The 57,671-nt window shown below is 37.6% G+C and carries 63 protein-coding genes and 1 riboswitch (1 of these 64 running past the window's edge); of the genes, 58 read left to right on the top strand and 5 right to left on the bottom strand.

The window, feature by feature from the left end; genetic code table 11:
• The 13 genes from AC25Y1_RS02900 to AC25Y1_RS02840 all read left to right on the top strand — a co-directional run.
• Nucleotides 1-815, top strand: the 3' portion of a protein-coding gene (locus tag AC25Y1_RS02900; protein WP_488146446.1) for an ABC transporter substrate-binding protein. The gene continues 172 nt to the left of window position 1, outside the view; 815 of the gene's 987 nt are visible here — the last part of the coding sequence; its start codon lies beyond the left edge, outside the window; the stop codon is at nt 813-815.
• 18 nt (nt 816-833) lie between these two features.
• Nucleotides 834-1,880, top strand: coding sequence for an ABC transporter permease (locus AC25Y1_RS02895; RefSeq protein ID WP_488146445.1), 1,047 nt, complete (start codon nt 834-836; stop codon nt 1,878-1,880).
• Nucleotides 1,855-2,652, top strand: a complete 798-nt coding sequence (locus tag AC25Y1_RS02890) for an ABC transporter ATP-binding protein (RefSeq protein WP_488146444.1) — start codon at nt 1,855-1,857, stop codon at nt 2,650-2,652. The genes AC25Y1_RS02895 and AC25Y1_RS02890 overlap by 26 nt, the downstream gene beginning before the upstream one ends.
• A 187-nt stretch (nt 2,653-2,839) precedes the next feature.
• Nucleotides 2,840-3,535 (top strand): GNAT family N-acetyltransferase, encoded by a 696-nt coding sequence (locus AC25Y1_RS02885; RefSeq protein WP_488146443.1) that lies wholly within the window; start codon nt 2,840-2,842, stop codon nt 3,533-3,535.
• A gap of 217 nt (nt 3,536-3,752) precedes the next feature.
• On the top strand, nt 3,753-4,553 hold the full coding sequence (locus tag AC25Y1_RS02880; RefSeq protein ID WP_488146442.1) for a basic amino acid ABC transporter substrate-binding protein: 801 nt from the start codon (nt 3,753-3,755) through the stop codon (nt 4,551-4,553).
• A 41-nt stretch (nt 4,554-4,594) separates the two neighbouring features.
• Nucleotides 4,595-5,353 (top strand): amino acid ABC transporter permease, encoded by a 759-nt coding sequence (locus AC25Y1_RS02875; RefSeq protein ID WP_488146441.1) that lies wholly within the window; start codon nt 4,595-4,597, stop codon nt 5,351-5,353.
• Nucleotides 5,350-6,072 carry an amino acid ABC transporter ATP-binding protein gene (locus tag AC25Y1_RS02870; RefSeq protein WP_488146440.1) on the top strand — a complete coding sequence of 241 codons (723 nt, stop codon included), beginning with the start codon at nt 5,350-5,352 and terminating at the stop codon, nt 6,070-6,072. Before AC25Y1_RS02875 ends, AC25Y1_RS02870 begins: the two co-directional genes overlap by 4 nt.
• 186 nt (nt 6,073-6,258) lie before the next feature.
• Nucleotides 6,259-9,255, top strand: a complete 2,997-nt coding sequence (locus AC25Y1_RS02865; protein WP_488146439.1) for an efflux RND transporter permease subunit — start codon at nt 6,259-6,261, stop codon at nt 9,253-9,255.
• 42 nt (nt 9,256-9,297) lie between these two features.
• The gene (locus AC25Y1_RS02860) at nt 9,298-10,080 is read left to right on the top strand and encodes an SDR family NAD(P)-dependent oxidoreductase (protein ID WP_488146438.1); all 783 of its coding nucleotides are present in this window, start codon (nt 9,298-9,300) and stop codon (nt 10,078-10,080) included.
• 137 nt (nt 10,081-10,217) lie between these two features.
• The gene (locus AC25Y1_RS02855; protein ID WP_488146437.1) at nt 10,218-10,757 is read left to right on the top strand and encodes a GNAT family N-acetyltransferase; all 540 of its coding nucleotides are present in this window, start codon (nt 10,218-10,220) and stop codon (nt 10,755-10,757) included.
• Nucleotides 10,758-10,772: 15 nt separating this feature from the next.
• Entirely contained in the window at nt 10,773-12,206 is a 1,434-nt protein-coding gene (locus AC25Y1_RS02850) for an amidase (RefSeq protein ID WP_488146436.1), read from the top strand.
• Nucleotides 12,207-12,248: 42 nt separating this feature from the next.
• Nucleotides 12,249-12,839, top strand: coding sequence for a YdcF family protein (locus AC25Y1_RS02845; RefSeq protein WP_488146435.1), 591 nt, complete (start codon nt 12,249-12,251; stop codon nt 12,837-12,839).
• 27 nt (nt 12,840-12,866) lie between these two features.
• Complete coding sequence (locus AC25Y1_RS02840) at nt 12,867-13,313, top strand: SRPBCC family protein (protein ID WP_488146434.1); 447 nt, start codon at nt 12,867-12,869, stop codon at nt 13,311-13,313.
• Nucleotides 13,314-13,377: 64 nt separating this feature from the next.
• Here the strand turns inward: AC25Y1_RS02840 and AC25Y1_RS02835 are convergent, their stop codons facing one another.
• Complete coding sequence (locus AC25Y1_RS02835; protein ID WP_488146433.1) at nt 13,378-14,118, bottom strand: glycerophosphodiester phosphodiesterase; 741 nt, start codon at nt 14,116-14,118, stop codon at nt 13,378-13,380.
• 286 nt (nt 14,119-14,404) lie between these two features.
• On the opposite strand from AC25Y1_RS02835, the gene AC25Y1_RS02830 reads away from it, so the two are divergent.
• The 8 genes from AC25Y1_RS02830 to AC25Y1_RS02795 all read left to right on the top strand — a co-directional run bounded on the left by AC25Y1_RS02830 (nt 14,405) and on the right by AC25Y1_RS02795 (nt 21,069).
• Nucleotides 14,405-15,181 (top strand): 3-hydroxybutyrate dehydrogenase, encoded by a 777-nt coding sequence (locus AC25Y1_RS02830; RefSeq protein ID WP_488146432.1) that lies wholly within the window; start codon nt 14,405-14,407, stop codon nt 15,179-15,181.
• Between the two features lie 31 nt (nt 15,182-15,212).
• Nucleotides 15,213-16,334 (top strand): NAD(P)/FAD-dependent oxidoreductase, encoded by a 1,122-nt coding sequence (locus AC25Y1_RS02825; RefSeq protein WP_488146431.1) that lies wholly within the window; start codon nt 15,213-15,215, stop codon nt 16,332-16,334.
• A 119-nt stretch (nt 16,335-16,453) separates the two neighbouring features.
• Nucleotides 16,454-17,137, top strand: a complete 684-nt coding sequence (locus AC25Y1_RS02820; RefSeq protein WP_488146430.1) for a Crp/Fnr family transcriptional regulator — start codon at nt 16,454-16,456, stop codon at nt 17,135-17,137.
• Between the two features lie 321 nt (nt 17,138-17,458).
• Nucleotides 17,459-17,608: a cytochrome c oxidase subunit 2A gene (locus AC25Y1_RS02815; protein WP_488146429.1), complete on the top strand. Its 150-nt coding sequence runs from the start codon at nt 17,459-17,461 to the stop codon at nt 17,606-17,608.
• Between the two features lie 12 nt (nt 17,609-17,620).
• Entirely contained in the window at nt 17,621-18,088 is a 468-nt protein-coding gene (locus AC25Y1_RS02810) for a cytochrome c oxidase subunit II (RefSeq protein ID WP_488146428.1), read from the top strand.
• A 15-nt stretch (nt 18,089-18,103) separates the two neighbouring features.
• Nucleotides 18,104-19,801: a cbb3-type cytochrome c oxidase subunit I gene (locus AC25Y1_RS02805; protein ID WP_488146427.1), complete on the top strand. Its 1,698-nt coding sequence runs from the start codon at nt 18,104-18,106 to the stop codon at nt 19,799-19,801.
• A 74-nt stretch (nt 19,802-19,875) separates the two neighbouring features.
• Nucleotides 19,876-20,511: an SCO family protein gene (locus AC25Y1_RS02800; RefSeq protein ID WP_488146426.1), complete on the top strand. Its 636-nt coding sequence runs from the start codon at nt 19,876-19,878 to the stop codon at nt 20,509-20,511.
• On the top strand, nt 20,512-21,069 hold the full coding sequence (locus AC25Y1_RS02795) for a hypothetical protein (RefSeq protein ID WP_488146425.1): 558 nt from the start codon (nt 20,512-20,514) through the stop codon (nt 21,067-21,069).
• Between the two features lie 73 nt (nt 21,070-21,142).
• Here AC25Y1_RS02795 and AC25Y1_RS02790 read toward each other — a convergent pair whose 3' ends face one another.
• Nucleotides 21,143-21,703, bottom strand: coding sequence for a thioredoxin family protein (locus AC25Y1_RS02790; RefSeq protein ID WP_488146424.1), 561 nt, complete (start codon nt 21,701-21,703; stop codon nt 21,143-21,145).
• Between the two features lie 213 nt (nt 21,704-21,916).
• On the opposite strand from AC25Y1_RS02790, the gene AC25Y1_RS02785 reads away from it, so the two are divergent.
• The 5 genes from AC25Y1_RS02785 to AC25Y1_RS02765 all read left to right on the top strand — a co-directional run bounded on the left by AC25Y1_RS02785 (nt 21,917) and on the right by AC25Y1_RS02765 (nt 24,939).
• The gene (locus tag AC25Y1_RS02785) at nt 21,917-22,993 is read left to right on the top strand and encodes a branched-chain amino acid aminotransferase (protein ID WP_488146423.1); all 1,077 of its coding nucleotides are present in this window, start codon (nt 21,917-21,919) and stop codon (nt 22,991-22,993) included.
• Between the two features lie 122 nt (nt 22,994-23,115).
• A complete protein-coding gene (locus tag AC25Y1_RS02780) occupies nt 23,116-23,577 on the top strand; it encodes a DinB family protein (protein ID WP_488146801.1) in 462 nt (153 codons plus the stop codon).
• Between the two features lie 27 nt (nt 23,578-23,604).
• Nucleotides 23,605-23,919 (top strand): thioredoxin family protein, encoded by a 315-nt coding sequence (locus tag AC25Y1_RS02775; protein WP_488146422.1) that lies wholly within the window; start codon nt 23,605-23,607, stop codon nt 23,917-23,919.
• Nucleotides 23,920-24,047: 128 nt separating this feature from the next.
• Nucleotides 24,048-24,197 carry a hypothetical protein gene (locus AC25Y1_RS02770; RefSeq protein ID WP_488146421.1) on the top strand — a complete coding sequence of 50 codons (150 nt, stop codon included), beginning with the start codon at nt 24,048-24,050 and terminating at the stop codon, nt 24,195-24,197.
• A 145-nt stretch (nt 24,198-24,342) separates the two neighbouring features.
• Entirely contained in the window at nt 24,343-24,939 is a 597-nt protein-coding gene (locus AC25Y1_RS02765) for a YhcN/YlaJ family sporulation lipoprotein (protein WP_488146420.1), read from the top strand.
• 76 nt (nt 24,940-25,015) lie between these two features.
• Here the strand turns inward: AC25Y1_RS02765 and AC25Y1_RS02760 are convergent, their stop codons facing one another.
• Nucleotides 25,016-25,906 (bottom strand): aldo/keto reductase, encoded by an 891-nt coding sequence (locus AC25Y1_RS02760; RefSeq protein ID WP_488146419.1) that lies wholly within the window; start codon nt 25,904-25,906, stop codon nt 25,016-25,018.
• Nucleotides 25,907-25,975: 69 nt separating this feature from the next.
• Here AC25Y1_RS02760 and AC25Y1_RS02755 point away from each other — a divergent pair, with 69 nt between their 5' ends.
• The 12 genes from AC25Y1_RS02755 to AC25Y1_RS02700 all read left to right on the top strand — a co-directional run bounded on the left by AC25Y1_RS02755 (nt 25,976) and on the right by AC25Y1_RS02700 (nt 36,488).
• Nucleotides 25,976-26,521 (top strand): NUDIX hydrolase, encoded by a 546-nt coding sequence (locus AC25Y1_RS02755; protein WP_488146418.1) that lies wholly within the window; start codon nt 25,976-25,978, stop codon nt 26,519-26,521.
• A gap of 54 nt (nt 26,522-26,575) precedes the next feature.
• The gene (locus AC25Y1_RS02750; RefSeq protein ID WP_488146417.1) at nt 26,576-27,088 is read left to right on the top strand and encodes a hypothetical protein; all 513 of its coding nucleotides are present in this window, start codon (nt 26,576-26,578) and stop codon (nt 27,086-27,088) included.
• 96 nt (nt 27,089-27,184) lie between these two features.
• Nucleotides 27,185-27,637, top strand: coding sequence for a ferric iron uptake transcriptional regulator (fur, locus tag AC25Y1_RS02745; protein WP_488146416.1), 453 nt, complete (start codon nt 27,185-27,187; stop codon nt 27,635-27,637).
• Nucleotides 27,638-27,701: 64 nt separating this feature from the next.
• The gene (gene xerD, locus AC25Y1_RS02740; RefSeq protein WP_488146415.1) at nt 27,702-28,601 is read left to right on the top strand and encodes a site-specific tyrosine recombinase XerD; all 900 of its coding nucleotides are present in this window, start codon (nt 27,702-27,704) and stop codon (nt 28,599-28,601) included.
• Nucleotides 28,602-28,620: 19 nt separating this feature from the next.
• Nucleotides 28,621-29,817: a phosphopentomutase gene (gene deoB / locus AC25Y1_RS02735; protein WP_488146414.1), complete on the top strand. Its 1,197-nt coding sequence runs from the start codon at nt 28,621-28,623 to the stop codon at nt 29,815-29,817.
• Nucleotides 29,818-29,820: 3 nt separating this feature from the next.
• Nucleotides 29,821-31,122 carry a pyrimidine-nucleoside phosphorylase gene (locus AC25Y1_RS02730; RefSeq protein ID WP_488146413.1) on the top strand — a complete coding sequence of 434 codons (1,302 nt, stop codon included), beginning with the start codon at nt 29,821-29,823 and terminating at the stop codon, nt 31,120-31,122.
• A gap of 221 nt (nt 31,123-31,343) precedes the next feature.
• A complete protein-coding gene (locus tag AC25Y1_RS02725) occupies nt 31,344-31,697 on the top strand; it encodes an STAS domain-containing protein (protein WP_488146412.1) in 354 nt (117 codons plus the stop codon).
• On the top strand, nt 31,687-32,133 hold the full coding sequence (gene spoIIAB, locus AC25Y1_RS02720) for an anti-sigma F factor (RefSeq protein ID WP_488146411.1): 447 nt from the start codon (nt 31,687-31,689) through the stop codon (nt 32,131-32,133). Before AC25Y1_RS02725 ends, spoIIAB begins: the two co-directional genes overlap by 11 nt.
• A gap of 3 nt (nt 32,134-32,136) precedes the next feature.
• Nucleotides 32,137-32,916 (top strand): SigF/SigG family RNA polymerase sporulation sigma factor, encoded by a 780-nt coding sequence (locus tag AC25Y1_RS02715; protein WP_488146410.1) that lies wholly within the window; start codon nt 32,137-32,139, stop codon nt 32,914-32,916.
• Nucleotides 32,917-32,931: 15 nt separating this feature from the next.
• Nucleotides 32,932-34,380, top strand: a complete 1,449-nt coding sequence (locus tag AC25Y1_RS02710; protein WP_488146409.1) for a spore germination protein — start codon at nt 32,932-32,934, stop codon at nt 34,378-34,380.
• 70 nt (nt 34,381-34,450) lie between these two features.
• On the top strand, nt 34,451-35,779 hold the full coding sequence (gene lysA / locus AC25Y1_RS02705) for a diaminopimelate decarboxylase (RefSeq protein WP_488146408.1): 1,329 nt from the start codon (nt 34,451-34,453) through the stop codon (nt 35,777-35,779).
• A gap of 346 nt (nt 35,780-36,125) precedes the next feature.
• Nucleotides 36,126-36,488 (top strand): GNAT family N-acetyltransferase, encoded by a 363-nt coding sequence (locus AC25Y1_RS02700; protein WP_488146407.1) that lies wholly within the window; start codon nt 36,126-36,128, stop codon nt 36,486-36,488.
• Here AC25Y1_RS02700 and AC25Y1_RS02695 read toward each other — a convergent pair.
• Nucleotides 36,485-36,997: a DUF309 domain-containing protein gene (locus AC25Y1_RS02695; RefSeq protein ID WP_488146406.1), complete on the bottom strand. Its 513-nt coding sequence runs from the start codon at nt 36,995-36,997 to the stop codon at nt 36,485-36,487. The two genes, AC25Y1_RS02700 and AC25Y1_RS02695, sit on opposite strands and share 4 nt — an antisense overlap.
• A 48-nt stretch (nt 36,998-37,045) precedes the next feature.
• Between AC25Y1_RS02695 and AC25Y1_RS02690 the strand changes: the two genes are divergently transcribed.
• The 12 genes from AC25Y1_RS02690 to AC25Y1_RS02635 all read left to right on the top strand — a co-directional run bounded on the left by AC25Y1_RS02690 (nt 37,046) and on the right by AC25Y1_RS02635 (nt 49,170).
• Nucleotides 37,046-37,807 (top strand): segregation/condensation protein A, encoded by a 762-nt coding sequence (locus tag AC25Y1_RS02690; RefSeq protein ID WP_488146405.1) that lies wholly within the window; start codon nt 37,046-37,048, stop codon nt 37,805-37,807.
• Nucleotides 37,797-38,408: an SMC-Scp complex subunit ScpB gene (gene scpB, locus AC25Y1_RS02685; RefSeq protein ID WP_488146404.1), complete on the top strand. Its 612-nt coding sequence runs from the start codon at nt 37,797-37,799 to the stop codon at nt 38,406-38,408. The genes AC25Y1_RS02690 and scpB overlap by 11 nt, the downstream gene beginning before the upstream one ends.
• Nucleotides 38,405-39,403, top strand: coding sequence for a D-alanyl-D-alanine carboxypeptidase family protein (locus AC25Y1_RS02680; protein ID WP_488146403.1), 999 nt, complete (start codon nt 38,405-38,407; stop codon nt 39,401-39,403). Before scpB ends, AC25Y1_RS02680 begins: the two co-directional genes overlap by 4 nt.
• Before the next feature lie 130 nt (nt 39,404-39,533).
• Nucleotides 39,534-40,265 carry a pseudouridine synthase gene (locus tag AC25Y1_RS02675; protein WP_488146402.1) on the top strand — a complete coding sequence of 244 codons (732 nt, stop codon included), beginning with the start codon at nt 39,534-39,536 and terminating at the stop codon, nt 40,263-40,265.
• A 98-nt stretch (nt 40,266-40,363) separates the two neighbouring features.
• Entirely contained in the window at nt 40,364-40,909 is a 546-nt protein-coding gene (resA, locus tag AC25Y1_RS02670) for a thiol-disulfide oxidoreductase ResA (protein WP_488146401.1), read from the top strand.
• Nucleotides 40,910-40,921: 12 nt separating this feature from the next.
• Nucleotides 40,922-42,574, top strand: a complete 1,653-nt coding sequence (gene resB, locus AC25Y1_RS02665; RefSeq protein WP_488146400.1) for a cytochrome c biogenesis protein ResB — start codon at nt 40,922-40,924, stop codon at nt 42,572-42,574.
• Complete coding sequence (gene ccsB / locus AC25Y1_RS02660; RefSeq protein WP_488146399.1) at nt 42,574-43,758, top strand: c-type cytochrome biogenesis protein CcsB; 1,185 nt, start codon at nt 42,574-42,576, stop codon at nt 43,756-43,758. Before resB ends, ccsB begins: the two co-directional genes overlap by 1 nt.
• A gap of 113 nt (nt 43,759-43,871) precedes the next feature.
• Nucleotides 43,872-44,585 (top strand): response regulator transcription factor, encoded by a 714-nt coding sequence (locus AC25Y1_RS02655; RefSeq protein ID WP_488146398.1) that lies wholly within the window; start codon nt 43,872-43,874, stop codon nt 44,583-44,585.
• Entirely contained in the window at nt 44,582-46,351 is a 1,770-nt protein-coding gene (locus AC25Y1_RS02650) for an ATP-binding protein (protein ID WP_488146397.1), read from the top strand. Before AC25Y1_RS02655 ends, AC25Y1_RS02650 begins: the two co-directional genes overlap by 4 nt.
• 52 nt (nt 46,352-46,403) lie before the next feature.
• Entirely contained in the window at nt 46,404-46,943 is a 540-nt protein-coding gene (locus AC25Y1_RS02645; protein WP_488146396.1) for an RNA polymerase sigma factor SigX, read from the top strand.
• Nucleotides 46,933-48,174, top strand: coding sequence for a hypothetical protein (locus AC25Y1_RS02640; RefSeq protein ID WP_488146395.1), 1,242 nt, complete (start codon nt 46,933-46,935; stop codon nt 48,172-48,174). The genes AC25Y1_RS02645 and AC25Y1_RS02640 overlap by 11 nt, the downstream gene beginning before the upstream one ends.
• A gap of 83 nt (nt 48,175-48,257) precedes the next feature.
• Nucleotides 48,258-48,391: riboswitch (FMN riboswitch) on the top strand.
• 191 nt (nt 48,392-48,582) lie between these two features.
• Nucleotides 48,583-49,170 (top strand): ECF transporter S component, encoded by a 588-nt coding sequence (locus AC25Y1_RS02635; RefSeq protein WP_488146394.1) that lies wholly within the window; start codon nt 48,583-48,585, stop codon nt 49,168-49,170.
• A gap of 52 nt (nt 49,171-49,222) precedes the next feature.
• On the opposite strand, the gene AC25Y1_RS02630 is transcribed toward AC25Y1_RS02635, so the two are convergent.
• Nucleotides 49,223-49,474, bottom strand: a complete 252-nt coding sequence (locus AC25Y1_RS02630; RefSeq protein ID WP_172369422.1) for a 4Fe-4S domain-containing protein — start codon at nt 49,472-49,474, stop codon at nt 49,223-49,225.
• 109 nt (nt 49,475-49,583) lie between these two features.
• On the opposite strand from AC25Y1_RS02630, the gene AC25Y1_RS02625 reads away from it, so the two are divergent.
• The 8 genes from AC25Y1_RS02625 to AC25Y1_RS02590 all read left to right on the top strand — a co-directional run bounded on the left by AC25Y1_RS02625 (nt 49,584) and on the right by AC25Y1_RS02590 (nt 57,600).
• Nucleotides 49,584-50,648, top strand: a complete 1,065-nt coding sequence (locus tag AC25Y1_RS02625) for a YpbB family protein (RefSeq protein WP_488146393.1) — start codon at nt 49,584-49,586, stop codon at nt 50,646-50,648.
• Nucleotides 50,624-52,057, top strand: a complete 1,434-nt coding sequence (locus AC25Y1_RS02620) for a RecQ family ATP-dependent DNA helicase (protein WP_488146392.1) — start codon at nt 50,624-50,626, stop codon at nt 52,055-52,057. The genes AC25Y1_RS02625 and AC25Y1_RS02620 overlap by 25 nt, the downstream gene beginning before the upstream one ends.
• Nucleotides 52,058-52,142: 85 nt before the next feature.
• Nucleotides 52,143-52,805, top strand: a complete 663-nt coding sequence (locus tag AC25Y1_RS02615; protein ID WP_488146391.1) for a LysM peptidoglycan-binding domain-containing protein — start codon at nt 52,143-52,145, stop codon at nt 52,803-52,805.
• A 92-nt stretch (nt 52,806-52,897) separates the two neighbouring features.
• Entirely contained in the window at nt 52,898-53,644 is a 747-nt protein-coding gene (locus AC25Y1_RS02610; RefSeq protein ID WP_488146390.1) for a metallophosphoesterase, read from the top strand.
• A gap of 52 nt (nt 53,645-53,696) precedes the next feature.
• On the top strand, nt 53,697-54,668 hold the full coding sequence (locus AC25Y1_RS02605) for a YpdA family putative bacillithiol disulfide reductase (RefSeq protein WP_488146389.1): 972 nt from the start codon (nt 53,697-53,699) through the stop codon (nt 54,666-54,668).
• Nucleotides 54,669-54,707: 39 nt separating this feature from the next.
• On the top strand, nt 54,708-55,379 hold the full coding sequence (gene prsW / locus AC25Y1_RS02600; RefSeq protein WP_488146388.1) for a glutamic-type intramembrane protease PrsW: 672 nt from the start codon (nt 54,708-54,710) through the stop codon (nt 55,377-55,379).
• Nucleotides 55,380-55,463: 84 nt separating this feature from the next.
• The gene (sleB, locus tag AC25Y1_RS02595) at nt 55,464-56,255 is read left to right on the top strand and encodes a spore cortex-lytic enzyme (RefSeq protein WP_488146387.1); all 792 of its coding nucleotides are present in this window, start codon (nt 55,464-55,466) and stop codon (nt 56,253-56,255) included.
• A 58-nt stretch (nt 56,256-56,313) separates the two neighbouring features.
• Nucleotides 56,314-57,600, top strand: a complete 1,287-nt coding sequence (locus AC25Y1_RS02590; protein ID WP_488146386.1) for a PepSY1/2 domain-containing protein — start codon at nt 56,314-56,316, stop codon at nt 57,598-57,600.
• Nucleotides 57,601-57,671 lie beyond the last annotated feature (71 nt).

The raw sequence follows: 57,671 nt of genomic DNA, 5'->3' as shown, positions 1-57,671 counted from the left end.
GCTTTAAAGCGGCATTAGAAGAGGCGGGACTTGAAGTTGAGTATGATGAACAGAACGCTCAAAACGATATGAGTAATAATACAACAATCGCTACTAATCTCGTGAATTCTGACGTAGATTTAATCTTCGCGAACTCAACACCTAGTGCACAAGCAGTAGCGGGTGCGACCAAGGATATTCCGATTGTATTTACATCAGTCACTGATGCAATCAGTGCTGAATTAATTGAATCTATGGAGAAACCTGGTGCCAACGTTACAGGTACGATTGATTTACATCCAGATGCAATACCGAATACGATGAAGTTTCTAAAAGAGGAATTAGGTGCGACAAATATAGGTATGGTGTTTAATGCTGGAGAAGCAAACTCGAGAGCCCAAGTGGATTCTGTTAAAGAATTATTGGAAGATATGGGTATGAAAGTTGTTGAAGCATCTGTATCAACTTCAGCTGAAGTAAAACAGGCAACAGAATCGTTAGTTGGCCAAGTAGATGCATTCTATATTATTACAGATAACACAGTTGTATCTGCGCTTGAATCTGTGGTATCAGTTGCAAATGACCATGAAATTCCAATGATGGTTGCGGAATTTGATTCCGTTAAGCGTGGGGGATTAGGGGCATATGGATTTGAATACTACGATATTGGTTATGAAGCTGGTCAAATGGCCGTTAAGATTTTGAAAGATGGCTCTAAGCCGTCAGATATACCTGCACAATACCCACAAAATTTAAAGTTTGTAGTGAATAAAGACGCTGCTGACAAAATGGGCGTTACCATTAAAGATGAGTGGAAAGCAGAATTTACTGAATAAATAGGAGATGATTCTAAAATGTTTGCTGCACTATTTGGCTCTGTTGAGCAAGGAATCATCTATGCAATAATGGCACTCGGAGTGTATTTGTCATTCCGAGTGTTGGATTTCCCAGATTTAACGGTTGATGGAAGTTTTGTAACTGGTGCTGCGGTTGCTGCCACAATGATTGTGCTCGGTTATGATCCCGTTCTCGCTACAGCGGTAGCATTATTAATTGGGTTTCTGGCTGGATGTATTACCGGACTATTGCATACCAAAGGAAAAATCAACCCACTTCTTGCCGGGATATTAATGATGATCGCTTTATATTCGATAAATTTACGGATAATGGGTACGACCTCAACCAGTTCTGTTAGTCGCTCAAATATCCCATTGTTAAATGACTTAACATTGTTTAGTAAATTTCAACAGTTTTGGAGTACGCTTGGGATAGATAATGCAATCAACGGTTTTTTTAAAATGCTTGGCGTGCAATTCTTACCTTCGACATGGGGAACATTGTTTCTCATGCTCATTATTACGATCATCATAAAATTCATTGTCGATTGGTTCTTGCAAACGGAAGTTGGACTTGCGATAAGGGCAACTGGTGATAATAAGAGAATGATTAGAAGTCTATCCGCTAATACAGATACACTTGTTATTATTGGACTTGGTGTCTCAAATGGACTCGTTGCTTTTGCAGGTGCATTAATTGCCCAATATGGAAAGTTTGCCGACGCTGCAATGGGAATCGGAATGATTGTAGCTGGATTAGCTTCGGTCATAATTGGTGAGGCAATCTTTGGAACGAAAACAATTATGCGAACTACACTAGCAATTATTATAGGTGCAATTATTTACAGACTAGTGCTAGCACTTGCGTTTCGCATAAAATTCTTCGATCCAGGAGATTTAAAAGTAATTACTGCAGTTATCGTAATTGGTGCACTAGTTATTCCGCAGGCTCTTGAAAAAAGGCGTGAAAGAACTAGGAAGGCGAAACGACATCTTGAACGTGTAGCTGAACTAGCGTTGAAAAAGGAGGGAACTGCCGTTGCTGAAACTCCACCAAATCAATAAAATTTTCAATGAAGATACTTTGGATGAAAAAATCGCATTGGACGAAATTAATCTTGAGTTACAATCTGGAGATTTTGTTACAGTGATTGGAAGTAACGGAGCTGGGAAATCGACAATGCTTAATATGATTTCCGGTGCGTTATCTCCTGATCTTGGTGAAATTGAAATTGCAGGTAAAAATGTTACGAGATTACCTGAATATAAACGTTCTCAAATGATTGGAAGAGTATTTCAAGACCCAATGGCGGGAACAGCACCTCTAATGACCATTGAAGAAAATCTTGCCATGGCTTACTCCAGGGACAAAAAACGTGGATTTAAAAGAGGCGTTGATAAGAAACGTAGAGAAATATTTAAAGAAGCACTTGAAACACTGCATTTAAATCTTGAAAATCGACTTAACGCAAAAGTTGGAACGCTATCGGGTGGTGAAAGACAAGCCCTTTCACTTTTAATGGCTACATTTACACAACCTTCTATTTTACTTCTAGATGAACATACAGCCGCATTAGACCCATCACGTGCTGAGTTGATCACAAATATAACAAAGCAACTTGTTGAAAAAGATCAATTAACGACGTTGATGGTCACGCATAATATGCAACAAGCGCTAGACCTTGGGAATCGGCTCATTATGATGGATAAAGGTCAAATTATTTTAGAAGTGGGTGCTGAAGAAAAGAAGGAATTGACAATCGTCAAACTTATGGACGAATTTCAACGAATTCGCGGAGAGAAATTAACAAGTGATAAAGCCTTATTAAGTACATGAAAAATTACACAAACAGCTGGTAAAGCAGATGAAAATTGCTTTACCAGCTGTTTTTGTTATGCTATATTTCGACATATTTAGTTATGTCTCACGACTATATGGTCTCAATAATTGTCTGACGTCCCATTTATTTGCGGAATGCTATTGATGAACAAGTATTGTAAAAATAAAATGTGTTTTCAAAGAGGTGAAGTTTGTGATCCAGCAGCTTTTATTGAAAAATGGAAAAGAAATAAAGATTAAGCGCTTAACTACAGAAAATCTAAACGAAATCCTGCTATTACAAAGTAGAGTGATCGAAGCGCTGACAACCGATTCTTTTTTACAACCATTATCAGAAGAAGAGTTCTCAAATATTTTAAATGGCAAAGGATTCATGATTGGTGCTTTTTATAATAATAGGTTAATCGCATTTCGCGCGATGCTGGAACCGGAATTGGACGATGAACATTTAGGCGAAGATGCTTGTTTGCCTATAAGTGAGTGGCCAAAAGTTTTATACGCTGAAATCACTAATGTCGATCCGGAATTTCGTGGAAATAATTTACAAGTTTTACTTGGTGAAATTATTTTGCGAGAAGTGGATCAGACTCAGTTTCGTTACATTTGTACAACAGTCGCACCGTTTAACATTGCTAGCTTGAAAGATAAATTCGCTCATCAATTTCAAATCGTTTCACTTAAATTAAAATATGGAGAGATGCTGAGATATATCTTAATTAAGGATTCATCACAAGAGACAATCAAGTTAAACGTTACTAAAAGTCGACTGATTTCGATGATGAATACTGAACAACAACAGGAACTTCTTGAAAATGGTTGGATTGGAACTGCGATAGAAAAAAGAAATGAGCAATGGGAAGTAAGATTCGATAAGTGTTGAACATGAGCGTCTTGACAATTATTGATTGGCAGGATGTTTTTTTAATAATAGAATATCTATTCTAATCTCCGAATGAGATGATTGAATGTTCTTCCAAGTGTCTTTACTGCAATTATTCTATTGAATAAGAAAGCGTTTTCATATATAATGAGACTACTATCCAGATTTTTCTGATGATTGGGTAATATGCAAGTATATATTAAAAGGGGGGATGAAATTGAAGAATATAACACGTTTCTTTTCACTAGCACTTCTAGTTTCATGTATCAGCTTTATATTGGTTGGTTGTGGGACAGCCTCTGATGATACAAATTCAAATTCGTCAAATGGAGATGTAGGTGGCAAGAAAAAACTTGTTGTCGCGACGGATGCCACGTATGCACCAATGGAATACATTGATGAAAGTGGTGAAATTGTCGGAATTGACATTGAAATTGTGAAAGCAATTGCCGAAGCGGCGGGGATAGAGGTTGAATTTAAAAACTATGGTTGGGATCCATTATTTCCGGCAGTAAAAAGTGGTGAAGTAGATTTCGCAGTTTCTTCCATTACCATTGATGAAGATCGTCAAAAAGAATTTGATTTTACGGATCCATATTATGAAGCAAATCAGTTAATACTTGTTCCAGAAGACTCAGATGTGACCAAGTTTGAGGATTTAAAAGATAAAAAGGTATCTGTTCAAATTAATACGACGGGGCATATGGCAGTAAGGGGCCTACTAGGAAATACAAATAAAAATATTGTTGCGGCAGAAACTATGCCATTTGCGATTACTGAAATGCTAAACGGGAATGCTGATGCGTCTGTTGGGGATAATGTCGTAATTATTGAGTATCAGAAAAACAATCCTAATGTAAAAGTAAAAACGGTAGAAGATTCGAATTTTGAAAAAGAATATTACGGCTTAATGGTCAAAAAAGGTAACCAGGAAATAATCGACATATTAAATGAAGGGATTAAGAAAATAAAAGAAAATGGTAAGCTGAAAGAAATCACCGGTTTAGATGTGAAATAATCTATAAGTAGTTTTGTCACACATCTAAGAAAAAACTGGAGGTGATTTCAATCGGTATCCTAGATATTCTCGATTTCCTAGATATTCGATATGATGTAATTTGGAGTTACCGGGAATTATTTATTCGCGGGATTGGCGTCACCTTGTCACTCACTCTAATAGGCTATATTGGTGGATTCCTATTGGGGCTACTCCTGGGATTAGGAAAAATATCAAAAAAGAAATGGATTCGAATTCCCGCCAAGTATTATGTCGATATTTTTCGAGGGACACCATTATTAGTCCAAATACTAATCATTCATGTAGCGGTAATTCCAACTATATTTGGCACTTCTTTAGGACCGTTTGTTTCGGGAGTAGTCGCACTTGTATTGAATAGTGCAGCCTATAATGCGGAAATTATCCGTGCTGGTATTCAGTCGATTGAAAAGGGACAAATGGAAGCGGCAAGATCACTAGGTATGCCAAGTGGTGTTGCGATGAGAACGATTATTTTACCACAAGCTTTTCGAAGAATGGTCCCTCCATTAGGGAATGAATTAATTGCATTACTCAAAGATTCTTCCCTTGTCATGGTCATTGCGGTAAATGATTTACTGTATGCTGGGAAAGTCGTAGCGGGTGCTAGTTTTCGAACATGGGAGCCCTACTTAACAATCGCTTTATTATATTTACTCCTCACTTTCGTTTTCTCGAAAATAATTACGTATGTAGAAAAACGATTTAGTAATAGTTATGTGCCATCTAAGAGAAAAGGCATTTTTTCATTTGGCCGTAATCAGGGGGGAGATAACAAATGATTAAAATTAATGGTTTAGATAAATCATTTGGCGATTTGGAAGTATTAAAGGGAATCAGCAATGTCATTAAACATAAAGAAGTTGTATGCGTCATTGGACCTAGTGGTTCTGGCAAGAGTACATTTTTACGATGTATTAATCTCTTGGAAGAAATTACTGCCGGTGAAATCTTTATTGATGGTATTAAGGTAAATGATGAGAAAACAGATATTAATGAAATTAGGACAGAAGTGGGAATGGTATTTCAACAGTTTAATCTTTTTCCACATATGCGCGTTTTGGAGAACATCACGCTTGCACCCAAAAAAATTAGAGGAATGAATGAGAAAGATGCTGATGAGTTAGCCTATCAATTGCTTGAGAAGGTAGGGTTAAGTGACAAAGCTACTGCTTATCCGGAACAATTGTCTGGTGGGCAACAACAACGCGTTGCAATCGCAAGGTCATTGGCGATGAAGCCAAAAATAATGCTATTTGACGAACCAACCTCAGCACTCGATCCAGAAATGGTGAAAGAAGTATTGGATGTTATGAAGCAATTGGCGCTTGAAGGCATGACAATGGTCGTTGTGACCCATGAAATGGGCTTCGCAAAAGAGATGGCCGATCGTGTTTTATTTTTGGATCAAGGCCATCTAGTCGAAGAGGGACAACCAGAGCAAGTATTTAATCATCCTAAACATGAGCGAACGAAAGCATTTTTAAGTAAGGTACTATAAAAGAAATCTTCATCCATGCCAGCGTGCTAATTACGTTGGTTTGGATGATTTTTTTATTCGAAAAATCAGTGAAGTCAGTCTTTAGACTGAAGGAAATTCATCCCTTGGACTGTTCTATTATCCTAGGTTTTTAACTAAGCTGAGTATGGACAGAAAACTTCAATAACTAAAAACAGGGGTGTTAGTATGGTGCGGTTTACAAAATGGGCATTAAAGAACAGAGCTGCGGTTATTTTGTTGATTGTTTTGTCGTTAGGACTTGGAACGCTTAGTTATTTTACATTGCCAAAAGAATTATTACCAGCAGCTGATAATCCGATGGTTACTGTGATTGTCATGGGGCAGGGAGCAGATGCCAAAACAGTCGAAGAGCAAGTAACAAAACCGATTGAAAAAGCACTTGGGATGGTGAAAGGAAAGAAACATGTCTTTTCAACTTCTGCTGATGGCTACACGTCAGTAGATATTTCTCTTGATTCATCTATCGATATGGATGAAGCAAAAGTCCAGGTCCAAGAGGCGCTGAATGGATTGCAGTTACCAGAAGGGTATTCAGCGCCAATTGTATCGCAATTGAACCTTGACATGATTGCATTATGGCAAATTGGACTTTCTTTTCCAAACGGGATTACTCGCGCTGATATGGAAAAGGTTGAGAATGAAATTGTTCCGACTTTTCAAGGAATAGCTGGTGTATCGAATGTTGTTGTCTATGGGAATCAGCAAACACAAGTTACCATAACGCCCGATACTGATAAAATGGCAAATTATCAAATTCCAGTTCAAAGTTTAATGGGCATATTACAAGGGAAAAACCTAGCAGTGGCGGTTGGTGAAGAAACAATTGATGATAAGAAGACGAATATTAAAGTCGTTGGCCAAATTGAAGGTGTAAATGAGCTTGAAGAGTTGCAGATTGCACCGAATATCCAGTTAAAAGATATTGCGACAGTTGAAATTACTGATTCCAGCTCAACATTTTTAACGCGTGTAAATGGAGAGGAAGCAGTAGCTTTACTACTATACAAAGACTCAAGCGCGAATGCCGTTGCAATTGGTAAAGAGGTTAATGAATCGATTTCACTCGTAAATGAAAAGTATTCACTGACTATTAAAGCTTCAATGCTCATGTCATTTTCTGAATTTATTGTCCAGTCTGTTGATAGTATGATGGGTGCGGTACTCATGGGGGCATTATTTGCAACGATCATTATATTTTTGTTTTTACGTCATTTCCGAATGACATTAATCACAGTAGTGAGTATTCCACTATCTTTAGGGTTGACATTGTTTTTACTTTCGCAATCAGGCGTAACGCTAAACCTGTTGACGATTGGGGCAGTTGCCGTAGCGGTAGGACGATTAGTAGATGATAGCATTGTCGTTATTGAAAATATTTTCAGGAAAGCACAAAATGGTGATTTCTCGAAGGATGTCATTGTAAATGCTACAAAGGAAGTCGCTGCTGCAATTACTTCCTCAACCTTAACGACGGTTGCTGTCTTTTTACCAATGGGGCTAGTAAAGTCTATGCAAGACTTGTTATTACCGTTTGCATTAACAATTACGTATGCATTGTTGTCGTCACTACTTGTAGCGTTAACCGTTGTCCCGCTTATGAGTACAAGGTTATTAAAAAAAGGAAACTTACCCGTCTATAAAAAACCACAAGTATATCTTCGAATATTGTCGTGGTGCTTACGTCATAAATGGGTCCCACTTGTCCTGTCATTTATCATATTTGTTGGCTCAGTTGGGATGTATGCAGTTATGCCAAAAGGGGCTGAGGATTCTGCGGACAATGACGTAAGTATTATGTTGGAATATCCAGATGAAATACCATTTACAAAAGTAACAGATGAGGTATTTGAATTAGAAGAGTATTTAAATAGGCAATCAGTGGTAGATGAAGTCATTCTGTTTCTAGGATCGAATCCAGAAGATGCGCAGTTCAGTACTGTAAATTCACAAAATATGGGACGATTTCATGTCGTGATGAAAAAGGGTGCGGATACAGAACAGTTCATTGAAAAACTAAATAGACAAACCGAGGATTATAGCGATGCTGAATTTGATATTCAGGTTCTAGCTTCGTTAATTAGTTTTAATGATAATACAATTACGGTAGATGTTGTTGGAGAAGATGCTAGCAAACTCATTCAAACTTCGGATGAAATCATGGAGGTTTTAAAGGATATTAAAGGTGTTGAAAAAGTTTCAAGTAACCAAAATGAATTAAAGTCTGTCTATGAAATTGTGGTGAATCAAGAGAAAGCAAATGCAGAAGAAGTTGCAAGGCAAGTTCAATTCTTATTAAACCCAGTTCCAATTGGTTCAATAAATTTGGATGACAAAGATACTGTCGTTGTGCTAGATAGTCCTGCATCACCAACAACTGAGGCAGACTTGAAAAATTTAACTGTTGCGGTCAATGGTGAAGCAGTTTCACTTTCATCAATCGCAAAGTTAGGAAAAGTAATGAAACCTACGAGTGTATTACGAAAAGATGGAAATGAATATGTACGGATTAGCGCGGAAGTGGATCCCGGTAATTTATCTGGAATTGCGAATGAGATTACAAAGAAGACGACTAAACTCACATTACCTAGTGATGTTAGTTTGGAAACTGGTGGGGCTGCTAGTGCCCAAGATGAACAATTTATGGAGTTATTTCAGCTAATGGCCGTTTCAATTGGACTTGTTTATTTGATTATGGTACTTACATTTAAAACGTTACGTGCACCACTAGTCATCCTTTTCACGATACCACTCGCGATGATTGGGGCAGTGCTAGGATTGCTTATTTCGCGAACGCCAATTGATATAGGTGCTATGCTCGGTGCATTAATGTTAATCGGAATTGTGGTAACAAACGCGATTGTATTTTTGGATCGAGTAAGACAAAATGAAGAGAAAATGCCGATTCGTGAAGCGTTACTTGAAGCAGGTGCAACCCGATTCCGTCCAATTCTAATGACCGCCCTTGCTACAATTTTCGCTATGATTCCATTATTAATCGGAAAAGAAGAGATGGGAAGCATCCTAGTTTCAAAAGGGTTAGCAGTTGTGGTTATTGGGGGATTGGCAGTTGCAACGCTACTCACCTTGGTTGTAATTCCAGTCGTATATGAATTGTTCCATTTCCGAAAAGCGAAACAACAACGACTAGAGAAGAATATATAGTATAGTCATATTAAAAGCGTTAGTCATAAAGGAGAGATTTCGATGGAACTGGGATTATCAGGAAAAGTTGCACTCATTACAGGTTCAAGTAAAGGAATTGGGCTTGAAACAGCAGTGCATTTAGTGAGAGAAGGCGCAGAGGTTACGATTTGTGCACGCAATGTTGAAAATCTTAAAGTGGCTGCCAAACATATATTTGAAAAAACTGGCAAGGAAGTACTTTATATTGAAGCTGATGTGACGAAAGTAGAGGATTGTAAAAAACTTATCTCTTCTACAGTAGAGAAATATGGTCGTTTGGATATTGTTGTTAATAATGCAGGCACTTCAGCAGCAAATCCGTTTGAAGAGGTCAGCACTGATTTGTGGCAAAAAGATTTAGATTTGAAGCTATTTGGTGCCATTCACTGTTCTCGTTATGCGCTTCCTCATATGAGAGAAGTTGGTGGTGGGGCTATCGTGAATGTAACAGCTCAGGCGGCTAAAACACCCCCAGCGTCTTCATTGCCAACTACGGTGAGCCGAGCTGCAGGTATGGCGCTCACAAAGGCTATGAGTAAGGATTTAGGACCTGATAATATTCGGGTGAATACTGTTTGCATTGGTTTAATTCGTAGTGATCAAATTGAAAAGAAGTGGAAAAGAAATTCGCCTGAATTTACATGGGAAGAGTATTCCAAGGAAGCTGGGGGTAATATTCCTCTTGGACGTATTGGAAATACTGCAGAAGCAGCACAAGTCATCACATTCCTTGTTTCAGATGCGGCTTCTTATGTTACGGGAACTGCAGTGAATATCGATGGCGGCTTAGCAGGCGCATTATAATTAAAAATACGATTAAAGCATATTCGCGAAAAACTATCGCTAATATGCTTTTTATTTTCAATTGAAGAAAAGAAGGGGATATCTGCATTGTTAGAGAATAGATACCTAGATCAAATCAACAATTGAGGAGTGGCAAAATGTTTCCAACATTAGAAACAGAAAGACTAATTTTAAGAGAAATCATTAAAGAAGATGCAGATGTTGTTTTCACTACTTTTTCAAATGATGATGTCATACGATATTATGGACAAGAAAAACTGAAAAGTGTTGAAGAGGCAGAAAAAATCATCGATATATTTTCGGCTGCCTACAGTGGGAAGCGTGGTATTCGATGGGGTATTGAAAGAAAAGATACGCAGAAGATTATTGGGACAATTGGTTTCCATGCTTGGTTACCTAATTATAAACGTGCCGAAGTCGGGTATGAAATTCTTCCGAAACATTGGAGAAATGGATATACACACGAAGCATTACTTGAAATTATCCCATATGGGTTCGGAGTAATGGGATTAGCAAGAATAGGTGCAATCGTATTCACTGAAAATGAAGCATCCAATAAATTATTAACAAAAATAGGTTTTCAAAATGAAGGACTATTAAGAAATTATATGTATCAAAACGGAGAACCGCATGATACATATATTTATTCTTTCCTTAATAATGAAATGACAATGTAAAGGTGGGTGGTCGTTGTGAGCGTTGTAGAAGTAAGGAGGGAAAGTGTACTAGATTCGGATGCGGTTGAGCTTGCGCGAATGATTGCGAGTAAAGAAATATCATCACGTGAAGTTACGGAGCAATTTATTAATCATATTAATACATTAAATCCTTCACTTAACTTTTTAGTAGAAGATCGGTTTTCTCAAGCACTGGAAGAAGCAGACGCAGTAGATCGTTATTTGGTGGAAAATAATGCGTGTGGCAAACTTTTTGGCGTCCCGATGAGTATGAAAGAATCCTTCCATGTTGATGGGATGAAAACGACTGGCGGATTGTTAATTAGGAAAAACGAATTTCAACAATCAGATGCAGAACTAGTTGAAAAATTAAAAGCAGAAGGCGCGATTATTTTAGGGAAAACAAATACGCCTGAACTTTGTTTCTGCCAAGAAACTGATAATAAATTATATGGTCGGACGAATAATGCAAGAGATACTTCTAGGACAGCTGGTGGTTCTAGTGGCGGTGAAGCGGTTATGATTTCAGTTGGAGGAGCTGCTGCCGGAATTGGATCTGATATTGGGGGATCGATTCGCTTTCCAAGTCACTTCAATGGTGTCATTGGGTTCAAATCCGGAAAGAAACAGGTTTCGTCAGTAGGAAGTTATCCTTTGGAAAGTCATTTTCTTCAGGAGAGGATGCTTGGAATTGGACCAATCACAAAATCCGTAAGAGATGCAAAATTACTTTATAACATTATCGCAAAAAAAGAAGCAGAAGTTAAAGAAATTAATGATTTCAAGATTAGCGTGCTAGCTAAAACAGACTACCCTCTATCGTTGGCTACTACTCATTTAATAGATGTTATTTATGGCCATTTGAAAAATGAATTTTCCATAGAAAGAACACTTCCCCCTTTTTTCAAAGAATCATCTCGTTTATGGCAAGAAATTATGTCGATTGATGGGGCATCCGGGGCTGCAAAAGAAGCGTTTGGAGATAAGCCAGTCCGTCCAGTCCGTGCTTATCTAAATGAACTAATCACTAGAAAAGCGAAAGTTCATCGCTATTTATCATGGGCACTGATTGGCGCTTCGTTGTTTAAGCCTTCAGAGAAAAGAGTGAATGAAATTGAAGCGTTTATCGTGCATGGTGATGATATTTTAAAGGATTATCTAGCTAAACGTATCCTTATTTTACCAGTGTATCATCATTCTGCTCCTAAGCATGGAATCGTTTATAAAGAAATATTTTCAATCCGGAAAACTTATGAAAAGTATATGCCTTATGTTGCTTATGCGAATGTATGGGGATTACCATCTTTGACGATTCCGGTTGGGAAAGATCGTGACGGGATGCCGATTGCTATCCAATTGATTAGCAAAAATGGTAATGAAGAGGCCCTCTTTCAACTGGGAGAAGTAATTGAGGAGAAGTTCGAGGGTTTTACTCGTGTTGTTTCTTAAATTGATTGCAGTTTTAAACAAATGATTTTTCAAAAGAAATGAGTGGTTATAATAAGTCTTTTCACGAGAATAACACTAACAACTTCTATAATAATTGTTTTCATCATTATTTTCTTATGGATTCTTACAGGACAATGGATGAAGGATGGGCTTAAACAAAAAGCAAATGGATCGAATGACTATGCAATTATTCTTGGTGCAAAAGTGAATGGTGAAATACCTTCACTGTCATTACAATATAGATTGGATGCTGCATTGGAATATGCAAAATTGTATCCTCATGTCAACTTGATATTATCCGGTGGTCAAGGTGCGGGGGAGTATATTAGTGAGGCGGAAGCCATGAAGCGTTTTTTAGTTGACCATGGGATCCAAGAAGAACGTTTACTGTTAGAAAACATGTCCACCTCTACCTATGAAAATATACAATATTCAATGGAAAAAATCCCTAGTTCTATAGAACAAGTAACCATTATTACAAGCGATTATCATTTAGCTAGATCACAAAAAATAGCTAAGAGTCTCGGACTTAAATCCGATGTGGTTGCAGCTAAAACACCAAAAGTTGTTGAACAAAAGCTTAGAATACGTGAACGTTTGGCGTTAATCAAAACTGCGATTGTCGGAAAATAAAATTCTTTTTTGAAGGAGATAATACTAATGAAACAGTGGTCAAATGAAATAGAAATTAATGCACCCATTGAGGATGTTTGGAGGATTTTCAATGGTACTTTAGAAAATATGCAAAAGGTAATGCCGCAAGTTATGGCAAATGACCCCATTACGGTAACGGATGATATGGTTGGAAGTATTTATTTGCAGAAATATAAAGAAGGAAAAAGGGAAATGGAGTACGAAGTGGAAACGCTGGAATATAAGGATGAACCCAATGAAAAAATGATGAAAGCTGGTTTCACACTTTCAAATATGTTTGAAATTACAGCGAAATATGAATTAGTGAAACTAGCGGATGATAAGACTTTTTTTAAATATACAACAACAAATAAACCATTAAAATGGTTCATCAAACCTTTTTTATTATTTGCGAGTGGTAAGATTGTCGTTAAGTTTGTTCAACGAGTTAAAGAGGTTGCCGAGAATGGTTAAGTGGAAAATTTGGCGGTCCACATGACATAAGTGCAATTTTTTTTTGGGTGGACCGACCAATCAATCATTTTGATGATTTGTTTAGTTTATGGGTTACATAGGCATACATTTCTTCAGGAAAATCAGTGAAAATTGCTTCTACACCAATTTTATTTAAATCGTTTACGTATTTAACCGTATTTACGGTGTAGACTCTTACAGGAATTTTCGCTGCATAGACAGGCTGCATAGCAGGTTTTAAAGCAGTTTTAAACCGGATATGTAGTGCATCTGCTGGAATTGTCAATACGGTTTCAAGTGGATTTTTTAATGGCTTAAGAAACAATGCGCCCGTTTCGATATGAGGTGCTAGTTCCTCTACTGTTCGAATGGCATCGAGATTAAATGATGAAATAACGATACGTTGATCTAAATTTAGGTTGCTAACTACATCCAATACCTTTTCGGTCATACCAGGGTAATTTATAACATCAGATTTTAGTTCAATATTCAAATGATGTGATGTGTCAGAATAGATATCTAAAGCTTCTTCTAATGTAGGAATGCGTTCTCCTTTGAATTTGGGGGAAAACCAAGAGCCGAAATCATAGTTTCTTAACTCTGCTAGTGTTTTGTCCTTTACATACCCTTTGCCATTTGAAGTTCTGTCAATTTTCTCATCATGAATAATGACCAATTCACCATCTTTAGTCATATGCACATCGAATTCTATTCCATGAATGGGCAGTTTGGCAGCATCCAAAAATGCGGAAAGTGTATTTTCTGGATGTGTACCCGACGATCCTCGGTGAGCATATATCTTCATTAAAACACTCCTCGTATAGATTCGAATGTATATCTTTCTATAACCTACTGTATCATATTCTATTTCAGATTATGTGAAAACTATGTAAAAGGTATCAGAGGTAAATGTCATCGTTATCTCTTCCAATCATCACGATAATAACACCCAGTTTAGATTTAGTTATTTCTAGGCTTTGATAGGGTTTAGTGAACGAAAGGAGACGACGAAGAAATAGCTAAATATGATATACTTTTACATAGAAAATATCGATAGCTTTTAAGCACTAATTTAAAGGGGGCAGTGTATGATGTTGGATAATAATGTAGTTTTCATTACCGGAGCAGCAAGCGGAATAGGCTATGAAATTGGCGTCGCTTTTGCAAAAGAAGGTGCAAAAGTGGTTTTTACAGACATCAATGAAAGCCAAGTGAAAAAAGTGGCGGACTCACTACGACAAAAAGGGTTTGAATGTTATGGGATTAAGTGTGATGTCACAAAGGAAATGGAAATCAAACAGGCGATTGAAGAAACAATAAGGAAATATGGGAGACTGGACGTTCTTGTTAATAATGCAGGTCTTCAGCATATTGACTTGGTTGAGGATTTCCCAGTAGAAAAATTTGAATTAATGACGAAAATTATGTTGGTAGCACCGTTCATAGCTACGAAATATGCTTTTCAAGTCATGAAAAAACAAAAGTATGGTCGTATTCTCAATATGGCCTCTATTAATGGTGTAATCGGCTTTGTAGGTAAATCAGCTTATAACAGCGCGAAGCATGGTCTCATCGGTTTGACGAAAGTTACGGCACTTGAGGGTGCAGAATATGGTATTACAGTAAATGCAATTTGTCCGGGATATGTCGACACAGCACTGGTCCGCAATCAGATGGAAGATTTGGCGAATAGTCGAAATGTTGCCCTTGAGAAAGTATTGGAAGAAGTTCTCTATCCACTTATCCCACAAAAGCGCTTACTTGATGTATCAGAGGTTTCGGATTTAGCACTTTTTCTTGCAAGTGATAAAGCCAAAGGAATGACGGGACAAGCGGTTATCCTCGACGGTGGATATACCGCTCAGTAATGTAAAATCTGTTTAAGAAAAGGAGTTTTCAATGAAGAAGTTTGTCATAGTTGGTGCTGGAATATTAGGTGCATCCACTGCCTATCAATTAGCTAAAAGTGGAGCCGATGTTACTGTAATAGATCGAGAGGAACCTGGACAGGCCTCTAGTGCAGCAGCTGGTATCATTTGCCCGTGGTTATCTCAAAGGCGAAATAAGGCTTGGTATTCACTTGCGAAAAGCGGGGCTGCTTATTACGAAACACTTATTCGACAACTAGAAAATGATGGTGAAACAGAAACTGGTTATCGCAAAGTTGGGGCAATTAGTTTACATACCGATTCAGTAAAACTAGATAAAATGGAAGAACGAGCAAATTTGAGAAAAAAAGATGCTAATGAAATTGGAGAAATTCGAAAATTGACTCCGGAAGAAACATCCTCTTTATTTCCTCCATTGTTAAATGAATTTGGATCTGTACATATTAGTGGCGCAGCAAGAGTAAATGGACGCGAATTAGTAAAAGCACTGATAGATGCAGCGAAAAAGCATGGCGCTATTTTTGTAAGAGGTTCAGCTGAACTAATGCATTCAGCTAATGAAGTAACAGGTGTTAACGTGGGTAATAAAAAAATCCGTGCAGACAAAGTACTGATCACAGCCGGTGCATGGGCGGGCGAGTTACTTGCGCCACTCGGGATAAATCTACAAGTCAAAGGTCAAAAAGCCCAAATTGCTCATCTCCAACTCGGTGATCAAAATACAGATAACTGGCCTGTTGTTATGCCGCCTACAAATCAATATATACTGGCATTTGATAATGGCCGAATCGTTATTGGAGCAACCCATGAAGATGATATGGAATATAATATGAAAGTTACAGCAGGTGGCCTACACGAAATTTTTGACAAAGCACTATCAATCGCCCCCGGTTTAGCAGAAGCAGAATTTATAGAGGCGCGTGTAGGGTTTCGACCATTCACGCCGAACTTTCTGCCGATTATCGGGGAAGTGCCTGATGTTAAGGGGTTAGTTCTTGCAAATGGACTTGGTGCGTCGGGATTAACGGTTGGTCCCTTTTTAGGATATCAACTTTCAAAGCTCATACTTGGTGAGAAACTTGATATTGACCTAGATTTATATGACGTTTCCACGGCAATCTTAACTGATTAAGTCTCATTTACATAATCATTTCACTATTTCGACATGAGTACATTAAACTTAATCAGTAATCTATGATAAAATGAAAATAAGTTTAATTAAGATTCTGAATCTAATAGGAGGTGTTTCTATTGGAAAAGCTAGAAAGTATAATAAGAAATATAAAGATTTTTAAAGATTTAACAGAAGTGGAAATTAAACCTTTTCTTGAGGTCATGACAATAAGAACATTTCCCGATAAAAACATTATCTTTTTGCATGAAAGCCCAATCACACATGTCTATATTGTTGCTTCAGGCAAAGTGAAAGTGTTTAGAAACGACCTGTCGGGAAAAGAACAAATTATTTGTGTGAAACAGCAAGGCGATATGTTTCCAAACGTCGGTTTTTTCCGAAAGGAGAATTATCCAGCGAATGCACAAGCAATTGAGGATACCTCGCTCTATTTAATATCGCTCAAAGATTTTGAAAATGTATTAATTACTAACCCTCAGCTATCAATAAAGTTATTCCGTCTGTTGGGTGATCTAATTGTTGATAGGCAACAACGATTAGAAGAAATGGCTTTACGAAGCACAAAGGAAAGAATTCTTCTATTATTGATTCGCCTCGGCGAAACCCATAAAGGCAATGAGAAAAATGGTTGGATTAAGATAAATACACGGTTCACCAATTCGGATCTTGCCAACATGATAGGAACTACCAGGGAATCTGTAAACCGCATGATTTCACAGTTACGGAAAGAAGAGAAAGTAAAATTGGTCGATGGACACTTTTACATTTACCCTGATAAATTAAAAGAAGAAGTATACTAATTCATAAAAATGCTGTTCGAATGAGAAATCTCATTTGAACAGCATTTTTTTGATTTATTGGAGCTTTAGTAGAGTTCACAGTTTTGTCACTTCGCTATATTTACCTTACGAGACAATTCTTATTCAAAAATAGCAGTCAGGATTATCTGGAAACGTTGTTATAACAATGTTTGGAGTCAAGGGAAATTACTGTGATTTAGTGATTTATCTAAACTAAATACATAATTTTCTAACTGCTTTTTTTAATGTGATTAATATCACATCGTTGAGAATTGTTATCAATTAAACTGAAAACAAGAAGACAATAGGAGGTGCTTTCGGATGGTAACCGAAAAAACTGATGTCAAGAAAGAAGTGGAACAAAACGAGAAATACTCACTAAAAGGGACAATGTTTTCAGTGGGAGTCGTAGCCGCGGTAATTATCGCCACGTATTTAGTGTTATTCGTTTTATACATGATAAGAGTATAAGGAGGAAAAACCATGAAAATGCATCGTTATGAGGAAATTTGGCTTGCATTAAGTTTTGGAATCTTAATCATTTTTATGTTAGTTGTCGGCTATCAAACATTTGCGTTGGGAATGGGTCCCCCAAGTCATAAAGAAACAATTGATCCGCAAAAAGTTGATGAAACAGCACCATTCGATAATCCCGGTGTTTTTCAAACAGGGGACAATGAATATGAAGTCGTGATGACCTTACAAACATTCGGTTTCACGCCAAGCAATATCGAGGTACCTGTTGGGGCAAAGGTAACGTTTACGATGACTTCAAAAGACGTTATCCATGGATTTCAAGTTGCTGGTACAAACTTAAATGCCATGGTAATGCCTGGACACATTCAAAAGATCACGCAGACATTTAAAGAACCCGGTGAATATTTAGTTCTTTGTAATGAATACTGCGGAATTGGTCACCAAATGATGAGCACGACAATTTTTGTTAAATAAAAGGAGGGATGTAAAGTGGAAACAGTCATTAACAATCCGAATTTAAATAAGAAAACAATTAAAGAAAAAGCTAATCAAATTCTAGGTGTAGTTCCTGAGGATGCCAAACTATCAAAATCTTATATGGCCGTTGCGTTTATTGCATTGCTTTTTGGTGGGTTTTTAGGGTTATTTCAGGGGTTGGAACGTGCAGGATTATTACAACTACCTTCTTGGTTCACCTATTATCAAGTATTAACAGCACATGGTATATTATTGGTTTTAGTATTAACAGCATTCTTTACAATCGGCTATTTTTATGCGGGTCTATCTCATACACTTGGTGGATTACTACCGCAGGTCAGGAAAATGGCCTGGATTGGATTTTGGATGAAAATGGTTGGTTTTGTCGTAACGATAGTACCGGTAATGATGAATGATGCAACTGTCTTGTATACGTTTTATCCACCAATGGCAGCATCGCCGTTCTTCTACATCGGTTTAGCTTTAATCGTGCTAGGCGTTTGGATGTGTGCGTTTGGAGCATTTATAAACATTGCTAAATGGCGAAAAAGTAATCCAGGAAAGCATATCCCGATTTTCGCTTTCTTTGCGACAGGCGTATTTGTTCTATTATTCTTCGGTAGTATCGGGGTCACGGTAGAAGTTGTTACGTTAATCTTTTGGTCGGCAGGCTTACTTGAAACCGTAAACGTCATGGTCAGTCGTACGTTATTTTGGGCATTCGGGCATACGCTCGTGAATATTTGGTATTTAACAGCGGTGTCTGCATGGTATGTTATTGTTCCTAAGATCATCGGAGGAAGACGGTTTAGTGATACGTTAACGCGTGTTGTCGTCATATTGCTTGTCGTTACAAACATTCCAGGTGGATTTCACCATCAAATTGTCGACCCAGGAATGTCGGAAGCGCTCAAATTCTTACATGTATTTATGAGTTTATCAATCGCATTCCCTTCATTAATGACGGCATTTGCTTTGTTCTATGTTTTTGAACGTACAGGAAGAGCAAAAGGAGGGAAAGGGTTACTTGGTTGGTGGAAAAAGCTCCCATGGGGGGATGTTCGCTTCTTAGCGCCATTCATCGCAATGGTAGCCTTCATACCAGCTGGTGCGGGGGGAATTGCTCAGACAACGAACCAACTTAACCAAGTTGTCCATAACACGTTATGGGTAGTAGGCCACTTCCATTTGACTGTTGGAACTTCAGTCATCTTGACGTTCTTCGGAATCACTTATTGGTTAATCCCGTATTTATCAAAGCGGGTTCTAACTCAAGCAATGAATAAACTTGGGGTTATCCAAACAATAATTTGGACATTCGGGATGCTCTTTATGTCAGGATCGATGCACTATGTTGGGTTACTCGGATCGCCTCGTAGAACTTCATATACAACCTACGGAGATCATGTAGTGGCACTTGGATGGGATCCGTATATGTTCTTGTTAGCAATCGGGGGAACTCTTTTAATCATCGGTGTCCTCCTTCAAGTGTACGCGGTATTCCATATGATGTTCTTCGCACCTAAAGGAAATACAGAATTTCCGATTGCAGAACCTGAGGAAGAAGAAGAAAAAACACCAATGTGGACAGATCGGTGGGGATTATGGATTGTCATCATGCTACTCGTAGTTTCAATGGGTTACGTCATACCCCTTGTTGATTTAATTGTAAATGCACCGCCGGGGTCACCGCCATTTAGAACCTGGTAATGTGCTATTAAAAGAGAGAGAGTCTAAGGGCTATCTCTCTTGCTGTTAGAAGAATAATTGTATGGAGAGTGGTAATGATGAGAGAACATCGGAATTCGGTAGGGATTGTTATTGTGCTAGTATTCGGTTTTGCACTGTTCTATTTTGGAACCGATGGATTTAGCGCATATACTGCTGAAACTGCCCGGGTGAACCAATTAAAAGAGGATAGACCTAATTTTCCAATCGTAACGCTGGAAGATAGTAATCAGCGTATCTATCCATTTTCTGAATTTCAAAATAAATATGTGTTCATCACATTTATCTATACAACTTGTACTACGGTTTGTATTGATTTGGAAATGAATATGGCTGAGGTATATAATCGAATCCCGGAGAAATTCATCGGTGAAGAAATTGTGTTCTTAAGCATTAGCTTCGATCCTACGATTGATGATCCGGCTAGATTGGATATGTACAAAGACTATTTTGGTAGCGATGGAGAAACATGGAGAATGGCTAGAATTGAAAACACGGCGGAATTAGAAATTTTGTTAGATGAGTTTGGTGTTATCGTAATTCCAGATGACTACGGAAATTACGCTCATAACTCTGCATTTTATTTGGTTGATAAAGAAGGTAGTTTAATTGATGTCATGGATTATCAGGATATAGAAGGCTCAGCAACAAAAATTATAAATATCCTGAAGAGCGAAGTGGGGGCGTTATAAATGAAACAAGCTAAATATGGTTTACTTTTATTTGTATTCTTAGCTCTTCCTCCAGTCGCAAATCTATTGGAATCAATAATGATTATCCATATGCATATGCAAATGCCGTTACTGATAATTGCAGGTTTTTTTATGGCAAAGTTTTTTCTGTTACGTTTCCCAAAGTTTTTCGAAACGTGGAATCAAAACGGCATACCAGGCATACTTCTTTTTCTAGTTATATTGGTATATTGGATGATTCCTAGAACGATGGATGAGGCGCTAACGCTCAATAGCGTTGAAATTTTTAAATTCATCAGTTTGCCATTCTTAGCGGGTGTGCCGTTACGGGATAGTTGGAGAAAACTTAGTGTGTTCAAAAGGAATATCTTTTTAATCGTCATAATGATTATGTCTTTTGGATTGGGAATGCTTTATGTAAAATCACCTGTGCAATTATGTAATAACTACTTATTAATCGAGCAAATCACGCTAGGTTGGGGATTTTTAACAATGGCCATTTGCTTGGTAATCTATTTGTTGTACATTTCATTTACAGATCAATCGGCTTATGAATGACATATTTAAACGCCTCAGAATGAGTACCAAATAAAAAGTACGAGAAATGAATTTCTTCTCGTACTTTCTGCAATTACTTTATACTATTGAGCAATGTTTGTTTCATACTTTCATAAGCACCAATCCAAAGTTGAATATCCTCTTTAAATGCTTTTGATGTTATGCCAATCATTTCTTTAAATTTCTCATCATAATCTGGTGCATCTTTTTCGGGTAAGCTATCTCTGTACTGACTAACAAATTGCTTTGTTCGTTCAGCAATCGGTCCCCATTTGGCAACTTCATTGCCATCATTATCAATAAAGATGAAAATTGGAATGGTACGTGATTTACCGTTTGTTAAATACTGATCCATCAGTTCTAAGTTTTCGTCTCTTGGAAGTATACGAACCGGTATATTTGTTTTTTCTGTAAGACGCAGCAATACTGGAATGTTTAACATACAATGCCCACACCAAGGTTCAGCCAACACAACCACTCGCAACTCTTGTTTATCTAGTAATTGTAAAAATTCCTCGTCTTTAGGAACTGAGAAGTTTGCATAAATATTTGAAAAACCAGATTTATGTTTCTCTAAAGACTTAATATATTCATCAGGTGTAATTCCTTTTTCATACCAATTATTTAATCCCATTTCTATTCCACTCCTTCAAATGACTATATAGTAAATTGTAACGATAGAGACAGGATTGGTAAACCTTAATGCTTAGAAGATGATTTAAATAAAGAATATTTCAAATAGCCTTTTCCTTTCTGGAGATTGGGGGTATAATATTATATTAATTCCTTAATACGATTGAATGAATGATAATCAATGTAAAATATAGGACTGAAGGGGATAGTCATCATGACAGTACAAATGATAGAAGTTAAATTAAGCGAAACGAAAAAAGGAAAACCGGAATCAAGCCAATTAGCATTTGGTACTGTTTTCACGGATCATATGTTTGTTGCAGATTATACGGAAGGACAGGGTTGGAGTGGACATAGAATTATTCCATACGAACCCCTAACATTAGATCCGGCATCAGTTGTTTTCCATTATGGTCAAACTGTATTCGAAGGATTAAAAGCATACATATCAAAGGATGGCGCTATAAGGCTGTTCCGTCCAGAACAAAATATGCGGAGAATGAACCAATCAAGCGCGCGTCTTTGTATGCCGCAAATTGACGAAGAACTTGCCATAAAAGCGTTAAAAGAATTACTGATCATTGATCAAGAGTGGATTCCAACAGCAAAAGGTACATCGCTTTATATCCGTCCTTTCATGATAGCTACTGAACCACATCTAGGCGTTTCACCTTCAAAAACGTACAAGTTTATGATTATTTTATCCCCAGTAGGGTCTTATTATAAATCAGGTATTCATCCTGTTAAAATACTAGTCGAAAACGAATATGTTCGAGCGGTTGCAGGTGGTACCGGCACTGCAAAAACTGCAGGCAACTATGCGTCAGGTCTTCGAGCACAGGAACTTGCCGATGAAAAGGGCTATGCACAAGTATTATGGTTAGATGGTGTTGAAAAGAAATATATCGAAGAAGTTGGAAGCATGAATATTTTCTTTAAAGTCAATGGAGAAGTTATTACGCCAATGCTGAATGGAAGTATTTTAGAAGGAATCACTAGGAAATCAATTATTCAATTATTAAATCATTGGGATATTCCAGTCACTGAACGTAAAATTACGATTGAGGAAATTAAAGAAGCAGCTGAAAACGGTACGTTAGAAGAAGTTTTTGGAACTGGTACCGCCGCAGTCATTTCTCCAGTTGGCGAATTTAATTGGAAAGATAAAAAATACGAAGTTAACAATGGTGAAACCGGGGAACTTTCAAAGAGATTGTATGATAACTTAACGGGTATTCAAACTGGAGAAATTGATGATCCATTTAACTGGGTTATTGAAGTTCAGAGATGAATATTTTAAGTGATTGTATAAAAATCTCGAATAGCAAAATCGCCTTTTAGAGCTACTTAATTTCAAATTGACATGTAATCATTTACAGTTAAGTTAAGTACTTTTAAAAGGGGGGAGAAACCATCGAAACAATACAGCAACTTAAGCTATCGCGGATGCATACAATCGGGCGACTAAAAAGAGTAGAGAATCCAAAATGGGAACTTCAACCAAAAGGCCTTAATAATAATATTTTATGGCATGCTGGTCATATTTTTGTTACGGTTGAGCAATTTATCCATGATTGTGTGGAAACTTATGAACCTTTTAATGCAGAATGGATTCCATTATTTATAGATGGAACGAGTCCAGATGAGTGGCAAGGCGAAGTTCCTACGGGTGAGGTCGTATTAGCAGCACTACGCGCCCAACTGGAAAGGATTATTCCAGTTGTCGAAAATAATCTTGCAGATAAAGCAGCAGAACCACTAGTCATTGGAGATAATATCATGACGATTGATAGTATTGAAGGATACATTCAGTTTTTAAGTTGGCATGAAGGAACCCATTCAGGCGCAATCAATGCCATGAATTTATTTGAGTGAAGGACTGTTTCTAAAGGAGGTTTGGTTATGGACGAATTACAATCGAAAGACCAGTTTGAACAACTGAAAAACGAAGAGCGTACAATTTTTATGTTTACAGCAGATTGGTGCCCAGACTGCAGAGTGATTGAGCCTTTTTTACCTGTAATTGAAGTAGATTATCCTGAATATACATTTATATCAGTTGATCGTGATGAGTTTATCGACTTATGTACAGAACATGATGTTTTTGGAATCCCGAGCTTTCTAGCTTTTAACGAAGGCAAAGAAATAGGTCGTTTTGTAAGTAAAGACCGTAAAACACAAGCAGAAATTGAAGCGTTTTTGAATAGTCTATCCTAAAAAAATCCCTATAAATCAGAAATACCGTAAATGTTCTCGTTTACGGTATTTCTTTTTTTGTTTTTAAATAACGATTAGCATAAAAGCCGACTAATTGAGCAATCTATCGATGACGGAGGTGACGTTACTTGAAACCAAATAATAAAAATGAAAAAGCTAAATCAAAAAACGAGAAAAGTAAAGAAGAATATGGTTACGGTTATGATAGGGCTGTAGAAGATTTATCGGTTATCGGACAAAGTAATGAGCAACAAAACAACAAGTTAAATAAAAACTAAAAGGGAAGCATTCGCCTCCCTTTTTCGGCGTATAACTATAGTTTATGGCTAAAAACAATTTTTATGAAATTCGAATCGATTCAAATACATAATTCTGACATGAATGGTTATCCTACGGTTACAAATTCATTAGGGAGGAATATTCATGAAGAAAATCACACTGTTTTTAACAGCCATGTTCATGTCATTGTCATTAATGGCCTGTAATGCTAACAATCAAAACGCCAACGACGATGAGGCGACAAATAACAATGCGGACACGAACGAAGACCAAGGGATAGAAGAAAATGCGAATAACGATGGAGATAGAAATGTTGAAGTTGCACAAGATGCGGCGGATCGGATTATGGAATTGGACGGCGTGGAAAGTGCGAATGTGCTCATAACAGATCAAAATGCTTATGCAGCAGTTGTATTAGACGGGAACACAGTTGACAATGGTGAGACAGATACGAATACAGGCGATACAGAAAATAGTACCGAAAATACGGATACTAATGAAGATGAGGGCATGAACAATGACAGTCCAGAACAAATGCTTTCAACTGATTTAGAAAATAAGATTGCAGACAAAGTAAGAGAAGCAAATACCGAAATTGAAAATGTTTATGTATCATTAAACCCAGATTTTGTTGAAAGAATGACGGGTTATGTTGAACAGATTAACGCAGGTGAACCTATAGAAGGATTTTTCAGTGAATTTACGGAAGCCATCCAAAGAGTTTTTCCAGACGCGCATTAACCGATTTTATGAAGAGACAACCAACCGTTAAATTTTACGGGTGGTTGTCTTTTTTGGATTCGCATTAAATTCGATGTTACTGATACTGGTGTATGGTCGTTAAATTCTTCAATTTATTCATTTGTTCTGTTGGACACCTTTTTTCATATGCGATAATTGAGTCGAGTAGTTGCTCGGTAGTACGAGCACCGACTAGTGTTGTCGCAACAATATCACCTTGGAGAGTATAAGCGATTGCGGCAGCATGTAAATCTGCAACTTCATCGATTAATGATTTCATAGTTGCTTGCAAATCATTCGCATTATAAAGTGAGTATCCGTCAGTACTATTCATTCTTTCTAGTCCCTCTGACGTCAACAAACCTTTTGCTAAGGTTCCTCTGGTTATGATTGATGCACCCTGTTGATTTATCATAGGAAACCATTCTTCTGGTCTTCTGTCTAGCATAGAATATTGCATCATGACGGAAACTGCTGTGCTTTTTTCCAGAAATCGTTTTATGACGTTTGGACGGATAGATGAAATTCCATACTGTCGAATTAGTCCTTCTTTTTTTAGACTTTCAAAAGCATCGATTGTTTCATCAACGTCATCTTCCATTGTTCCACCGTGAAGCTGATATAAATCTATATAATCTGTCCCCAGTCGGTGTAAGCTTTGTTTGATTTCCTTCATAATATTTTTCCTACTTGGATCCCACGTCCATCCCTTACCATCAGGATTTAACTTATTTCCAACTTTTGTCGCAAGAATAATATCATCTCGGTGTTTTTTTAATGCTTTGCCGACAAGCACTTCATTTTTAGAAACAGCATAAATATTGGCCGTATCAAAGAAGTTAATACCTGCATGAAGTGCGGTTTCTACAATTTTACTGGCTTCAGTTTCGCTTTCGGGTAAAGACATTGCACCTAATCCAAGCTCTGATACATATAACCCACTTTTACCTAATTCTCTTTTTTTCATGAAAACACCACCTTAATAATAATGGTACAATGTCATTACTATAATTACCATTTGAAAGGTTTGATTAATTTGAATCAATTCGAAGAAAAAACATTAACGAGTAAAACAATTTACGATGGGAATATTATTTCACTCAAACTAGAAGAGGTTGAATTACCGGATGGTAAATTAGCACTCAGGGAAATTGTTCGACATTCTGGTGCAGTTGCGCTAATTCCAATAACGAATGAGGGTAAAATGATTTTAGTAAAACAATTTCGGAAAAGTCTGGACCGAACACTTATCGAAATTCCTGCTGGCCGCATTGAAACGGGTGAAGATCCAAAAGAAACAGCACTTCGTGAATTGGAAGAGGAAACGGGATATGGCGCACAAAAAGTTACATATATTCAATCATTTGCAACGTCTCCTGGATTTGCAGATGAAGTGATTCATCTATATTTAGCTGAAGAATTATTCGTCATTGAAAATCCTGCTGAGGGAGACGAGGATGAATTTATTGAGCTTTTTGAAGTAACCATCGAAGAAGCAGAAAAAATGGTTGTTTCAGGTGAGATATATGATGCGAAAACAGCTTTTGCTGTTCTCTATGCAAAACATGAGTTAAAAAAGTGAACTATTTTCGGATGGACGAGCATATGGTGTACTAACTAGCCGGAGGTGCAGTCGATGATCCGTTCACTCTCATTTACTTATTTATTTATCATTCTAACAGTTGGATACCTCGGAGGAACATTATTATTTCGAGAAATGCCCTTAGCATCTGTAGAAAATTTACTTGGACTTTTTGATGGCAGGATTGTTGATGGTCATGCAGCGAATTTTATACAGCCTTTTTTAATGACGATTTTATTTTTTTTAATAGCTTTTGTCCTATCATTTGTAAAAAAACTTCATTTTATGATTACTTTTATTGGTGCATTAAAATGTGTCCTATTCGGACTTGCTACAGGCTTCTTGCTATCTAGTGGTATGAAGATTGTTGAATATGGATTATGGTGGTTTCCATTTCAACTCGCGATTTGTTTTTTATTACTCTTATTTTGTACGATTTTAAAACCACCATTTTTCATTAGAACGGTTGGTCTTAAAAGCCGTAATGATAGAGCATTATTATTTTTACTTGGTTTGGTAATCTTGATTACAGTTATTGAATTACTAATTTATCATTATATTTTTTAACGATTAGAGACCTAGAACATTTTACTTCCTTTCCTTTCGGTTGTCTTCTATAATCTAGTTTTGATATAATGAAGACAGTTTGAGGGGGGCGTCTTAATGGAGAGCCGAGTTGATCGGATAAAAAAACAATTACATGGCGCCAGTTATAAATTGACGCCACAGCGTGAAGCGACAGTCGTGGTACTCCTTGAGAATGAAGCGGATCACTTAAGTGCAGAGGATGTTTTTTTGCTTGTAAAAAAGAAATCTCCTGAAATTGGTCTTGCAACTGTGTATCGAACACTGGAATTGCTTACAGATTTAAAAGTTGTTGATAAAATCAACTTTGGAGACGGTGTATCGCGCTATGATCTTAGACAAGAAGGTGCAACACATTTTCATCATCATCTCATTTGTATTGAATGTGGTGCAGTTGATGAGATTAAAGAAGATCTTCTTGGTGAGGTAGAGAAAATCGTAGAGAGTCGCTGGGAATTTTCGATAAAAGATCACTGGCTAACTTTTCATGGAACTTGTAAACGATGTAAAAATCACGAAACTGAAAAATGATTATCGAATATGAGGACAGCCTTCCGCTGTCCTCTTTGTCGTTATCGTTGAAAGGGGAAGACAAATGGAGCGTGTACAATTTGCCCTTGAGGACTATGTCCACTTTTTGAAAATTGAACGTCAACTAGCTGCGAATACAATTACATCTTATCAACGGGATCTAACTAATTACATCGAGTTCATCAACACCTCGGCGGCAAAATCAATCGATGATATTACCCGACAGAATATTATTGCTTATTTGCAAGTTATGAAGGATGAAGGGAAATCTGCCAGAACCATTTCGAGACATATTTCATCAATTCGTTCATTCCATCAGTTTATGTTGCGAGAGAAAGTAACTACAAATGATCCTACTGTACATATCGAACTTCCTAAAATTGAACAAAAACTACCGAGGGTTTTATCGTTAGAGGAAGTGGGAAAGCTGATAGATGCACCCGATTTATCAAAACCACAAGGTGTAAGGGATACCGCATTACTGGAACTATTGTACGGAACGGGTATGCGTGTCAGTGAACTCATTAATCTTGACGTTGGACATGTTCAATTAACGATGGGATTTGTACGTGTATTTGGCAAAGGTGGAAAAGAAAGAATTATTCCACTTGGAAATAAAGCAATTGATGCATGTACAGAATATATTAAAGTTGTTAGACCAAAGTTTATTGCGAAAGTAGATTCTCAAAATGCATTATTTGTGAATATGCGAGGTGGAAGATTGACACGTCAAGGTTGCTGGAAGTTATTAAAAGCTCATGCACTTAACGTGAATATACAAAAAAAAATGACACCTCATATTTTAAGGCATTCATTTGCAACGCATTTAATAGAAAATGGTGCCGATTTACGTGCTGTTCAAGAAATGCTTGGGCACGCAGATATTTCAACAACGCAGATCTACACTCATGTGAGCCGTAGCAGATTAAAAGAAGTATATGTGAAATTTCATCCGCGGGCTTGAAAATAGGAGGAATTGTACGATGAAAACAGAGGAATTTAAACGAATTCACGTCGTAGTGCTCGATTCAGTTGGCATAGGTGAAGCACCAGATGCGGAGCTTTTTGGTGATGTGGGTGCTGATACGCTAGGAAGTACAGCTAAAGCGATGGGTGGATTAAATATGCCCAATTTAGCTAAACTAGGACTTTCGAATATCAGGGAAATTGAAGGTATACCCATAGCTGATGAACCACTGGCGATGTACGGAAAAATGCAAGAGGCTTCTGTCGGGAAAGATACCATGACAGGCCACTGGGAAATTATGGGGTTGAATATTGATAAACCTTTTAAAGTTTATCCTAATGGATTTCCAGCTGAACTCATTACCGAACTTGAAAATAGAATTGGTCGAAAAGTAATTGGGAATAAGCCGGCTAGTGGGACAGGGATTATCGATGAGTTAGGTCAAGAACACATGGAATCCGGTGCCATTATTGTTTACACATCTGCAGACCCCGTTCTTCAAATTGCTGCCCACGAAGGAATCATCCCGATTGAAGAGCAATATGAAATCTGTGAAATTGCCCGAGAACTTACATTGTCACCAGAATATTTAGTAGGTCGCGTGATTGCTCGTCCATTTATTGGTGAACCAGGCAATTTTACACGAACGACAAATCGTCATGATTATGCGTTAAAACCTTTTAATCCGACCGTGATGAATGAACTTCAAGATGCGGGTTTAGATGTGATTGCAATCGGTAAAATCTCAGATATATTCAATAATGAGGGCATCACTTCTTCAGTCCGAACAGTTAGTAATATGGACGGTGTTGATAAGCTTTTAGAAGTGATGAAGAAGGATTTTCATGGCATTAGTTTTACAAATCTTGTTGATTTCGATGCCTTATTCGGCCATCGCCGAGATCCAATTGGGTATGGAAAAGCGCTAGAAGAATTCGATGAAAGAGTCGTGGAAATACTAGATTTATTAAAATTTGATGATTTATTAATCATTACAGCAGATCATGGGAATGATCCTGTCTTTCCGGGAACGGATCATACCCGTGAATATGTTCCGTTACTCATCTATTCGCCATCCTTTAAAAAAGGCGGCCCAATGCCAGTAAACGAAACATTCTCGGATATTGGCGCAACGATTGCTGATAACTTTAATGTGAACTTGCCTGAGTTTGGTAAAAGTTTCCTATCATTATTAAAGAAAAAGGGGAAGTAAACGATGAGAATGGTGGATATTATTAAGAAGAAAAGAAATGGTGGTTCGTTGACAGATAAGGAAATAACCTTTTTTATCAATGGTTATACAACAGAGTCAATTCCGGATTATCAAGTCAGCGCACTTTTGATGGCCATCTATTTTAGAGGTATGACTGCGGAAGAACAAGCTCATTTAACAATGGCTATAGTAGAGACAGGTACCACCATCGATTTATCATCAATACAAGGGATTAAAGTGGATAAACATTCAACCGGTGGGGTGGGCGACACAACGTCACTCATACTTGTCCCTTTAGTCGCTGCATGTGGCGTTCCAGTTGCTAAGATGAGTGGTAGAGGACTTGGACATACAGGCGGCACACTCGACAAACTAGAGGCGATTGAGGGTTTTCATATCGAGTTGTCTAGTGAAGAATTTGTAAAACAGGTAAATACGTTAAAACTTGCGATAATTGGTCAAAGTAAAAACTTAACACCTGCTGATCAGAAAATTTACGCATTACGGGATGTAACTGCGACAGTAGATAGTATTCCGCTAATTGCAAGTTCTATCATGAGTAAAAAAATTGCGGCGGGGGCCGATGCCATTGTCCTTGATGTAAAGACAGGCAATGGGGCTTTTATGAAAGAGAAAGAAGAAGCAGTGAAGTTAGCAAATTCCATGGTGACGATAGGCAATCAAGTAGGTCGAAAAACCATGGCCATCATCTCTGACATGAGTCAACCTTTAGGGTTTGCCATTGGAAATTCACTCGAAGTCATAGAAGCCATTGAAACGCTAAAAGGAGAAGGCCCGGAAGACTTAACAGAACTCTGTCTTGTACTTGGTAGCCAAATGCTCGTTGTCGGTGAGAAAGCTGAGTCTTTAGAAGAGGGACGTAAAATGCTGGAAAAAGTCATCAAAGACGGCTCGGCACTTGAGTTGTTTGGTACTTTGATTGAAGCGCAAGGTGGGAATCGCGCAGTTATTCATGATACTTCTTTTCTCCCACAAGCTGAATTCAAAATAGAAGTTCAAGCTAACCGGTCAGGGTTCGTTAACGCGATTGATGCAAACGATGTGGGTGTTGCCGCAATGTTATTAGGAGCTGGCCGTGCAGCCAAAGATGATGAAATTGATTTGTCTGTAGGGATTGTTTTGAAAAAGAAAATAGGTGACTCTGTTCAAGAAGGAGATGTGATTGCTGTTATCCATTCAAATACAAAGGATGTTCAGCAAACAACAGAACTTCTACAAAGACATATTATTATAGGTGATGAAGCAGTAAAACCGCCAAAACTAATTGGTGATGTCATTTCATAATAAAATATATTAAAAGTAGCTATCTTATTTAACCGAAATTTGGTTAATAGGATAGCTTTTTTATATTCTATGTGTAAATCAATTCGAAGCGGTCAATACTTCTAAGGAGAGCGGGTTAATGTCGAAAATTAAGAAGTTTTACCGGTTGTTGACTAGTTTTGCTAAGTCAAAGGATTCCCCTTTATAGATGTGGAATAAAGCGCATGAAGGAGGGATTTTCTATGGCGAAAGTTGAGATTATGAGAAACGGGATTTTAATAGCAACACTAAGAGGTGAACTAGACAATCATAAGGCAAATCAAATCCGTTCGGAAATTTCATCGGCAATCTTTACAGGACAAGTGCGTGCAGTAATTTGGGATTTGGAAGGACTGGGTTTTATGGATAGCGCTGGTATTGGACTAATACTAGGAAGGATGCGTGATTTGGCTCCAATTGGCGGTGAAACACTTATTCTGAATCCATCAGCAACCATGAAAAAGATTTTTGGCTTTTCAGGTCTAGGTGAACATATTAGATATTGTTCGATCGAAGAAGCGATCGGGGAGATTGGAGGGGTTGTACATGAAAAATGAGATGACTTTATCATTTGTTGCTATTGAAGAAAACGAAGCACTTGCACGAATGGCGATGACGTGCTTCATTACCCCATTGGATCCAACAATCGAAGAAATTTCAGAATTTAAAACGATTGTGTCCGAAGCGGTTACAAATGCGATTCTACATGGATATGAAAATGATGGGAAAAGTCTAGTAACTATTCACGCAAAAATTGATGACGAAACGGTTTCAATGATAGTGAGTGATGAAGGGGCTGGTATCGATGATTTAGCAAGGGCAATGGAACCGATGTACACCAGTAAACCGCATATGGAGCGTTCAGGAATGGGTTTTACAATTATGGAGAGTTTTTCGGATAGCTTGTCCGTCGAATCGGTAATTGGCTCAGGTACTGTAGTCAAATTCGAGAAAAGATTTTCTCCGATTACGGAAACGAGCAGAATGAGGTGACGTATGGACGCATCCGTTGAAAAAAAGCATGCATTATTGTCCCAAGAGAAGATGAGAGAACTAATTAAGATTTCACAAGAAGGCGATAAAGAGGCGCGCAAAATGATGGTAGAAGGTAATACGCGTCTCGTTTGGTCGATTGTTCAACGTTTTGCTTCTCGTGGCGCAGACCCGGAAGACTTATTTCAAATTGGTTGTATAGGACTTATGAAGTCTATTGATAAATTTGACCTTTCTTATGAAGTAAAGTTTTCGACTTACGCAGTACCAATGATTGTGGGAGAGATTCAACGCTTCTTACGTGATGACGGCATGGTAAAAGTGAGCCGATCAATTCGCGAACTTAGTTTTAAAATTCGTCATGCAACCGATGATTATGTAAAAAAGAGTGGAAAGTATCCAACTTTAGCAGAGATTGCTGAAATATTAGAAGTTAAATTAGATGATGTCATCCTTGCATCAGATGCACTTCGAGATCCAGCGTCACTTCATGAACAATTATATGAAAATGAAGGCGATAGTCTAACGTTAATGGATCAATTAAGAGATGATCGCTCTGAAAGAGTGTTCGATCATATTCCATTACGCGATGTGATATCAAAATTAAACAAAAGAGATCAAACGATTATTTACATGCGCTACTATTTGGATTGTACACAAAGTGACATTGCCGAAAGAATAGGCATATCACAAGTTCAAGTGTCAAGATTAGAAAAGAAAATATTAGCCCAATTAAAATCATGGATGGGTGCCAACTTAGAGGAAAGTACAGTTAAAAAGTGAGGACGGATTTTAACGATGGAAAAACTTTTCAGATCAATGAAAGAGGGAGAAGAATGGTTTTATAAGTGTTTTGGTAAGGGGGAATCATATGATGCGACTGCACGGTCGATTCACTTGTGGGATATGCCTGCCTTACTTTTGTATATCAATGGACTTGTCGACGGGGATAGCTTGATATCGCTCTTAACTGAAATGCAAGGGACTGATGGTTGGGATGAATCGGAAGAAAACGATAATGAGCGTTTTCTTTCGTTTTTTCCGTACCATGCCGTCACCGAAGTAAAAGATCGAGATGAATTTCTAACGTCAATTTTAAGTGGACAGGTTGCATTTGTTACACCTAGTGGTTACGCGTTCATTATTGACGCTAGGTCTTATCCGGGTAGACAACCTGAGGAGCCTGATAATGAAAAAGTTATCCGAGGGGCTAGAGACGGTTTTACAGAAAACATCGTCATAAACACTGCGCTTATTCGCAGGCGGCTTCGGACGGAAAAATTACGATTTGAGATGCACCAAGTGACTGTGAATGGGAAAACGGATATTGCTATCGCCTATATCCAAGGTGCGGCAAGTGAAAAGAACCTTGATTTTATACGTGAGCGACTAAAAAAAATCATACATGATGGGCTTACGATGACAGACAAATCACTTGAGGAGTTTTTATTCAAACAAGGATTTAACCCCATGCCTTTTGTTCGGTATACTGAACGGCCAGATATTTGTGCTGCGCATTTATTGGAAGGACATATTGCTATCGTGGTCGACACATCGCCGTCCGTTATACTTGTTCCGATTTCATTGTTTCATCACCTACAACATGCAGAAGAGTATAGACAAGCGCCTCTAATTGGTACTTTTGTTCGGATCAACCGTTTTATAGGCACTGGATTAAGCCTTGTTCTTTTACCGTTTTGGTACTTACTTGCAACAGAGCAGCATTATCTTCCCGATTTTATGAGCTATATCGGTCCTAAGGATATTGGAGAAGTTCCCCTATTGGTTCAATTGTTGCTGGCAGACGTCGGCATTGAAGTGCTTCGAATGGCTGCTATTCATACACCTACCCCCATGTCGACAGCTATGGGCTTGGTGGCAGCAATTGTCATTGGACAAGTTGCAATTGATGTTGGGTTATTTACACCAGAAGTTGTTCTTTATGTTGCTGTAAGTGCGATTTTAACATTTGCAATTCCTTCGTATGAACTAAGTATCACGACGAAAATTTTCAGGATATGTATACTTTTGTCGACCGCAATTTTAGGTGCACCCGGATTTTTCCTTTCCATAGCCGTTTTGTTTTATTACCTATGTTCATTAAAACCAATGAATGTTCCTTATCTCTGGCCAGCTGTACCGTTTTTTCCTACTGCGATGATGCGAGTACTTATCAGGTTTCCAATGACTGCCGATGTCCCGCGTCCATACATTACAGATGCCCCGGAAAGAGACCGGACAAAATAGAACTTTGCAACTCCTCCACTTTCTATGATAAAATTTAAGATAGTAAAATTTAGAAGGAGGAATAGCCTCTATGCATCTGTATGGAACGCAGTCAATTAATGATAAAGGTCATTTAGCGATTGGCGGTATGGATACCGTCGATCTTGCTAATGTGTATGGAACACCGTTAATTGTTTATGATATAAATTTGTTCCGAGAACGGGCTAAAGCTTTCAAAAAGACTTTTCAAAATGCGGGGATTAAAGCGCAAGTTGCCTATGCAAGTAAAGCTTTTTCATCAATCGCTATTTATGAAGTCGCAAAACAAGAAGGTCTATCGCTCGATGTTGTTTCTGGTGGTGAATTATACACCGCCGTTCAAGCAGATTTCCCTAGAGAAAAGATTCATTTTCATGGGAATAATAAAAGCTATAGTGAAATTGAATATGCTTTTGACGAAAAGATTGGTTGTATTGTGATTGATAATTTCTTGGAAATTTCAATGGTTAAAGAAATTGCTGAGTCTAGAAACCAAGAGATGGATGTTTTACTTCGGGTAACTCCAGGGATTGAAGCGCATACCCATGACTATATTACAACGGGTCAAGAAGATTCCAAGTTTGGATTTGATTTAAAAAATGGACAAGCAGATGAAGCATTTCTTCAACTACTAGATCATCCATTAATAACGATATTAGGTATGCATTGCCATATTGGATCGCAGATTTTCGAAACGAATGCTTTTCGGGTTGCTGCTGAAACTTTGATTGAAAAAATGATTTCTTGGCGGAACCGAGATAACTTCGTTTGCCGTGTTTTAAACTTAGGTGGTGGATTTGGGATACGTTACACAGAAGCGGATCATCCATTAAGTCCAGCTGAATATGTCGAAGAGATGGCAAATGTTGTGTTAACCATGACACGTACATACAATTATCCGATCCCAGAAATATGGATAGAGCCAGGTAGATCACTTGTAGGAGATGCTGGAACTACTCTATATACAGCTGGAAGCATGAAAACAATTCCAGGTGTACGTGAATATATTGCAGTAGATGGCGGAATGTCAGATAATATACGACCAGCTTTATATGGTGCGAAGTATACAGCAGTATCTGCAAACCGAATGACAGAGCCGCATAATAAGAAAGTAACAATCGCAGGGAAATGTTGCGAATCAGGCGATAAATTAATTGAGGAAGCGATGATTGCATCACCGAGTGAGGGAGATATCATTGCAACTTTTTGTACTGGCGCATATAGTTATTCTATGTCGAGTAATTATAATCGATTGCCAAGACCAGCAATTGTTTTTGTAGAAAACGGAGAAGATCAACTCGTTGTTAGACGTGAAACTTATGAAGACATTTTGCGACTTGATTTACCTTTACAAAAAGTTAAGCGAGGAGAAGAAATATGAGAAAACGCAACTTAATGCTTTTCTTAGGAATTCTCGTCGTGTCTGTTATTTGGGGAGCGGTCTATTGGTTTTTTGTAGTACCTATAATTGATCCACAATAACAAATAATTATCAAAAAGGGCCTGTCATGAGGCTTCTGAAAAATATAGTTGAAGTTGTTGCCAACTACGAAATGATTTAGTTATGCATTCGGTAAGCGCGTTTTGTCTTGCGCACTTTTTCGTGGGACACTTAAGTCTTCGAGCTAAATCAGAGAGTGATGTTATCAAAGATTTTTCTATATTTATTCAGTGGTCTCGATGGTATTGGACGGAGTCTTTTTTTAGAAAAGAAGGGATTCACAATTATGCTTGTACGTTACAAGAGGACCTATGGGAAAATTGCGATGGGCTTATTATCTTATATGCCTGGAGAACATAGTGTGAAAGCGTTACAAGAAACAATTCAACAATATGAAACTGATGAAAGTTGGCAGTTGTTTCTTTGGAAAAAAGGGGAAGACTTTATAGGCATCCTCGGAATTGAAATGAATGCAGAAACTTTTACTTTGCATCATCTATCTGTCAATCCTTCCTTTCGAGGTGAAGGAATTGGAAAAGAAATCGTTGAGAAAATTCAAGAGCAATATCCTGATAAAGTTTGTCTGAGTACAGACGAAACGGATGCTTTTTTAAAAAAATGCAATAGTAACGAAGGAGGAGGCGACTAAGGTCTGCCCCTCTTATTTTTTTTCCGTTCTCTCAGAATATCTGTGCGGTCTCTGAGCATATGTTTATGAATAACAGCTTTACTTTCAAAAGGAAGTAAATCCATCTTTGGTTGAATACTTTTTATGAGCCTTTCAATTTTTGAAGAAGTTACTTTAATGGAAAATGAGGAAAAAGGTTGTTCTTGTATAATTTGTTTACTTGCAATCTTACTATTATTAATAAGAGAATCAATATCTATTCCTTCTGCGAAACTGTGCAAATCATTCTTTATTATCGTAAGTCGGGTAATTGCTTTTTTAATGGAACGCCCAGCCCCTATTGTATTTCCTCTACGCCAATGATACATGGCGGTAGCTAGTAATATATAACCAACAAGAGGATGCTCTTTCGTTTTATCGGGAAAGAGTTTCCAGTATTCTTCAAGAACTTCATGGCATTCAAAAAAGTCTTGATTCTCATTAAAGTAAACAATAAACTTTACAAACAGTGAATTATATAATGGTTTCATTATTTCATTCCTTTATACTATTATTTATTGATGGGTAGGTGGTTAAAATTGATCTATAAAGTTCGACTCGAAGCTTTTGAAGGACCACTAGATCTATTATTGCATTTAATAAATCGTTTAGAAATAGATATCTATGATATCCCTATGTCAGAACTGACCGAACAGTATATGGAGCACATCCATGCGATGAGGGTACTTCGACTAGACGAACTCAGTGAATACCTCGTATTGGCTGCAACCCTCATTGAGATTAAGAGTAAAATGTTGCTTCCCATTCACGAGGGAGAAGATTTTGGTGATGAAGCCGATTTCGATATTGAGGAAGATCCAAGAGATGAACTTGTTGCGCGTCTTATTGAATACAGAAAATATAAAGAAGCGGCTGATAGTTTAAAAGAGTCGGCGGATAACCGACTAGATCATTTTACAAAATCACCCGGTGATTTAGCGCAATTTGGTGAAGTTGTATCGGTTGGCGGAGAAGAAAGTTTAAATGTATTTGATTTAATTGGCGCATTTCAGAAAATGATGGATCGAAATAGATTAAAAGCCCCTATTTCAGCTAATGTCACCAAAACAGAGTTGTCTGTCGGTGATAAGATGGATGAAATAATGGGACGTCTTGCTGTAAATGGTGGTCGTTGTGATTTTAGCACGCTTTTCGAAGAAGGAGATACAAGCGAGCTTATTGTTACATTTATGTCAATCCTTGAATTGACATTAAGGGGCGATGTTTTTGTTGAGCAAACGAATAACTTTGCTAATCTAATTGTAACGTACGTGAAAGATGGTGATACCGATGGAAGATAAAACGAGTTTGCAAGGAATGATTGAAAGTTTTTTGTTTATTGCAGGTGACGAAGGTCTAACGATCAAACAATTGATGACTGTAACTGAACAAGGCGAATCCGCTGTGAGAAATTCATTAGCAACAATGCTTCAAAATTATGAAGAACAAATTGAAAGAGGGATCACATTAAAAAAATATGGGGGGTCTTATAGGCTTGTCACAAAAGCAAAGTTTGCTGATAGTATCAAGCGATTACTTGAAAACCCGTCTCCGCAGTCAATTTCAAAAGCTTCTTTAGAAGTTTTGGCAATTATTGCATATAAACAACCTGTCACTCGCGTCGAAATCGATGATCTTCGAGGTGTTAAATCAGAAGGTCCAATACATACGTTGGTAGCAAGGGGGTTTGTCATGGAGATGGGACGTTCAGAAGGAACTGGACGGGCGATATTATATGGAACGACAAAGTTGTTTTTGGATCGATTTGGATTAGAGTCAATTGAAGGTTTACCGCCTTTAATCGTGAGAGAAGAGGAAGATGACGGAAATACTGATTTATTTATGACGCAATTTCAAGAAGCATTTAGAGTTGAAAATGATGGAGGAGGAAATACTACTTGAAACGAGCCATTGCACTTCTTCTTTTTATGGCCATCATGTTGTTTGCTGGAGGTAAAGAAGCAAGTGCGCATTCCGCTTGGGTTGTAATAGATGCTGAAACAGGACGAATACTCTCGGGGTCGAACGAAAATGTTCCCCTTCCAATCGCGAGCCTAACGAAAATATGGACCGCATTCACTGTATTAGAAAGTGGTGCTTCGCTTGGAATGACAACAATTTCCCCGGCCGCAGCTGCCTCTGAAGGGTCATCAATCTATTTAAAGCAAGACACCACTGCTGATGTGGAAGGTTTGTTATATGGACTTATGCTACGATCAGGTAATGATGCGGCATATGCGCTAGCGGAGCATGCTGGAGGGTCACTCCAAGGTTTTGTAGATTTAATGAATGAGAATGCAGTCTTGTATGGTTTAAACGATACTCATTTTACTAATCCATCAGGACTACACAATGATCTCCACATCTCAACAGCTTATGATACAGCGTTAATGATGTTTTATGCCATGCGTAATGAGACTTTCAGGAAAATCGCAACAGCGCATACGTATGACTATAAACTTAATAATGAAAGTTATAGATGGCAAAACAAACATCGGTTAATCCTGTCAAATGAGACGGCTATTGCTGGGAAAACTGGTTTTACCAAAGCAGCTGGACGAACGCTAGTCACGTATTTTGAGAAAGATGATAAAAAAGTGATTGTCGTGACATTGAATGACGGAAATGATTGGAATACACATAGATATTTATCAGAAGAAGCATTTTCGACGCATAATCTAGTTACAGTTGCGAAAAAAGGGACATATTCAATCCTTCCTGGGATGGTGGGTGAAATTGAAAAGCCCCTACAACTGTTACTGAAAAAAGGTGAAAAGGATAAAGTTTCCCATATTGTTCGAATTCCACGCGGGAAAAACAAAAAGAGTGTCGGGCAATGGACGGTCTATTTTGACAATGAGCCATTAATCACCTCTGAAATAATTCTCACACAATAAAGTCAATTTGATAATTACGTCGGAAATATGGCGACTATAGGAAGACTGACCTAATTATAGGACAGTCTTCTTTTAATTTGGCGCAAAGTATGACATAATTTTTCACAGTACGTAGGACGGGGTGAACGAAATGGAAAGATTACAAAAGGTAATGGCACAAGCAGGAATTGCTTCTAGAAGAAAATCAGAGGAACTAATTGTGGGTGGAAAAGTAAAGGTCAACGGGGTTACGGTGACTGAGCTAGGAACACGTGTCTCAATGACGGATCAAGTTGAAGTTGAAGGAGTTCAAATCGTAAAAGAGGAAAATGTTTATTATCTTTTATATAAACCCAAAGGCGTTATTTCAACAGCAAATGATGATAAGGGAAGGAAAACCGTTGTGGATTTTTTCCCGCTAATCGAAGAAAGAATATATCCTGTTGGACGACTCGATTATGATACATCAGGCGTTATTATCCTAACGAATGATGGAGACTTTTCTTATTTGATGACGCATCCGAAATTTGAAATCAAGAAAAAATATATCGCAAAAGTAAAAGGCATTCCATCGAGGGAAAATTTACGTAAACTTGAGCGAGGTATAGAACTTGAAGACGGGATGACAGCTCCAGCAAATGTAAAAATGCAATCACTGGATAAAAAGACGCAAACTGCGATTGTTGAGATTACGATTCACGAAGGTAGAAACAGACAAGTTCGTCGGATGTTTGATGCGATTGGCTGTCCTGTCGATAGTTTAAAACGAGAAGAATTTGCAATTTTATCGACTCGTGGTTTAAACGCAGGGGAAGCTAGAGAGCTAACAATTCATGAAGTAAAACAATTAAGAGTTTTAGCGGAAACTGGGAAAATAGGATAAAACCCATATTCCGTTCACACTTAATTCATTAATATCAAAAGCTTAATGGCCGTCATTTGTTATAATGTAATCAGATTATTTATTTGGAGGTTGTATGAATGTCGCAACAAAATCGAATTGCTGCAAAAAAGAAAAACCGATTAATCATTCGAACGATTGTACTTATTCTGCTGGCAGCAGCAATTATATTTGCTATCACCACACGTGATAAAGTTAAGGTGATCGCGATCGGTGATCATGCGCCTGATTTTGAACTTATGGATTTAGACGGAAACAAACATCGTCTTTCTGATTACAAAGGTGAGGGAGTTTTCTTGAACTTCTGGGGCTCATGGTGTCCACCTTGTAAAACAGAAATGCCTTACATGGAAAATCAATATAAAGAGTTTGAGGATAAAGGAGTTCAAATATTAGCCGTTAATCTTAAAGATACCGTTTTAAAGGCGGAATCCTTTAGAGATCAAATGGATTTAACATACCCTATCGTTAGGGATCCAGATGAAAGTGTCAGGCAGGCCTATAATGTTTTGCCACTTCCAACTACGATTCTCATTAATAAAGATGGGATTATTGAAGATATAATAACAAAGGGAATGTCAGAAGACGAAATACATTCGTTTATGAAAAGCATTCAACCCGAGTAAGGAGTCTAAAAAATGAGCAAGATCAAATGCCAGTGCGGCCATGAGAATCCATTTGGCACGGTGCTTTGTGAGCGATGTGGTAGACCGCAGACTGAAGATGCTATTAAAAGTAAAACTGTTGATATGCGTTACGAAGGTTCTGCGCGTAGATCACAAACATATAAGCGAACAATCATTGATAAGATATGGAATTTCTTTTCAAGTGTAAAAATTGGAATCAGTATCATCATTGCAGTTCTAGCAACCTCTGCAATAGGAACATTATTCCCACAAAAACTATACGTTCCTGTCTCAGACGCTGAATTAGGTGAATATTACGAGCGATTATACGGCTTTGTTGGCGTCATTTATTATAATCTCGGATTTCATGATATGTACAATAGTTGGTGGTTTATAACGCTAATTGGAATGCTCGGAACATCTATTATCATCGCGAGTGTTGATAGAGTCATTCCACTATATAAATCATTAAAAAAACAACGAACAAAACGCCATCCATCATTTATGAAACGGCAACGAATTTATGGCATCGGAGAAGTTGAAGATGCAGACGTCTCCATTGAAAAAGCAGCCGAAAAGCTAAAGAAATTACGATATATTGTAAAAATTGAAGATGGTGCAATTCTAGCTGAAAAAAACCGTTTCTCTAGATGGGGTCCGTACGTTAACCATACTGGATTAATTATATTCCTAAGTGCGATTTTACTTCGTGGAATCCCAGGGTTTTACGTAGATGAAACACTTTGGATTAGAGAAGGCGAAAAATTAGAGATTCCTGGTGCGCCTGGATACTATCTTGAAAATAACGGATTTACGATGGAAAATTATTCAGCTGAAGACGAAGGAAATGAGGTTTTCAGTACTGCCTTAGAACGTGTAGGAACCATTGCGGAAAATTATCAGACTGACGTTACGTTATATAAAAATGCTGAAGATGCAGTTCCTGGACAAACTGAGAACATTGAAGTCGTCAAAGAGGATTCAATCATTGTAAACCATCCATTAAAGTTTGATGGTTATAGTATTTTCCAAATGGATTTCCGTCTTGGTGAATTAAAATCTATGACATTTCAGTTAACTGAGAAGTCGTCTGAAGAGTCATTAGGTGAGTTCACGATAGACCTCATTACGCCGGAGAAGCAATATGATCTCGGGAATGGTGCGGTTGTTGAACTAAGAGAATACTATGCGGATTATGATGGGATTAAAGACGGCGAACCATTCTCAAAATCACCGATTCCAAATAATCCTGCTTTTATCTTTAAAATGATCACACCGGAAAAACCACAAGGTGAAATGAGTTTTGTCGCAATTCAACAAACACTCGAAACAGATGAAAATGATTATAAGGCGAATTTCCTAAGTGCCGAAACTCGTGATATATCTGGTTTGACTATTCGGAAGGATAGAACATTATATATGTTACTTCTTGGTGGAATCGTGTTCATGATCGGTGTTTCACAAGGCTCTTATTGGAACCATAGAAGAATATGGGTTCAAAAAGGAGAAGGTAATGAGATATTGCTTGCAAGTCATACGAATAAGAACTGGTTCTCCTTGCGTAAAGAAATTGACCAAGTACAAGCATATGCAAATTTACCTGAATACGAAGATCGTGAAGATAAGGAGTCCGAACTGGACGATGAGAAAGGGGACTTTAACTAATGGATTTTGCGTCATTAAGTTCTAATTTACTGCTAGTTTCATTTATCGCATATTTAGTTGCAACGCTTTTCTTCGGAGGGGCCGTTAAAGGTGCCAACTCAGAAAAAGCATACAAAAATAGTAAATGGGGAACCATTGGAATTATCGTTACAGCTGTTGGATTTCTAACGCATATTGGCTATTTCATCACAAGATGGATAGCATCCGGTCATGCACCGGTTAGTAATATGTTTGAATTTACGACTGCATTTGCAATGATGCTTGTTGGTGCTTTCATCTTACTGTTTTATATGTATAGAACACCCTCATTAGGATTGTTTGCATTGCCGATTGCAGTCATTATTATTGGCTATGCAAGTATGTTCCCGACTGAAATCACACCGCTTATTCCAGCGCTTAAGAGCTACTGGTTGACGGTACACGTTATTACAGCAGCACTTGGAGAAGCAATTCTTGCAATTAGTGCGGTAGCTGGACTTGTTTTACTACTGAAAAACGTTGATTTAACGAAAAAATCAAAAGAACGTTTTTGGTTGGAATCTGTAATATTCACATTAGTTTTGGTTGTTGGATTCATCCTTTCGTCAACTGTTTTCTCTGTGATAGGAAACGAATCTGAATTTACATTTGTCGATAAAAACGGTAATTTAAGTAAAATAGAATATACTTACCCACCACTGTTCGGTATGAATGAATATGAGGCTTTGACACCTGAAGCAATGACGCCGTGGTTTGAAATGCCAGCAATTGTGAATGCAAAGACATTAACAACTTTTGTATGGTCAGTGGCTACCGGGACTATTCTCTATCTTATATTACGGCTGATTATTCGTAGGCCAGTTGCGACGTTAATGCAACCATTCGCCAAAAAAGCGAACACGCGTTTAATGGATGAGATAGGCTACCGTGCAGTATTGATAGGTTTCCCTGTATTTACACTTGGTGCTTTAATATTCGCAATGATTTGGGCACACGAAGCATGGTCGAGATTCTGGGGCTGGGATCCCAAAGAAGTTTGGGCACTAATTACATGGCTATTTTATGCGGCATTTCTACATTTGCGTCTTTCTCGTGGATGGGAAGGTAAAAAGTCAGCTTGGCTAGCTGTAATTGGTTTTGTAATCATCATGTTTAACTTAATTGCTGTAAACTTAATCCTTGCAGGGTTGCATTCTTACGCATAACTAAATAGAGACTGCATGGATTACCTGAAAATCCATGCAGTCTTGTTGTTTCTAATTATTTGAAATCAATTGTAGAATATAAATAGGTAAGTTGATGAGAGGGGTAATAGGAAATGGAAGAAAATATTTCAATTTTAGTAGTAGATGATGAAGATCGTATCCGTCGTCTATTGAATATGTATTTAACGCGAGAAGGCTATGCTGTCGATGAGGCAGTTGATGGTGCCGAAGCGCTTGATATGGTGAAGGAAAATAATTATGCATGTATATTATTAGACCATATGATGCCAGAAAAAGATGGACTCGAAGTATTAAAAGAATTACGTGACCAAAAGGATATGACGCCAATTATTATGTTAACTGCAAAAGGTGAAGAATCAGATCGTGTTACTGGTTTTGAAACAGGTGCAGACGACTATATTGTAAAGCCTTTTAGTCCAAGAGAAGTCATCCTTCGCGTAAAGGCAATTTTAAGAAGGTCAACAACTATTCAAGGTAATACTGCTTCAACATCAAAGGATTTAGTCGTATTTCCTCAGTTAACGATTGATCATGATGCGCACCGAGTTACGGCAGAGGGTCAAGAAGTTAATTTAACACCTAAAGAATATGAGTTGTTATATTTCCTAGCAAAGTCACCAGATAAAGTATTTGATCGGGAACAGCTATTGAAAGAAGTTTGGCATTATGAATTTTTTGGCGATTTAAGAACTGTGGATACACATGTAAAACGACTCCGAGAAAAACTAAGTCGAGTCTCAGAGAGTGCTGCGAAAATGATCGTAACAGTATGGGGTGTCGGCTATAAGTTTGAGGCGGTCGAATGAATCGAATATGGAATTCAATAGTCGGGAAGCTATGGGCAACCATTTTGCTTCTCGTTACTTTTATTTTATTTATCGTTACGGCATTGCTATTAGAGTTTTTAGGGAATTTTCATAGAGAGCAAGCAGAGCAATCATTAATCCGAGAAGCGACAATGATTGAAAAAGTTGTATTGGAGCATGAAGAACTTCCGTTAATCTCTTTTCTTATACACGATATTTTAGACAAAGAAACAAATGCTATTATAACTGACTCAAATGGTACGATTATACATTCCTTTCATAATGGTCTAAACAAGAAAAGAATTGAAGAAAAGGTGCTTTCTAATTCTGAATTAGCGTCAAATAACCAATCAAGTAATCAAGTCCTCAAAGAAATGATGTTACCATCGCTGAAGGAAGAAGGCGTAAATGAGCAATTCATTGTGCTTGAATCTCCTTATACAACAGAGGCGGGCATTTGGAGTACTGTCTTTATTTATCAAAGTTTGGATGCTATTCAAGCAACAATGAAAAGGACGACAAATATTGTTTTTCTTTCCGCTTTTATTGCGTTTATTTTGACAACAATCTTCGCTTTTTTCTTATCTACTAAAATTACTTCGCCGCTTCTAAAAATGCGACAAGCTGCATTAGAATTATCAAAAGGAAATTTTGACACCCGTTTACCATCCCTTCAAGGTGATGAGATTGGGCAACTGGCAACCGCTTTCAATCAAATGGGAAGACAGTTAAAGTATCATGTAGATTTAATCAGCCAGGAGAAGGAACAATTATCAAGTATATTAACCTCAATGGCTGATGCCGTCATTACATTTAATCGTGATGGAACAATATTACTGATCAATCCACAAGCGGAGAAATTACTGCAAAAATGGTTTTTTGCGAATGATGCTCAAAGTGAATCAGTACCTCCAGAACTGTTACATATGTTAGATCATTCGATTACATTTTCTGAAGAGGTAGAAGATGAGCTAGAACTAAACAATCAATTTTATCTGATTTCAATTAGCCCTTTATATAATGGTGATGATATTCGTGGAGCTGTAGCAGTCCTCCGTGATATGACCGCACAACATCAGCTAGATAAGCTACGCACTGACTTTATAGCCAATGTGTCCCATGAGCTCCGTACACCAATATCGTTACTACAAGGCTATAGCGAGGCTATTTTAGATGGGGTAACAAAAAGTGACGAAGAGAGAGAAGAAATGATTCAAATTATTCATGAGGAATCGTTAAGAATGGGTAGGCTCGTTACTGATTTACTTGATCTTGCTAGAATGGAGTCAGGTCATATGACTTTATACAAACATGATATTTCTGTCACTCCATTTATTACTAGAATTACAAATAAGTTTACACAAGTTGCGCTTGAGGCAAATGTTGATTTAATCCTTAAAGTTCCTGAAAGAGAACTTTGGGTCGATTTAGATGCAGATCGAATTGAACAAGTCATTACTAACTTAATTGAGAATGCAATTCGACACACACCAGATAAAGGAAGTGTGACAGTGCATGTTGAACAGTATGGAGAGTCGTGTAAAATCACTGTTCAGGATACGGGAGTTGGTATTTCAGAAGAAGATTTACCATTCATTTTTGAGCGTTTTTACAAAGTTGACAAAGCAAGAACACGTGGAAAAGGCGGTACAGGGCTTGGGTTAGCGATTGCTAAGAATATCATCGACTCACATGGTGGTGTTATCTCAGCTACAAGAGATGTCGAGCAAGGCACAATTATGACAGTTTTACTACCTTTAAAATAAGTGAAACTTATTTGCAAGGAGAAACGACTACTAGAATGAACGGGGGGATATCATGGACGACTCCGTTTTTAGCCGGCTGTATGAACAGTACCATAACGATGTGTTTCGATTTCTTATTTATTTAATAGGGAATCGTGATCAGGCAGAGGATTTAATGCATGAAGTTTACGTTAGGGTACTTAGAGCTTACGCAGGTTTCGAGGGGAAAAGTTCTGAAAAGACTTGGCTTTTTTCGATTGCGAAAAATGTTGCAATCGATCACTTTAGAAAAAATTCTGTCCGCAGAAAACATTCTTTTGACAAATTTGATTGGGAAAAAAGTGAGTTGGTTTCAACGGAGATACTTCCCGATACTGAAGTTCTCTTAAAAGAAGAGTTTAAAAAGCTTTTACTTGTCCTTGATACGTGCACAGGTGACCAAAAGATGGTCATTCACATGCGATTTATTCATGATCTTTCTATTGCTGAAACAGCCGAAATTCTTGGTTGGAGTGAAGGGAAAGTGAAAACTACGCAGCACAGAGCTATTCATTCACTACGCAAAAAATTAAATGTCCTTCCAGAAGAAGGGGTGAACATTCGTGACAAATAAGTGGGACGATGAAAAAATACAAAAAACGCTTCATGAACTTCCGGATATTCAAGATATCCGTTCCAAAGAAGATGTTTTGTCGCGGCTAAAACAAGATAGTCGATTAAAGAGTCAGACCGAGCAACAACCAATTCGGAAAAATAGACGAAACTATATGCCAGTCTTTGCAGCTATAGCAGTAATTCTTGTCTTGGCATTTTTAATCCCATCGATGCTTAATGGCAATAAGGGATATGATCAAGCTGATACATTCAGTTTAGCTAATGAAGCTAAAAAAATGGAGAGTACAAATCGAGATGATTCAGCCGGTGAAGAATCAGAAGAAATGGCTGATACAGAGATGGATCAGGACTATGAGTTAACAATTCAATCAGAGAGTGAAGAAAACACACTATCTAACAGTGCGGTTTATCCGAGTGAAATCGATGGTTTCACAGTTTTTCATCTTGGTGTTGCCAGTGAAGCGGCTGCTAGCATTCCGGTTACATTTCTCATTCCAAATAACCAAATAAAGGAAGACTTTGGGGATGTTCAACCGAATAGTTTAGATTTGTATCAGAAATATGCTGGGCAAATTGATGAAGAGGCACTCGGGTTCAATGATTACCACCCCTACAAAGGTTCATTCTCAACTGACGCTGATGTCCTCATTCATACACTGCCTGTAGGGCATGGATATGATATGGCAACAGCTACATTGTCTACATTCACTGGAACATTACACGATACATTTTACGGTTTTAAGGAAATCAGATTTGAAAATGAAGATGGCACGCTTGTTGAATTCGATCAAGTCGGTGAACCTAGTCCGCCGATGAAATTATATAGCGGTTTACATCAGATGAATTATTACAAATTTAAACAGTCTGATGGTCAAGAGTTTTTATCATCAAATTTTTCTTATACCTATGACAATCTTGAAATGGCCCTTCAAGAAATGAAAGTTATACCGAATGATGTTTTTTCTCCAGTCATTCCGAACGATGTTAATTTTGAAGTAATTGATGAAAATGAAGTGACAGTTGTAAAATTTGAAGATCAATTAGACTTATTATCAATTTCTAAAGAAGAGGCCGATCAACTGATTGACGGTATTACATTAACGGCGGCAAGCTTTAATCAACAAATCCAGTTTGAAAATATTACGCAAACTGAATGGAATGGATTGAATCTTAACGAGCCGTTACCTAAACCAATCGGTCCGAATGAAATGCCTTTTCTATTAAAATAAGTTTAAAGCATCTTGTAAGCAATTGAGTTTACAAGATGCTTTTTCATGTGTATGATAAATATGTAACATACAATAAAATATTGATTCATCTTCGGGGCAGGGTGTAATTCCCGACCGGCGGTAATGGAATGCATAGCGTTCCGAGCCCGCGAGCTGAAAAGCTGATTCTGGTGAGATTCCAGAGCCGACAGTATAGTCTGGATGGGAGAAGGTGAAGGTACGGTCGTCTTTTTTGTGAAATTTGCAAAAGAGGTGCCTATTTTATGATGGATTATTCTGTCCATTTGCAACTAAAATGTGCCTTATACAACTCCCTAGAGCTTATTTGCTTTAGGGAGTTTTTCATTAAAATTTGGCGAACCGTCCTATCCTCTTTTGAAGTGAATCGAACAAGGAGAGAGGAAACAAATGAATAATAGCAAGAGATTAAGAAGAATGATGATTATCGCAATGCTTGCAAGTGTGGCAACAATTTTGATGCAGTTTAATTTTCCATTGCCAGCATTACCGCCTTTTTTAAAGGTTGACTTTGGTGAAATACCGGCTGTTCTTGCCGTTATGACATTAGGACCAGCTGCTGGAATCGCAGTAGAACTGATTAAAAACTTATTGCATTGGTTCTTAAGCGGAAGTCCAACAGGTGTGCCAGTGGGAGAAATTGCCAACTTTGCAACAGGCGTGTTATTCATCTTGCCGATTTACTATATTTATAATAAGTTTCGCACAGCAAAAGGCTTAGCAACAGGACTTGTTGCTGGAACGGTCTCAATGGCTGTCGGAATGACATTGTTAAACTATGCAGTGTTTTTGCCAATGTACACTTACTTTTTAAATATGTCACCTGTAACTGGTGACGCTTTATATGCCATGCTCATTTATGGAATTTTACCTTTTAACTTACTAAAAGGTGGATTATTAATGGGGTTAACAATACTCCTATTTGCGCGGATGCAAACTTGGATTGAAAAACAACGAACACGGTTATTGCCGGAATGATTAGGTACAAAAGAAGTGTCAAATCTAGTTGATCTAGATTTGACACTTCTTTTTAATCTTCATATTTTAATGCGTCCCCGTCGAAGGGAGCATCTGCTACTTTAATTGAGTCAGTTGGACATCCTTCAAATCCGTCTTCCATATCCTCCAGCAGTTCTTCTGGAACTTCAACGGTTCCCGTGTTATCATCGAGGATAACAAATGCGATTCCGTCATCGTCATAATCATATATATCGGGTGCTGCTGCCCCACAAGCCCCGCATGCGATGCATGTGTCTTGATCGACGATTGTATATTTAGGCATGGTTTTTCTCCTCTTTTCTCCGTTCAAACAAATTATGTACAGTCTCTATTCTAATGATAATGACAACCGTTTTCAACTAATACTATAATTTAGGGGGAGGAACTTTATATTGGATCTCTCATTTTTGCTATTAACAATTATCAGTCGACTTGATGGGGAACGGTCGATAAATGCAGGTTATCATCTCTTACGTGGAAAACGTTCAGGACAAACTTTACAAGATGTTGAATATTATAGTTTGGGTGATTTTTTCAGCTTATTGCCCAAATTGCGAACAGAAATATTTTTAGATGCAGTAGAACAATTAAAGCGTGCAGAGTATATCTCTATTAATGAGGATTCAAGTGTTTATATAACGACAAAAGGAAAAGAAATTGTTCAAACACTGCCAACGAATTACTTTAATGGTTGGAATTATAGAGGAAGAGAACATATTTTTTTCTCACGACTTTCATTAATTGTCCAAACCTTGTCTTTTTTTAAAGTAGGTGAGAAGTCATTTATGCCTATGCAAAACGATCATGAAGTCCAACTTTTTGTTAAGAAATTCTTTATGATGCCAGGCCGTCTTAAAAGCTCATTTTCAAATAAATTACTGCAAGAACTTCAAGGGTCAATTGAAGAAAGTGGTATGAATGAAGAACAAAAATTGATAATTGTTCATCGTTTAGGCGGTTATCAACAGACAGGATGGACTTGGAAGCAATTATCTGATGAAATGGGAATTCAGCCGTTTACTCTGACATTATTCTATATCGAAAGTTTGCATAGGTTACTTCAAACAATTGAACAATCAGACCAGTATCCACTTTTGATGAACATCGCTACTGGTATTAGAGTTCAAACTTATTTAACTGATTCAACTGCTAAAACAAAAGAGTTGTATGAAAAAGGATTCTCAATGCAAGAGATCGCACAAATGCGTCAATTGAAAATGAGTACGATTGAGGATCACTTTGTTGAAATTTCGATTAATGATGAACAATTTCCAATTGCGGAATTTGTAAAACTAAAAGATTACCATGCAGTCATCGCAAAATCGACGGAATTAGGTACGAAAAAACTCCGATTATTAAAAGAGGAATTTCCGTTTTTGACCTATTTCCAATTAAGACTAATCTTAGGTGCCCAGTCTAAAGGAGGTACAAAATGGACATCAACTCAATCTTATTAAACAAGTTTGGATTTGAACAGTTTAGGCCGGGACAAGAAGAAGTTGTTCGTTCTGTCATTTCAAATCGAGACACCATTGCCATTTTGCCGACAGGAAGTGGGAAGTCTTTATGCTATCAACTTCCAGCTTATACAAAAAACGGTACTGTCTTAATCATTTCCCCGCTCGTTGCTTTAATGGAAGATCAAGTAGCAATTATGAAAAAGAATGGAGAAAAACGGGTTGTTGCATTAAATTCTTTTTTAGCCTATAAAGATCGCGAGCGAATTACAAGGCAGTTGGAAAACTATAAATTCATTTTTATATCTCCTGAAATGTTAGTCCAGACATATATGGCGGAACAACTACATAAGTTAAAAATTGCTTTTATCGTAGTGGACGAGGCACATTGCATTTCTCAATGGGGGTTCGACTTTAGGCCTGATTACTTACGAATCGGAGAATTTTTCAAAAGACTTGATCGACCAAACATATTAGCGCTCACTGCTACTGCTAATAATAAAGTTTTGGATGACATCAGTCATTATCTCTGTCTTGAAAATCCGTCAATTCAAAAGCAATCATTAGACCGGAGAAACATATCATATTCTATGATGCAAATGGACTCTGAACAGGAAAAAACAGCATGGCTCTATGAAAGAACTAAAACGACATTAGGGCCAGGTATTATTTATGTAGCTTCAAGAAAACGAGCAGACGAATTAGCCTATCAATTGAAAGAGCAGCAACTATCAATTGCATCTTACCATGCAGGTATGGAACAAGAGGATCGTGCATTCATACAGGAGCAGTTTCTAACAGGAGAGGTTGATTGGATCTGTGCAACGTCAGCATTTGGTATGGGGATTCATAAAGAGGATATCCGTCAAGTGATTCATGAAAATATGCCTTCATCGATTGCAGGTTATATACAGGAAGTCGGCCGCGCAGGACGTGACGGAAATTTGTCTGCAACCACATTATTATTTACGGTTGATGATATTTCTAAAACACGGTTTATCGTACAAAATGATCTTCCAACGGAAACTGAAATCCGACATTATATCAACTTGTTAAGAGAAGGGACTTCAAAGAATGATTCGATGCAATTGTCCGGCATAAGTGAAACGGGAACACGGATTATTGATTATTATATTGAACGAATGCCGATTGATGAAGTTGTTCGAAAAATAAGGGAACAAAGTATGGAAAAAGAAGCACAATTACAAAACATAGTCCAAATTATTAAGGATGAAAAATGTATTCGAAAATCGCTATTATCTTACTATGGTGAAACTTTAGTTCAACATCCAACGTCATGTTGTTCAGTATGCGGGTTAAGCGAGGATAATTGGTTGTTCGATATTAAACCAACTAATTCGACAAGGAAATTAGTCGATTGGACAAAGCGATTAGCTTATCTTCTGTAAAATTAGGATATCATCCGTTTACTTTTGACAATATTTTCGTCATAATGAATATAGAGATGCATGATTGTGATAGGAGAAGTTGAAAATGAAAAAAGATGATTATAGATCTGATTTTGAAGAGGATAGACAAAAGATTAATTTAGATGACGAACCTACAGTCATTAAGACACGTGCAGAATTATATAAGAAAAACAGGAAAAGTAAAAAGAAATCAAGAAATGTAATGATTAATGTAACTTTTACTTTGTTTACACTTATACCTGTCGTTATTATTGCTTTCTTTCTTATAAATTGGTATGTGGAATCAAATAAAAATACGACAGCTGCACAAGGTTCATTGGTGAAGTATGAAACACGTGAGAATCAAGATAAAGATGATGATTCATCAGGTAACGGGCTCGATGATAAAGAGGATACTGAAATAGTAGTCGAAAAAGATGAAGAGAATAAGAAGGACAAATCGAAAACTGAAAAATCACCTGAAGAAACAGTACAAAAGAAACCAACAGAAAAAGTAGAATCGAAAGACAAGCCAATAGAAAAAACAGTAGTAGAGCCAAAAGAAAAAGTAGAAGAAAAAGTGGAAGAAAAACCTGTAGTCAAAACACATACAGTTTCTCCAAAAGAAACACTTTATAGTATTTCGGTTATACACTACCAATCTGGTAAAGGTGTAGAAAGAATCAAACAAGCAAATGGTATAACGACCAATGAAATCTATGTAGGCCAAGTCCTCGTGATTCCATAACACATTTAGTGAAGGCAAAGGATTGCAACTTTGCCTTTTTTCATTATGTATTAATAAATGAAGGGCGGCGTGTTATTACGTATAAATTAGTTATGAAAACAATTCTGGTTCTAATACCTTCAATATTCTTGTATATGCTGACCAATGCATTTAGAAGAAACGTCGTGAAGCATGATGTGAAAATTAAATCAAGTAATTATCAAGCAAAAACGTTGAAGGTGTTTTTTATCTCAGATATTCACAGAAGAAAAATTGATCGGAAATTAATAAGGAAAATAGATAAGGATATCGATCTTATTATTATCGGTGGAGACTTGGCAGAAAAAGGCGTACCCTTGTCGCGTATTGCTTCAAATATTAGATTATTGTCTAACCTCGGAAAGGTCTATTATGTATGGGGGAATAATGATCGTGAAGCAGGAGAACGTGAAATTCGTAGAATAATGAAGAGATTTCATGTCACTATATTGGAAAATGATAATTTCCCGATTCCTGGTCATAGTACTTGGGGGATATGTGGAACTGACGATCCGACCAGTGAAAACGTCGACATCGATAGAACCCTAAGTGATATTGAACATTACAAACAAATACTTCTTGTATGCCATCAGCCCAAAATGATAAGAGAAATTGAAAGCTATATCCAACCGACTATTATGCTAGCGGGACATACACATGGTGGTCAAATTAGAATCGGCAAACTCGGATTGTTTCAAAAGGGGAGTTTCCAAGTGAATAGTAAACAAGCGAAACTCATTAGCAATGGCTACGGAACATCTACAATTCCGTTCCGGTTGGGCGCGCCTTCTGAATGTCATATAATTACAGTGAGTTACTAGGAAAAATAGAGTGGAATTAACGAACCAATTTGAATTTGATAGGAGAGGTAAAATGCAACACGAAGATGTTATTGTAATTGGCGGTGGACCTTGTGGGTTATCTGCTGCTATTGAACTACAAAAAAAGGGATTAAAAGTCCTTGTCATTGAAAAAGGAAATATCGTAAATTCAATTTATAACTACCCCACACATCAAACGTTTTTTAGCTCAAGCATAAAATTATCCATTGGCGATATTCCATTTATAACGGCTAAAGATAAGCCTAAAAGAAATGATGCACTCGTTTACTATCGTGAAGTGGTTAAGATGAAAAATATCCATGTAAATAATTTTGAGTTAGTCGAACAAGTAAAGAAGAGCACAAATGGTTTTCAAGTCACTACAAACAAAGGCCTTTACACGGCCAATCAAATAGTAGTAGCAACTGGTTACTATGACAATCCCAATATGATGGGGATTGTAGGGGAAAATCTACCGAATGTTTTTCATTATTTCAAAGAAGGACATCCATTTTTCCAAAAGAATGTCGTCGTAATTGGTGGGAAAAATTCAGCTGTTGACGCAGCCTTGGAATTGGAAAGGTCGGGGGCAAATGTAACAGTTGTTTACCGGGGTTCCAATTATTCACCAAGTGTCAAACCGTGGATATTACCAGGTTTTGAAAGTCTGGTGAAGTCAGGTGCGATCAACATGTATTTCGAATCAGAAGTAGTGGAGATTACTGAAACATCCGTCACTATTCAAAACGGACGCGAAAACATAGAAATTGAAAGTGATTATGTCTTTGCGATGACAGGATATCATCCAGATTATACATTTTTAGCAAATATGGGAATAGAAATTGACGAAAAGAATGGATGTCCCCAATTTAACGAGCATACAATGGAATCCAATGTTAGCGGGTTGTATATTGCAGGTGTCATAGCGGCAGGTAATGAAGCGAATGAAATCTTCATTGAAAACGGAAGATTCCACGGTGTACAAATTGCGAATGCCATTGCAAACTCAACTGTACAATTGTAAAATAATGTTATCGAAGTAATATTGGGAGGAGTGCCGTTCATGTTTATATTGTTTACAGTTGCAATTGCACCTGGATTGGCACTATTTAGTTATTTTTATTTGCGAAAAGACATCGCAAAAGAACCTTCCCGAACATTACTACAAACTTTTATATATGGTGCAATTATGACTTTCCCAATTTTATTCGTTCAACATGTATTTGAAGAAGAACATATATTTACCAATGAATTTGTCCGAACTGTTTTATTTACAAGTGGCATCGAAGAGTTTTTTAAATGGCTAATTTTATTTTTGACGATCTATCATCACTTGGATTTTGATGATGCATATGATGGAATTTTGTACGGAGCCAGTATTTCATTAGGATTTGCTACAGTAGAAAACATTCTTTACTTATTAACATACGGAACTGATATCGCTTTTATAAGAGCATTATTGCCGGTTTCTAGCCATGCATTGTTCGGTGTCGTTCTAGGATATTATTTAGGTCGAGCAAAGTTTGCGGAAGAAGCTCAGAAGAAGAAAACATTATTTATAGCCTTCTTAGCGCCATTTACACTCCATTTTGTTTATAATAGTATCTTTCTTATTCAGGAATTGTTTTTATATTTAATCATTCCATTTATGTTATTTTTATGGTGGTTTGGATTAACGAGAGTGAAATATGCACACACATTTGCCATGCAGCAATTTAGAAGAAAAGCAAAATAGAAGTGAAAAGATCTAACCATTGGTTGGGTCTTTTTTTAATTCATAAAATCAAGATATTTGGACAAGCTTAATAAAAAAGGAGGAATGGATTTGAAAAAGATTCTAAGTCATATCCTCATTGCCACGCTACTCCTCAGTTGTGCTTATGTGTTGTCCCCGCTGCCAACAGGGGCTTTTAGTTCCCAAGAAATTCAACGGGGTGCATTTGGTGATGATGTTATTGAACTTCAATCAAGGCTTCAATACATTGGCATTTATAATGGTGTCATTGACGGGCAATTTGGTTACGGAACTTACTGGGCATTACGAAACTTCCAAGAGCAATACGGTCTTCCAGTAGACGGAATAGCAGGTAATACAACTAAGAAGAAACTTGTTGACGTATCAGATTACGATGAACAGTTTGTTGTTGATAATATCAACAAAGGTAATAAATTTACGCACTACGGGGGAAAGCCACTCGAAAATCAAGTATCTAAAGGAACTGGTAAGAAGAAGGATGCGCAACTCCCAGCAAAGTTTTCAGAGAAAGATTTACAATTAATGGCCAATGCAGTCTATGGAGAAGCAAGAGGAGAGCCTTATGAGGGCCAGGTTGCAGTCGCAGCAGTCATCCTGAATCGTGTTGAACATGCAGAGTTCCCAGATACAGTTGGTGGTGTAATCTTCCAACCGGGTGCATTTACAGCCGTTGCAGATGGTCAAATCTGGTTAACACCTAACGAAAGAGCAACTGAAGCGGTTATCGACGCGATTAACGGCTGGGATCCATCTGAAAATTCTATTTACTACTTCAACCCGATTACGGCAACAAGTAAATGGATATGGTCTCGTCCCCAAATTAAAAAGATAGGATTACACGTTTTTTGTTATTAATCCAATAAAGGAGGATTAAAAGGTTGCTGGAATGTTGTCCAATTCCAGTCCCGTGTGTATGAAAAAAATTATATTTTTACTAGTTTATACAGTAGCTGCACTATCAGTTTTTGCATTTGGAAAAACATCAGAAAACCAACAGTTAAGTTATTTACTGAGTGCACAGTATGCAGATAAGATGACAGACGCATCAACTAAGTTGGAAGAACTAGATACCGCTGTAAAAAAGACTTTGCTTTTTAAAGATCAAGAAGGCTCGAAAAGTGCACGCGAAGATATTTGGCGCTTGTCATCGGAAATTAAAAATTCAGTTGGTTCGTTACCCCTTGATCGTCAATTTTCCAATTCATGGATGAATTATTTAGGGAGACTGGGCAACTTCGCAAAAGAATCTGATCGTAGTGACGACCATGACGAGTACCATAATGTTATGGTGGAAGCATCCAAAAACTTAAGAAGTATGGCAGATGAGTGGGAAATTGCGACGGTTGGGTTAATCGGCGGTGATATGACAATTGATGGTTGGCAAAACCAATTAGAATCAGTCGATTCAAATCACGATTGGGCAGGAATGACAGAAACCGTAAAGCAATATACGGAAAGCGATTTTCCGCTAACCGCAAGTGAATCAGACTCACAGAAGAAAAAGGATTTACAGAAACTAACCGATAAAAACATCACTAGTGACGAGGCAGTTGAACGCTTCAAGGTGTTGTTTCCAGAAGTCTCCACAGGATCACTTGTTGTTGAAACGAGTAAACCTGGGTCACCATACCCTTTTTATCATATCCGCTTCGCAAAAGATCAATCGATTGGTTATATTGATATAACAGAAAAAGGGGGCCATGTGCTTTCATTCTTGGCTGAACGCCCATTTACTGAATCGAGCCTTGAATTTTCTGTTATTCAAAAAAGAGCGGAAGATTTTCTATCGAATTCTGGATACGAAGACACCGTTTATGAGGAATCAAGAGAAAATAATACGGCATGGCATTTAGTTTACGTACGTGTTGAACCAGAATATGGTGCGAAAGTATTTTCAGATGTTATTCATATAAAAGTTGCAAAGGATACAGGAAACATTCTTGGTTTAGATGCAATGGAGTACATTCAAAAAGAAGATACGAAAAGACAACCAATCAATAAAATAGATTGGAATACGTTCTTTCAGTCCAATGTACAAGTTGTCAATGAGGAGCTTGCTTATGTGGAAAATGATCGACTAGAACAAAGGTTAGCACATTATCTAACAGTGAAGATGAAAGCCGAGGGAATCACAGAAACCTATATAGTTGTTGTAGATACAGAAACTGCCGAAATTATTGAAACAGAAAAACAACAATAAAGTGAAACTTCAATCCGTGGGGGGGTTCATCCCACGGATTGTTAGTTGAACCAATCGGGCTTTTACGGGCA

Source organism: Sporosarcina sp. Y1009 (genome assembly GCF_057669865.1).
The sequence above is the reverse complement of the archived record's forward strand: the minus strand, read 5'-3'. Positions and strand labels throughout refer to the sequence as shown.

Coding starts and splice junctions, on each gene's coding strand:
- AC25Y1_RS02725 (WP_488146412.1), top strand. CDS start 31,344: ATGGCGAAAGTTGAGATTATGAGAAACGGGATTTTAATAGCAACACTA.
- resA (WP_488146401.1), top strand. CDS start 40,364: ATGTCGCAACAAAATCGAATTGCTGCAAAAAAGAAAAACCGATTAATC.
- xerD (WP_488146415.1), top strand. CDS start 27,702: ATGGAGCGTGTACAATTTGCCCTTGAGGACTATGTCCACTTTTTGAAA.
- AC25Y1_RS02855 (WP_488146437.1), top strand. CDS start 10,218: ATGTTTCCAACATTAGAAACAGAAAGACTAATTTTAAGAGAAATCATT.
- AC25Y1_RS02610 (WP_488146390.1), top strand. CDS start 52,898: ATGAAAACAATTCTGGTTCTAATACCTTCAATATTCTTGTATATGCTG.
- AC25Y1_RS02695 (WP_488146406.1), bottom strand. CDS start 36,997: ATGAAACCATTATATAATTCACTGTTTGTAAAGTTTATTGTTTACTTT.
- AC25Y1_RS02830 (WP_488146432.1), top strand. CDS start 14,405: ATGTTGGATAATAATGTAGTTTTCATTACCGGAGCAGCAAGCGGAATA.
- AC25Y1_RS02860 (WP_488146438.1), top strand. CDS start 9,298: ATGGAACTGGGATTATCAGGAAAAGTTGCACTCATTACAGGTTCAAGT.
- AC25Y1_RS02775 (WP_488146422.1), top strand. CDS start 23,605: ATGGACGAATTACAATCGAAAGACCAGTTTGAACAACTGAAAAACGAA.
- spoIIAB (WP_488146411.1), top strand. CDS start 31,687: ATGAAAAATGAGATGACTTTATCATTTGTTGCTATTGAAGAAAACGAA.
- AC25Y1_RS02630 (WP_172369422.1), bottom strand. CDS start 49,474: ATGCCTAAATATACAATCGTCGATCAAGACACATGCATCGCATGCGGG.
- deoB (WP_488146414.1), top strand. CDS start 28,621: ATGAAAACAGAGGAATTTAAACGAATTCACGTCGTAGTGCTCGATTCA.
- AC25Y1_RS02870 (WP_488146440.1), top strand. CDS start 5,350: ATGATTAAAATTAATGGTTTAGATAAATCATTTGGCGATTTGGAAGTA.
- lysA (WP_488146408.1), top strand. CDS start 34,451: ATGCATCTGTATGGAACGCAGTCAATTAATGATAAAGGTCATTTAGCG.
- AC25Y1_RS02675 (WP_488146402.1), top strand. CDS start 39,534: ATGGAAAGATTACAAAAGGTAATGGCACAAGCAGGAATTGCTTCTAGA.
- scpB (WP_488146404.1), top strand. CDS start 37,797: ATGGAAGATAAAACGAGTTTGCAAGGAATGATTGAAAGTTTTTTGTTT.
- ccsB (WP_488146399.1), top strand. CDS start 42,574: ATGGATTTTGCGTCATTAAGTTCTAATTTACTGCTAGTTTCATTTATC.
- AC25Y1_RS02730 (WP_488146413.1), top strand. CDS start 29,821: ATGAGAATGGTGGATATTATTAAGAAGAAAAGAAATGGTGGTTCGTTG.
- AC25Y1_RS02760 (WP_488146419.1), bottom strand. CDS start 25,906: ATGAAAAAAAGAGAATTAGGTAAAAGTGGGTTATATGTATCAGAGCTT.
- AC25Y1_RS02605 (WP_488146389.1), top strand. CDS start 53,697: ATGCAACACGAAGATGTTATTGTAATTGGCGGTGGACCTTGTGGGTTA.
- AC25Y1_RS02620 (WP_488146392.1), top strand. CDS start 50,624: ATGGACATCAACTCAATCTTATTAAACAAGTTTGGATTTGAACAGTTT.
- AC25Y1_RS02815 (WP_488146429.1), top strand. CDS start 17,459: ATGGTAACCGAAAAAACTGATGTCAAGAAAGAAGTGGAACAAAACGAG.
- resB (WP_488146400.1), top strand. CDS start 40,922: ATGAGCAAGATCAAATGCCAGTGCGGCCATGAGAATCCATTTGGCACG.
- AC25Y1_RS02800 (WP_488146426.1), top strand. CDS start 19,876: ATGATGAGAGAACATCGGAATTCGGTAGGGATTGTTATTGTGCTAGTA.
- AC25Y1_RS02700 (WP_488146407.1), top strand. CDS start 36,126: ATGCTTGTACGTTACAAGAGGACCTATGGGAAAATTGCGATGGGCTTA.
- AC25Y1_RS02635 (WP_488146394.1), top strand. CDS start 48,583: ATGAATAATAGCAAGAGATTAAGAAGAATGATGATTATCGCAATGCTT.
- AC25Y1_RS02645 (WP_488146396.1), top strand. CDS start 46,404: ATGGACGACTCCGTTTTTAGCCGGCTGTATGAACAGTACCATAACGAT.
- AC25Y1_RS02865 (WP_488146439.1), top strand. CDS start 6,259: ATGGTGCGGTTTACAAAATGGGCATTAAAGAACAGAGCTGCGGTTATT.
- AC25Y1_RS02840 (WP_488146434.1), top strand. CDS start 12,867: ATGAAACAGTGGTCAAATGAAATAGAAATTAATGCACCCATTGAGGAT.
- AC25Y1_RS02590 (WP_488146386.1), top strand. CDS start 56,314: ATGAAAAAAATTATATTTTTACTAGTTTATACAGTAGCTGCACTATCA.
- AC25Y1_RS02655 (WP_488146398.1), top strand. CDS start 43,872: ATGGAAGAAAATATTTCAATTTTAGTAGTAGATGATGAAGATCGTATC.
- AC25Y1_RS02765 (WP_488146420.1), top strand. CDS start 24,343: ATGAAGAAAATCACACTGTTTTTAACAGCCATGTTCATGTCATTGTCA.
- sleB (WP_488146387.1), top strand. CDS start 55,464: ATGGATTTGAAAAAGATTCTAAGTCATATCCTCATTGCCACGCTACTC.
- AC25Y1_RS02785 (WP_488146423.1), top strand. CDS start 21,917: ATGACAGTACAAATGATAGAAGTTAAATTAAGCGAAACGAAAAAAGGA.
- AC25Y1_RS02650 (WP_488146397.1), top strand. CDS start 44,582: ATGAATCGAATATGGAATTCAATAGTCGGGAAGCTATGGGCAACCATT.
- prsW (WP_488146388.1), top strand. CDS start 54,708: ATGTTTATATTGTTTACAGTTGCAATTGCACCTGGATTGGCACTATTT.
- AC25Y1_RS02710 (WP_488146409.1), top strand. CDS start 32,932: ATGGAAAAACTTTTCAGATCAATGAAAGAGGGAGAAGAATGGTTTTAT.
- AC25Y1_RS02835 (WP_488146433.1), bottom strand. CDS start 14,118: ATGAAGATATATGCTCACCGAGGATCGTCGGGTACACATCCAGAAAAT.
- AC25Y1_RS02895 (WP_488146445.1), top strand. CDS start 834: ATGTTTGCTGCACTATTTGGCTCTGTTGAGCAAGGAATCATCTATGCA.
- AC25Y1_RS02750 (WP_488146417.1), top strand. CDS start 26,576: ATGATCCGTTCACTCTCATTTACTTATTTATTTATCATTCTAACAGTT.
- AC25Y1_RS02810 (WP_488146428.1), top strand. CDS start 17,621: ATGAAAATGCATCGTTATGAGGAAATTTGGCTTGCATTAAGTTTTGGA.
- AC25Y1_RS02795 (WP_488146425.1), top strand. CDS start 20,512: ATGAAACAAGCTAAATATGGTTTACTTTTATTTGTATTCTTAGCTCTT.
- AC25Y1_RS02825 (WP_488146431.1), top strand. CDS start 15,213: ATGAAGAAGTTTGTCATAGTTGGTGCTGGAATATTAGGTGCATCCACT.
- fur (WP_488146416.1), top strand. CDS start 27,185: ATGGAGAGCCGAGTTGATCGGATAAAAAAACAATTACATGGCGCCAGT.
- AC25Y1_RS02615 (WP_488146391.1), top strand. CDS start 52,143: ATGAAAAAAGATGATTATAGATCTGATTTTGAAGAGGATAGACAAAAG.
- AC25Y1_RS02715 (WP_488146410.1), top strand. CDS start 32,137: ATGGACGCATCCGTTGAAAAAAAGCATGCATTATTGTCCCAAGAGAAG.
- AC25Y1_RS02790 (WP_488146424.1), bottom strand. CDS start 21,703: ATGGGATTAAATAATTGGTATGAAAAAGGAATTACACCTGATGAATAT.